Consider the following 55,315-nt stretch of genomic DNA (forward strand, 5'->3'; position numbering starts at 1 on the left):
TGGCGGCGGATCGTACGGGTCAGATGTGCCTGGTCGGCGAACCCCAGGTCGGCGGCCAGCACCGCCAGGCTCGGCTCCCCCGCCTCCAGCCGGTCGAGCGCCCGGCCCACGCGCACGCGGTTGCGGTAATGAGTGAGTGAGACGCCGAGCTCGCGGGTGAACGCCCTGCTCAGCTGGTAGGGCGACACCCCTAGGAACTCCGCCAGCGACAGCAGCCCACCGGCCGACGGATGATCGGCCGAGATGGCCTCCCTCGCGGCGTCGGTGATGGACGCCGCACCGCTCCGCGTGGCGGCGGCCGCCGGGGGAGAGGTGTGGGCGGCGCGGGCCGCGGCGGCGCCGACGATGGGCAGCAGGGACTCGGCCACCCCGTGGGCGACGTCGCCGTCCCGCGCGGCCGCGAGGAGGCGGCGGTGGGCGAGCTCGAGGCGGGCGTCCACGTACACCGTGGAGCGGACCGGCCCCATGCGGTCGCCGGTCAGGGTGCGCCACAGCTTGGGCGACAGGGACAGCGAGGTGCACATGTCGCCGCCCGCCGGATGCGCGAAGTGCTCCTCCTCGCCCGGCACCGCCAGATAGGCCATCGCCGGGTCGGCGACCGCCGACCGGCCGTCGGCCTTCCGCCGGAACGTCCCACGGCGCACCAGCACCACCCGGTAGCGGGACTCCACCTCGGGAGGCGACCATCCGCGGTGGTGGTCGACGCAGGTCACGGCATCGACGACGAACCCGGGGCCGGTGGCGAGAAGCACGGAGGAGCGCACGCACCGCACGCTACGCCCGCGCTACGACAGTTCCCGGCCCCCGCGGACGTCCGCCGCAAGGATGTTCAAGACCGGGCCGCACCGCCACCGGCAGGCTGGCGGCATGACGACGACAACGCTCACCTCCATAGTGATCGACTGCGCCGACCCCGCCGCCCTGGCGGCCTTCTACGCCAAGGCGACCGGCTGGCGGGTCACCGACGGCGACGCCGACTTCGTCGGCCTCGAAGGAGGCCCGGTCTCGCTGGCCTTCCAGCGCATCGACGGCTACCAGGGCCCCGGCTGGCCGAACGACGGCAAGCACGTGCACCTGGAGTTCAAGGTCCCCGACGTCGAGACGGCCAAGAAGGAACTGGCCGCGCTGGGCGCCACCGTCCCCGGCCTCCAGCCGGGCGGCGACGACTGGACCGTGCTCATCGACCCGCAGGGCCACCCCTTCTGCATCATGGCCGCGTGACAGGTCAGAGCCTGGCGCTCCGCCGCACCTCCTGACCGGCCGTGGCCGGGGAAGACGGCCGCGCCCGCGGGCGTCTTCCCCGGTCGCGAACCGCCTGGCCCACGTGATGTGGCCGTACGAGGGCCCGCCGCACGCCATCGGGCGGCACCCGCTCTCCTCTAGAATCTGATTCTGTGCCGTCCACGACAGCGTTCTTCACCCAGAAGCACGGCGAACTGGTCCCCGCGCCGCACGCCCGCGGCCCCTGGTCCCCCGACATGCTCCACGGCCGCCTCCTCGGCGGCCTGGCCGCCCGCGCCCTCGAGGAGCGATACTCCGAGCCGGGCCTGCACTTCGCCCGGCTGACCGTCGACCTGTTCCGCAACAGCCCGATGCTGCCCGTCACGGTGGAGACCGCCCTGGTCAGGGATGGGCGCCGGATCCGGGTCGCCGACGCGACCCTCTCCACCGAGCAGGGCGTGATCGGGCGGGCCAGCGCGGTGCTGCTGCGGCAGGGCGAGCGGCCCGGCGGCACGCAAACCCTCCTCACGCCTGCCTGGGACGAGCCCGCGCCGGATGGGCCGCCGGCCGAGGGGGCCGGGTGGAGGCCGCCGTTCGACCTGTGGCGCATGACCGAGTGGGGCGCGCCCGGGCCGGGGCGGGTATGGATGCGGGAGACGCACCCGCTGGTGGACGAGGAGCCGGTGACGCCGTTCGTGCGGGCGGCGCTGGCCGCCGACTTCGCCAGCCCCCTCAGCAACGCGGGAACGGACGGGCTGCGCTTCATCAACGCCGACTACACGCTGACGCTCGCCCGGCTCCCGGAGGGCGACGTCATCGGCGTCGAGGCCACAGGACACCTCAACGCGGCCGGCGTCGCCACCGGCCAGGTCACCCTGCACGACACGACGGGCCCGATCGGCTTCTGCACGGTGACGGCGGTGGCCAACCCGGCCGGCATCGGCGGCCGCTGACCCCTGCCGCGGGCCTCGGCGAACGCGACGCCTGGAAATCCGTCCGCCGGTTCGATGAACCTCGTGGATGCCCCGTGCGTACGCAATGGCATACGCGCACACGAGATCCAGAGCGGGAGACCATGACGAGGCCCGGCCCAATCCTCACTCTCCTGGCAGGCCTGGTGACCATCGCCGCCCTGGCGGCGTTCACCCTCTCCACGCCGCCTCCACCACGATCCGCCGCCGCCGACAGCACTGCCTCCGCACAGGTGGAGACCCCAGCCCCCGAGGGGGAGGCTCCACCTCCGGAGGAGGAGACCCCGGCTCCCGAGGAGGACAGCCCGGCTCCCGAGCAGGACACTCCGGCTGCCGAGGAGGACAGCCAGGCTCCTGAGCAGGACACCCCGGCCCCGGAGGTGGACACGCCGGCGCCGGAGGACAGCCAGGCCCCGGAGGACGAGGCCGGGGCCGCGCCGCAGGATCCCGAAGGCCAGACGCCGGCCGCCACCCCCAGCGCCACGCCCACCGCCAGGGCCGCCCGCGCCGACTACGCCGGACGCGTCCAGGGCACCCGAGGGCTCATCGCGATCTCCATCCGCGGCGCCAAGGCGATCGGGTACTTCTGCGACGGCAAGACCGAGATCTGGTTCCAGGGCACGGCCTCCGACGGACGCGTGTCGCTGAAGAGCACCGGCGGCTCCACCGTGACCGCCGCGTTCAACAACACCAGGGCCACCGGCGAGTTGCGGACCGGCGCGAAACGCTGGAACTTCACCGCGCAGAAGGTGCGCAAGCCGTCCGGCCTCTACAAGGCCACCGCGCAGATCCGGGGCGCGACGCTCACGGCCGGATGGATCTACCTGCCCGACGGGACCAGGGTCGGCGCCGCGAATCTGGACGGCGTCCTGATCCCCGTGGAGATCCCCGAGCCGGGACAGCCCACGGTGATCGAAGGTACGGAGATCGATCCTCAGGACGTCGACGAATTCTTGGGAGCCCGCTGATGGACGACAGCGTGTACGACATCCGCCGCCGCTCGAGCGGGCTCGTGCTGCTCCTGCCGCTCGCCTGGGGCTCGCTCGTCGCGGTCGTCCTCGGCGTCTACGGCGAGATCCACCGGCCCGCCGGCTACGCCGCCGGCCTCGCGGGCTTCTCCGGCGCGCTCCCGATGAAGGCCTGGCTGACCACGGGAGCGCTGGTCCTCGCCGCGGTCCAGATCTTCTCCGCCCTGGTGATGTGGGGCCGGATCCCGCTGGACATCCCCTGGGTCGCCGGCCTGCACCGCTGGTCGGGCCGGCTGGCGTTCCTGCTGACGCTGCCGGTGGCCTTCCACTGCCTGTACGCCCTGGGCGCCCGCTACGACGAGCCCCGCGTGATGATCCACTCCATCGCGGGCTGCTTCTTCTACGGCGTCTTCACCACCAAGATGCTGTCCCTGCCCCGGCGGCGGATCCCCGCCTGGGCGTTCCCCGTCCTCGGCGGGCTGGCCTTCGCCGCGCTGGTCGGCCTCTGGCTGACCTCGTCGCTGTGGTTCTTCACGACGATCGGCGTGAAGTTCTGATCGCGCCTGCTCAGGTGCCGGCGAACAGCTCGTAGTGGTCGACGGTGCGTTCCCGCTCGACCAGGAACGCGTCGTCCTCGGGGTAGAAGACCGCGGCGCCGGGGTCGTCCCCGGCGAACGCCTTGATCGCGTCCCACGACTCCCAGAGGGAGATCAGGAAGAACTCGGTCCTGTCGCCCACGTCGCGTCTGGTGAAGTAGGCCCCCCGGTTGCCCGGGGTCGACGTGTAGCCGACGAATCCGGTGCGCATCAGATAGGACTCGTAGGCCTCGGCGTCACTCGATCGGGTCCAGCCCCGCCACGTGCGAACGATCATACGGCCCATGATGCGGCAACCGGCCATCGCCGTACAGCGCTGACACAGCGGCGGCCCGCCCCGGAAGGAGCGGGCCGCCGCTGTGCGAGACCTAGGCCGGGTGTTCGGTGCGGTCGCCGGACCAGTCGGTGTGGAAGGAGCCCTCCTTGTCCACCCGCCGGTACGTGTGCGCCCCGAAGAAGTCACGCAGCCCCTGCACCAGCGCGGCCGGCAGCCGGTCACGGCGCAGCCCGTCGTAGTAGGCCAGCGCCGAGGAGAACCCCGGCGTGGGCACGCCGATCTGCACGGCCGTGGTGACCACGCGCCGCCACGACTCCTGCGCCACGTCCAGGGCGGCGGCGAACGTCGGGTCGGCCAGCAGCGTCGGCAGGTTCGGGTTGGCGTCGTACGCTTCCCGGATCCGGTCCAGGAACACGGCCCGGATGATGCACCCGCCGCGCCAGATGGTCGCCATCGCGCCCAGGTCCAGATCCCAGCCGTACTCCTTGGAGGCGGCCGCCATCTGGTCGAAGCCCTGCGCGTACGCCACGATCTTGGACGCGTACAGCGCCTGCCGCACGTCCTCGACCAGCTCGCGCCCGCCGACCCCGGACAGCTTCGGCCCCTGCAGCGACGCGGCCGCGGCCCGCTGCTCCGGGTGGCCGGACAGCGCCCGGGCGAACGTCGCCTCGGCGATGCCCGTCACCGGAACGCCCAGGTCGAGCGCGCTCTGCACCGTCCAGCGGCCGGTGCCCTTCTGCTCGGCCTGGTCGACCACGACGTCCACGAACGGCTTGCCCGTCTCGGCGTCCACCTGCTCGAGCACCTCGGCGGTGATCTCGATCAGGTAGGAGCCCAGGTCGCCCTCGTTCCACTCCCTGAACACCCCGGCCAGCTCGGCCGGCGTCGCGCCCAGGGCCTGGCGCAGCAGGTCGTACGACTCGGCGATGAGCTGCATGTCCGAGTACTCGATGCCGTTGTGCACCATCTTCACGAAGTGCCCGGCGCCGTCCGGCCCGACGTGGACCGCGCACGGCACCCCGTCCACCTTGGCCGAGATGTCCTGCAGGATCGGCCCCAGGGCCTCCCACGACTCCTTCGACCCGCCGGGCATGATGCTCGGCCCGTGGAGCGCGCCCTCCTCGCCGCCGGAGATGCCGGTGCCGACGAAGTGGAGGCCCCGCTCGCGCAGCGCGGCCTCGCGCCGCCGGGTGTCCTCGAAGTGCGCGTTGCCGCCGTCGACGATCATGTCGCCCGGCTCCATAAGGTCGGCGAGCTGGTCGATCACCGCGTCGGTGCCCGCTCCCGCCTTGACCATGATGATCGCCCGGCGCGGCCGCTTCAGCGAGGCGACGAAGCCGGCGAGGTCCTCGGACGGCACGAACGTGCCCTCCCCGCCGAACTCCTTGACCAGCTGCTGCGTGCGCGTGTGCGACCGGTTGTGCACCGCCACCGCGTACCCGTGCCTGGCGAGGTTGCGTGCCAGGTTGCGCCCCATGGTGGCCAGGCCGGTGACGCCGATGTCTGCCAAGTCCATTCTCAAGCTCCTCTATGGGGAATACGCATGATCCAGCCGGGGAGTTCGGCAGGATATTCCGGTATTCAGTCGTCGAGTCGTACGCCGAGTTCGTCGAGTCTGCCCAGCATGTCCGCCGGATCGGCGTACACCCGGAAAGCCCCGGCCCGCTCCAGCTCCTCCCTGCCGCTGGTCGCGTATTTTCGTGGGGACTTCGTCGCCACTCTCACCCTCCGTTATGAGACGGAGCGCACTGGCGCCGGCCCGGCGGGCGGCGAGCAGGTCCCAGACGCTGTCGCCCACCACCATCGCATGCCTCGGATCCACGCGGACCAGCGAGGCACCGGCGAGGAACAGATCGGGGCCAGGCTTGGCCCGGCGCACGAGATCCCGCGTGACCATCGGGGTCTCCTCCGGCAGGCCGAGCATGCCGAGCGCGAGCCGGGCGGTGCGGGCGTATCCGCTGGTGGCGATCGCCCACGGGACGCCGCGCGCGGTCAGCTCCGCCAGCAGCTCGGCCGCGCCGGGCAGCGGCTTGACCGAGCGCGCCTGCTGCTCGTACGCCTCCATGTGGGAGATCTGCAGCTGGTCGATCTCCTCGCGGGTCAGCTTCAGCCCGGCTCGCGCAGCAGCGCGCTGACGAACAGCCCGCCGCTCATGCCGATCCGCCGGTGGATGCGCCACACCGACAGGTCGATCCCCATCCCGGCCAGCGCCTGTCTCCAGGCGATGACGTGCTGGTAAACGCTGTCGATCAAGGTGCCGTCGAGGTCGAAGAGGAAGGCGGGCGTCGGGGCATGCGGGAGGTCTTTCATGTGTCCATGACACCATGGGCCGTATGCGGATCATCATCGCGGGAGGCCACGGGAAGATCGCGCTGCGCCTGGCGGAGCGCCTGAAGGCGGGCGCGGTCGGTCTGGTGCGCAACCCGGCCCACGTCGCCGACGTCGAGGCCACCGGGGCGCAGGCCGTGGTGTGCGACCTGGAGAAGGCGACCGTGGCGGAGGTGACGGAGATCGTCCGGGGCGCCGACGCCGTGATCTTCGCGGCGGGCGCGGGCCCGGGCAGCGGCGCGGCACGCAAGGACACCGTCGACCGGGCCGCGTCCGTGCTGCTCGCCGACGCGGCCGAACGGGCGGGTGTGCGCCGGTTCATCCAGATCTCCTCGATGGGCGCCGGCAAACCGCCCGCGCCTGGCCGGGACGAGGTCTGGGCCGCGTACATCAAGGCCAAGACGGAGGCCGAGGAAGACCTGCGCCGCCGCGACGGCCTGGCCTGGACGATCCTCCGGCCGGGCCGCCTGACCGACGAGCCGGGCACCGGACTGGTCCGGCTGGCTCCCGAGGTGCCGCCGGGATCGGTGCCGCGTGACGACGTCGCGGCCGTCATCATGGCCCTCTTGGAGAACCCCGGCACGGCGGGCCGGACCCTCGAACTCGTCTCCGGGGAGACGCCCGTCATCGAGCTCGTCGCCACAGAGTGAAGTCGTGACGGAAATCGCGTACTCGGACGTACCGGTCTCAAGGCCGGCCCGCCGCGCCGCCTCCCTAGCGTGGCCCTGGGCTCGGGACCGACGTCCCGCGCGGGCATGCGACGCCTCATCGCTGTGACGAGCGTCACACGAAATCGCATATGCGTATAGATCAAATTCTTTCGTAGCATCGCTGTCGAGCCGCCCGGGAAAGTCACCGCGGACGGCCGGATTGACGAGTGGCGGCCTGCCGAGATCGCGTGCGGCCGCCGAGTTCCGGATTCCCATCGCCGCCCCCTCTGTTCAGGCTGCCTGAATTCCGGCTCCTGAGCGGCGACGTGACGGCAGACAAGGAGCACCCGCGCAATGACGAGCACGACACCATCGGCGCAGCCGCACAGGACGGTTCCGGAATGGTTCGACGACGCCAAGTTCGGGATCATGGTCGTGTGGACGCCCGCCTCCGTCCCGGCGTTCGCGCCGCCGTGGTCGTTCGGCGAGGACGTGCCCGACGCCGAGACGATCATGCGCGAACTGCCGGCCGCGGAGATGTACCTGAACACGATGCTCATCCCGGACAGCCCCACGGCACGCCATCACGCCGAGCACCACGGCGGCAAGCCCTACGACGACTTCGTCGCCGAGTTCCGCCGGCGAACCGAGGAGTGGGATCCCACCCCCTGGGCGGACCTGCTGGCCCGCTGCGGTGCGAGGTACTCGGTGCTGGTCGCCAAGCACCAGGACGGGTTCCTGCTGTGGCCGAGCGCGACCACACCGAGCAGGCCGGGCTGGAACGCCGAACGGGACGTCGTCGGGGAGTTCGCCGCCGCCGTACGGGCTCGAGGGCTGCGGTTCGGCGTCCTGTACACCGGCGGAGTCGACTACACCTTCGGCGGCCTGCCCCTCACCGGCGAGATGGCCGCCAACCCCGCCCAGAACCCGCAGTACGCCCGCTACGCCGACGCCCACTGGCGGGAGCTGATCGACCGCTACGAGCCCTCCATCCTGTGGAACGACATGGGCTATCCACCGGCCGCCGACCCCGCCGAGCTGATCGCCTGGTACCGCAGCAGGGTCCCCGACGGTGCGGTGAACGACCGTTTCGCCGCCTCGGCCGTCGACTCCGACGACATCCTGGGCGACTTCGCGACCCTGGAATACGACAGCGACTACGCCGGCTCGGCGCCCGCCGACCGCAAATGGGAGTCCACCCGCGGCATGGGCACCTCGTTCGGATACAACCGCCAGGAAACCGACGAGCACTACGACAGCGCCACAGACCTCATCCACGAACTCGTCGACTGCGTGGCCCGCGGCGGGAACTTCCTGCTCGCCGTCGGCCCCACTGCCACCGGCGAGATCCCCTGGCCGCAGGCCTCCCGGCTGCTCGACATCGGCTGGTGGCTGCACGAGCACGGCCACGCCATCTACCGCACCAGGCCGTGGACCCGCCCCGCCGGCACCACCGGCGACGGACAGGAGATCCGCTACACCGCCACCGCCGACGCCGTCCACGCGATCGTGCTCGGCACTCCGGAGGCCGCCCGGCTCGACCTGGACCTCAGGCTCGCCCCCGGGGCCGAGGTGAGGCTTCGCGAGGGCGGTCCGGCTCTGCCGTGGCGACCTGTAGCCCATGGGGTGCGCGTGGAACTGCCCGAGGTCCCGCACCCGCGGCCTGCCTTCACGCTGCGCCTCTCTCCCGCCTCCGCCATCAGCGGCTGATCCGCACAGGAGCGCCCGCCGGACCGGGGGCCTCTTCCCGCATCGGCAGTGGCTAGGCGAGGGCGGCGCGGGCGCGTTCCCGGCACTCCCGCAGGGTGAGGCCGGCCAGGGCCTCGCGTACGGCCGGGACGCACACCGGGGCCATGGACAGGCTCGTCACCCCCAGCCCCACCAGCAGCGGCGCCAGCAGCGGGTCGCCGGCCGCCTCGCCGCACACGCCCACCGGCTTGCCCGCCTCCCGTCCCGCCTCCGCGCACATCGCGATCAGCTCCAGCAGGGCGGGCTGGCGCGGGTCGAGCAGGTCGGCCAGGGCCGGGTGCTGGCGGTCGGCCGCGAAGGTGTACTGGGCCAGGTCGTTGGTGCCGATGCTGAGGAAGTCCACCTCCTGCAGCAGCCGCCGTGCCCGCAGCGCCGCGCCCGGCACCTCGACCATCACGCCGACGGTGGCGATGCCCTTGGCGCGGGCGCGGCGGGCGAAGCCGGACGCCTCGCCCATGGTGGTGACCATGGGCGCCATCACCCACGCCTGCGCGCCGGTGGCCCGGGCCGCCTCGGCGATCGCGTCGAGCTGCGTGTCCAGCACGTCGGGCAGCAGGCGATCGACCCGCAGGCCGCGGACACCCAGCGCCGGGTTCGGCTCCTCCGGCAGTTCCAGGAACGGCAGCGGCTTGTCGGTGCCGGCGTCCAGCGTGCGGACGACGACCGTCTCCGCCTGCCGGAACACCTCGGCGTAGGCCGCCACCTGCTCCTCGAACGAGGGCGGCTGCCTGCGGTCCAGGAACAGGAACTCCGTGCGGAACAGGCCCACGCCCTCGGCGCCCGGCCGCAGGTCCGCCGCCGAGCCGACGTTGAGCATGAGCTTCACGGGATGGTCGTCGGCGGTCCTGCCGGGGCCGCTGCTCGCCGCCAGCCTGGCCTTCTCGGCGCGGTCGCGCTCCCTGACCTCGGCCGCCTCGTCCTCGGTGAGGCCGACGGCGACCTCGCCGGTGGTGCCGTCCACGCCGACGACCGTGCCGTCGGGGACGTCCAGGATCCCCGGGCAGGCCACGACCGCGGGCAGGCCGCGGCCGCGGGCGAGGATCGCGGTGTGGCTGGTGGGGCCGCCGCGCTCCGTGATCAGCGCCAGCACGTCGGGGCCGAGGCCGGCGGTGTCGGCGGGGGAGAGGTCCTCGGCCACCAGCACGTACGGGTGGCCGGGCGCGGGCAGGCCGGGCATGGGCAGGTCCAGCGCGAACGCCACCGCCCGGTGCTTGAGGTCGTCCAGGTCGGCGGCCCGCTCGGCCAGGTAGCCACCGAGCGCGGCGAGCGCCTCCCGGTGACCGGAGAAGGCCGCGTCCAGGGCGTGCGCCGCGTCGAGCCCTCCCCGGGCCCGCTCCTCCGCCTCCTCCCGCAGCATCGGGTCGTCGGCGATCATGGCGAGCGCCTCCAGGATGTCGGCCGCCTCGCCCGACGACTCCCCGGCGCCGGCGCCGGCGGCTCGGACGGCGGTGGCCCGCCGCCCGAGGTCTTCCGCCACCGCCTCCAGGGCCTTGACCACCGTGGCCGCCTCGGCGCCGGGGTCGGTCACCGGCCGGGGCGCGGGGAGCCGCGGCGGCGCGGCCATCCGGATCAGCGGGCCCGCCGCCCGCCCCTGGCTGACGCCGAGCCCGGTGAGCCGCCCGACGGCACCCGCCCAGGGGCCGCTGTCAGGACGGGTGCCGCCGCCACTGGCCCCCGGCCCGGCATCGCTCCCCCTCTCTACGACGCCCCCACGCCCACTCTCGCCGGCGGTGGCGCGCCCGCCGTCGGTCGCGCTCGGGTCGGCGGCAGCATGTCCGCCGTGGGTCCCGCTCCCGCTTGCGGCTACGCGTTCGCCCTCGGGCCGGTGCCCGCCGTCGGTTGCGTGCCCGCCTTCGGCCGCGTGTTCTCTGGTGGCACCGCCGCCAGCTTGGGGGTCGCGCCCGCGCCGCGCGCCACCGCCGGGCAGCGTGTCGCCGCCGATGGCGTGGACGGCGGACGCGGCGCCGGAGCCGTCGGGGAACGGCAGGTCGAGGTGGGATGGGGAGCCGGGGGCGGAAGGCGGGGGTGGGAAGCCGGGCTGCGGGGCGGGGGTGTCAGGCATCGAGGGCCTCTTCCGCGTCCAGGTCGCGCGAGAGCAGCGCCACCAGCGCGTCCAGCGCCTCCTCGGCCCCCGGCCCGTCCGCTTCCAGCGTCACCTCCGTGCCCTGGACGACCCCCAGCGACAGCACCCCGAGCATGCTCTTGGCCGGAACCGCCTTGTCGCCGGCCCGCACCGTCACCGGCACTCCGAGCCGCACCGCCTCCTGCACGAACAACTTGGCCGGACGCGCGTGCAGGCCGCTGGCGGAGGCCACGGCGACCGTTCGCTGTGCCATGACAACGCTCCCCTCAGGGTTCGATCGTGACTTTGATGGCCGCGCCCCGGCTGACGAGGTCGATCCCGTCGAGCACGCGGGGCAGCGGCAGCCGGTGGGTGATCAGGTCGGAGACGACCACGGCCCCGGAGGCCACCAGCCGCAGCGCCTCGGCGTTGTGGGCGGGGCTGGAGCCGTTCGCGCCGACGATGGTCAACTCGCGGTAGTGGACCAGGTTGGAGTCGAGCGAGATGATCGGCGCGTCCTTGGGCAGGCCGCCGAAGAAGCTGATCCGCCCCTGCCGGGCGGCCATCCGCACCGCCTGCTCCTGCGCCGCCCCCGACGCCGCCGCCGTGATCACCACGTCGGCGCCCCGGCCGCCGGTCAGCTTGAGCACCTGCTCGACGGGGTCGGCGTCGATGGCCGCGTCCGGGCGCACCAGCTCGGCGGCCATCGACAGGCGCTGCGCGTTGACGTCCACGAGGAAGACCCGGGCGGCGCCACGCGCCCGCGCCAGGCGGACGTGCAGGCAGCCGATCGGGCCCGCGCCCATCACCACCACGTCGTCGCCCGCGCCGACGCCGGCGAGCTCCTGCCCGTTCAGCACGCAGGCCAGCGGCTCGGCGACGGACGCCTCCGCGTACCCGACGCCGGAGGGGATGGCGTTGACGCCGTTCACGGCCAGGACCTTGGCCGGGACGATCATGTACTCGGCGAAGCCGCCGTCGTAGTGGTAGCCCATCGACTCCTGGTTGGGGCAGACCGTCAGCCGGCCCCGCAGGCACTCGGCGCACGACCCGCACGGGATCGCGGCGATCACCTGCACCCGCGCGCCCGTGTCCACGACCTCGCCGGCGATCTCGTGGCCCATCACCCGGGGCGGCCTGATGTGGTGGTGGCCGAACTTGTAGATCTTGGCGTCCGTGCCGCAGGTCGAGCAGTTGCGTACCCGGATCTTCAGCTCGCCGGGCCCGGCGACGGGCTCGGGCGCGTCCTCGATCCTGATGTCGCCCGGGGCGTGGAATCTGGCGACCTTCATGTGAGCTCCTTCATCACCTGCGACACCTCGGTGGCCTCGCGGAGCGCCTTGGCGCGGTCGGGGTCGAGCAGGATCTCGGCCAGCGACGCCAGCAGCGGCACGTGGCCGCCCTCGCGGGCGGCGATGCCGACGCACAGGACGACCTGCTCGCCGTCCCAGTCCACGCCGCCGGGGAAGCGCACCACGCAGATCGCGTCGCGCTTGATGTCCTCCTTGGAGGCGTTCGTCCCGTGCGGAATGGCGACGCCCTCGCCGACGTACGTGGAGATCGACCGCTCGCGTTCGAGCATCGCCTCGACGTACGGCTCCGCGACCGCCCCCACCTCGACCAGCACCCGGCCGCACAGCCGGATGGCCGCCTCGCGGTCGGGGGCGCTCTCGTGCAGCAGCACCGCCCGCGGGTCGAGCAGGTCGTCACGCATCGACCGTGCCGCCGTTCTTGATCGTGTTCACCAGCCGGGTCACCGCCGGGTCCCCGAGGAAGATCTGGAACGGCACCAGCACCTTCCCCGGAGCCGCGGCCCTGGCCCGGGCGGCGAGCCCGGCGTGGCACAGCACCACGTCGGCGTCGTCCGGGATGGAGCTGACCGGGGTGTGCTCCACGGTCACGCCGCTGTCCTTGAGCTGCTTGCGCAGCTGGGACGCGAGCATGACGCTGCTGCCCATCCCCGCGTCGCAGGCGACGATGATCTTGTGGATGTCCTTGCTGTCGATGCCGGCCATGGCTCACGCCTCCTTGGTGGCGGGTTCGGTGACGGTTTGCTCCGAGCCTTCCTCCGAGCCCGGGGTGTCATCCTTCTTCTCGCCCCTGCCGAAGCCGAGCAGGACGGCGGCGACGGCGAACGTCACCGCCGTGGCGACGAGGATGCCCAGACTCGAGCCCAGCCAGCCGCCCCTCGGCGTGACCGCGAGGTAGGCGAAGATGCTGCCGGGCGACGGGGTGGCGACCAGGCCGGCCCCGGTGATCATGAACGTGAACACCCCGGCCGCGCCGCCCGCGATGACCGCCACGATGAGGCGCGGCTTCATCAGCACGTACGGGAAGTAGATCTCGTGGATGCCGCCGAAGAAGTGGATGATCATCGCGGCGGGCGTGCTCGGCCGCAGCTGGCGCGGCCCGAAGAGCAGGAAGGCCAGCAGCAGGCCCAGCCCCGGGCCGGGGTTCGACTCCAGCATGAACAGGATCGACTTGCCGTGCTCGGCCGCCTGCGCCACGCCGAGCGGGCTGAGCACGCCGTGGTTGATGGCGTTGTTCAGGAACAGCACCTTGGCCGGCTCGATCAGCACGGACGCCACCGGCAGCAGGTTGTTGACGATCAGCCACTCGACGGCGTTGCCCGCGGCCGTGGTGACCGCCTGTACGACGGGCCCGATGCCGAGGAACCCGACCACCGCCATCGCGCCGCCCACGATGCCGGCGGAGAAGTTGTCCACCAGCATCTCGAACCCGGCCTTGGTCCGCGCCTCCGTGAACTTGTCCACATATTTCAGGATCAGCGCGGTGAGCGGGCCAATGATCATGGCGCCGAGGAACATCGGGGCCTCCGTGCCGACCACGACGCCCATCACCGCCACCGCGCCGACGACCGCACCGCGCTGCCCGTGCACCATCCGGCCGCCCGTGTAGGCGATGAGGACCGGCAGCAGGGTCGAGATGATCGGGCCGACCATCTTCGCGAGCGTCTCGTTCGGCAGCCAGCCGGTCGGGATGAACAGCGCCGTGATCAGGCCCCAGGCGATGAACGCGCCGATGTTCGGCATGATCATGCCGGCCAGATGGCCGCCGATGCGCTGGATGGTGGCCTTGACGCCGGTGCCGGTGACCGGAGGTGTGTAAGTGTCGGCCATGGGACTTGCTCCTTCTGGGGGATGAGCGTGGATCAGCCGCTTTCGCCGGGCTAGGGGAGTGGAGCGGGTGCGGACGGGGTGCCGAGGACGGGGAAGGCGAGGGGCCGGGCCGGGTCGGGAGGGCCGACCGTGACGGCGGCGTCGTCGATGTCGGCGGGCCCGGGCATCCGGCTGCCGGGCAGGCGCACGGCGGCCGCGCCCCACGCCAGCGCCCGTGCCAGCGCCTCCCGGCCGCTCCCGCCGCCGGCGAGGAAGCCGGCCAGCATGGCGTCGCCCGCGCCGACGGAGCTGCGCGGCTCGCTCACCGGCGCCTCGCCGTGCCAGACGCCGGCCTCCTCGACGAGCACGGCGCCGTCGGCGCCCAGGCTGGCCAGGACCGTGCGCGCGCCCGCGGCCCGCAGCTCGCTCGCGGCCTTCACCACGTCGCCGAGGGTCTGGATGGGCAGGCCCGTGACGCCGGCGAGCTCCTCGAAGTTCGGCTTGACCAGGGCGGGCGCCGCGTCGAGCGCGCAGGAGAGCGCGGCCCCGCTGGTGTCGACCGCGACGTGGATGCCGGCCCCGGCGAACCTGCGGCACAGCCGGGCGTAGACGTCGGCGGGCACCTCGGGCGGCAGGCTGCCCGAGGCGACCACCCAGTCCGCCTCGTGGGCGGCGGCGAGCACGGCGTCGGCGATCGTGTCCAGCTCCTCGGGCGACAGGGCGCCGCCCGGCTCGTTGATCTTGGTGATGGTGCCGTCGGGCTCGGCCAGCGTGACGTTCGACCGGGTCGTGCCCGCCACGGGGACGGTGACCATGTCGAGGCCCTCGGCGGCGAGCAGGCGGACGAGCTGCCTGCCCTCGTCCCCGCCGTACGGCACCACCGCGCGGCTCGCGATGGCGTTGGCGAGCAGGGCGCGCGAGACGTTGACGCCCTTGCCGCCCGGGTCCAGGTGGGCGGCGGCGGCGCGGATGACCGCGCCCCTGTCCAGCGCGGCGATCTCGATGGTGCGGTCGAGGCTCGGGTTGAGCGTCAGAGTGAGGATCACGCCCTGATCACCTCCGGGCCCGCCGCCGTCAGGTCGGCGGCCAGCGCGGGGTCCAGCCCGGTGTCGCTGATCACCACGTCGATCTCGCTCAGCTCGGCGAACGTGGCCAGGTAGGTGTTGGTGAACTTCGTGTGGTCGGCCAGCAGCACGCTGCGCTGCGCGGCCTTGACCATGGCCCGCTTGATCGCCGCCTCGGCCGGATCCGGCGTGGTCAGGCCCCTGGCCACCGAGCAGCCGTTGGTGCCCATGAACGCCACGTCCACGTTGAGGTGGGCCAGTGGGCGCAGCGCCCAGTCGTCCACCGTGGCGAGGGTGTTGCCGCGCAGCCGGCCACCCAGCATGATCACGTGCAGGTTGGCGCGGGCGGCCAGGGCCGTGGCCAGCGGCGGCGAGTTCACCACGACGGTGAGCTCCCGGTCGGCCGGCAGCACCTGGACCAGCCGGCCCGTGGTGGTGCCCGCGTCGATGATCACTGAGCCGTCCTCGGGCAGCTCGGCCAGCGCCGCCTTGGCGATGCGCTCCTTCTCGGTCGTCATCACCTCGTCGCGGGCGGCCAGCGCCGGCTCGAACCCGAGCCGCTCCACCGGTATCGCGCCCCCGTGCACCCGGCGCAGCACGCCCGCACGCTCCAGCGACGTCAGGTCGCGGCGGATCGTCTCGGTGGTCACGTCGAGCTCGGCGGCCAGCGTCACCACGTCGACGCGGCCCGCGGCCCGCGCTCTGCGCAGGATCTCCTGCTGCCGCTCCTCGGCGTACATGTTGATTCACCGCCGTTTCGGTTTGGTTTCCTCTGTGTTTATACCCGTTTTCGTTGGAAGGTCAAGGGTGGGTGGGTAAAATCTGGTAGTTATAGGCGGATGCGCATCAAGCCCTTGGCTGCCGCGGCGGTGGCCCTGCCCCTCCTCGCCGCATTCGCCCTTCCCGCCGGGGCGGCGGCCAAGCCGCCGCGCGTGCCGGCCGGGACGACGGCGGCGTGGGTGGTGTTCGACCGGCAGGCGGGCACGTTCGCGGCCGCGCGGAACGCGCACAGGAAATACCGCTCGGCGTCCGTCGTGAAGATCCTCATCGCGATCGACTACCTCGAGCGGCGCAAGAGCGTGCCCGCGGCCGACGCCGGGCTGCTGAAAGTGATGCTGCGGTCCAGCGACGACGACGCGGCCTCGGCGTTCTGGAACCGGGGCGGCAAGGGGCAGATCATCGTCCGCACGGCCCGCAAGCTCGGCCTCGCCGACACCACGCCGCCGCCCGCCTCCAAGCCCGGCTTCTGGGGCTACACCTCGCTGAGCGCGTACGACATCGTCCGCACCTACCGCTACTTGCTGGACAAGGCCGACGCCCGGGTCAGGGACACCATCCTGGGCCACCTGCGGCAGGCCGCGCCGTGCGGCACCGACGGCTTCGACCAGACCTTCGGCATCCCGGACGCGGTGCCGCGGCCGTGGGCGGTCAAGCAGGGCTGGTCCGGGTTCGGCACGACGCCGCCGATCAGGTGCGACGCCCGGGCGGTGGGCGCGCCCATCTCGTGGATCGCCCAGCGCGCCACCGGTTCGGGCGTGCCCGACTACGGCCGCCCCGTGCTGCACACGACCGGCCTGGTCGGCAAGGGCGAGCGGTACGTCATGGCGGTGCTGACGGCCCACCCGGCCGGCGGCACGTGGAGCTCCTCCGTCAAGCGCATCACCACGCTGACCCGCGACCTCTACCGCAGCCTCTCCTGACCGCCTGAGCTTCTCCGCCGCCGCCGGCCGCGATCCCGCGGCCGGCGGTTCAGCGCCCGCCCCCTTCAACCCGCCGTTGCCCAGACTCCCTTCTATCTGTTAGATATATCTACCAGATAGAAGGGAGTAGTCGATGGCACGGCGAGATCAGACGGAGATGGCGGTCCTGGGTGCCCTCAGCATGCAGCCGATGACGGCATATGCCCTGCGCGAGGCCATCAGGGAAGTGCTCGGACACTTCTGGAGCGAGAGCTTCGGCCAGATCTACCCCACACTCAACGCCCTGGAGAAGGAGGGGCACGTCCAGCGCCAGGAGGGGCCGCGCGCCCGATCGTCGATCTTCCAGCTCACCGATTCCGGCCTGACCCGCCTGCGCGACCTGCTGAACGAGCCGATCAAGGCCGTGCCGCCGCGCAACGGGCTCCTGCTGCGCCTGTTCTTCGGCCGGCAGCTCGGCGTCCGCCGCTGCCGGGAGCTCCTCGAGGAGGCCAAGGCCGACGCCGAGCGGCGGCTGGCCGAATACGACGCCCTGACGCGCACGGTCTCCGAGGAGGACCGGGACTCCCCGGATCTGCCGTACACCCTCATGACCATCTCGGCGGGCCGGCACGGCGCCGAGGCCGCCGTCGCCTGGGCCGAGGAAGCCCTGGCCCTGCTCGACACCCTCCCCGAGAACGGAGAACCCCGATGACCGCGGTCATACCGGCCCCGCCCGCCGTCTCCCGACATCGCGCCCGCGTCAACTTCGCGATCTTCGCCGTCGTCGTGGCGGGCGGCGGCTGGGTGTTCGCCGCGCTGGACCGGGCGGCCGGAGAGTCGACCGGCGCCGCCACCACCACCTCCACCAGCGGCAGCACGCTGGGGCAGGGGCTGTGGTTGCTCGTCCCGGCGCTCACGGCGCTCGCGCTCCACTTCTTCGGCAAGGACGGCGCGGGACCGCTGGGCCTGACCTTACGGTTCGCCGGTCGCGTCCGCTGGTTCGCCTTCGCGGTCGCGCTCTACCCCGCCGCGACAGCCCTCTGCGTGGCGCTCGCGACGGCCACCGGCGCCGCGACGTTCTCCCTCACCCCCGCTGCGGGCAAGCCCGCCCTCGCCGAGGCGTTCGCCGCCGCGCTCGCGTTCCTCCTCGTCAAGAACCTGCTGGAAGAGCTGATCTTCCGCGGGTACGCCACCCGTACCGCCATGGCGCTCGGCCTGCCCGGCATCGCGCCGCACGTGCTCGTCGGCGTGCTGTGGGCAGTGTGGCACCTGCCGCTCTACCTCGTGTGGATGCGGGCCGCGGACTTCGCCGTGACCACGAGCCTGCCGTGGGTCTGGTTCCTGCCGCTCTTCAACGCCGGCATCGTGGCCGTGGCCGTCCTGTACGGCGAGCTGCGGGTGCGTACCGGCTCCATCTGGCCGGGCGTGGCCATGCACACGGTGAGCAACGCGCTGGTGACGCCGCTCCTGCTCAACGGCCACCTGCGTCTCGAGGGCCATGCCGACGCGTGGATCGGGATCGCGTCCCACTCGATCGCCTCAATGGTGATCTTCGGCGGCCTCGGGCTCCTTCTTCACCGTCTCCGTTTGGGGAAGCAGGGGGTGGTTCCGGGCCGACCGGAAAACCCCGGGCGTGCGCGCTAATGATCGTGATAGGGGTGGGAGATGACGGAGTCAACGCGCGCACTCGACCGGGTGCTCAAGGAGGCGGGCGGATCCGAGGTCCTCGACGTCCTGTCCGAGCGCCTGTCCGGCGCCGACCTGACCACGCTGCTGCTGGAGGTGATGCGCCGCCGCGTCCGGGCCCTGTCCCCGGCCGACGTGCTGCGCCGCTATGGCCAGGACCGCTTCGTCGCCCCCGCTCAGGTCCCGTTCCGCAGCTTGCGGCGCGTGGAGGACGCCGTGTTGTCGGCGCTGCCCGCCGACGTCGAGGTCGTCACGCTCGCCCCGGTGGCGCCGCTCGGCGCCTGCTCGGCGCTCGGCCCGGTCGACCAGAACAAGGTCGTCTCCACCATCAGGAACAGCGAGGTCGCCGCCGACCCCACCAACGCGCTCGCCCTGGAGGCGGCGGCGCGCCGCCGCGCCGCGAAAGGGGCCGAGCCGGTACGGCTGGCCGCCCTGCAGCGCGTCGCACGCGCCCAGCGGTTCGACGGCGCCGCGAGCCACGCCCACTTCACGCTGTTCGCCCTGGTGACCGCAGGCCGCGACACCGGGGACCTGACCTTCGAGCGGCAGCACGCGGCCGAGCACCTGCGCATCCTCGCCGACGCCGTACGCGCCTGCGGGATCCCGGACCCCCAGGCCAGCGTCACGGTCCTGGACGAGCGCTTCGAGCGCATGGCCGCGCCGCTCGCCACCACACCGGACCCGGAACGGCAGAGCGGCCGCGGCTACTACACCGGCCTGTGCTACAAGATCTACGGCAACGGGCTGGAGGTCGGCGACGGCGGGTTCGTGGACTGGACGGCGCGCCTGCTCGGCAACCGCAAGGAACGCCTGCTGATCAGCGCGCTGGGCCTCGACCGGCTCGCCCCGTCTTGATCGGCCCACGTCATGACGTTTCGTCACATGGGACGTCATGACTGGCAGACGACGTGGGGCCGGCCGGAGGGGGTTGACGGCGGCCGGGAGGGGTTCCCGTTCAGGGGCCGCCCCCGAGGAGGGCGTGCTCGGCCGCCGCCTGCTGCTCCAGGCGCACCTTCTTGGGCACGCACATCCGCCACGCCTCCAGCACCAGCTCGCGCATCTCCGCCACGTCGAGGGCGGCCATGCGCGCCACCACCCAGTTGAAGCGGAGGTCGGACTCCCTCGGCATGAGGAACTTCTCCGGCTCCGCCGCCACCAGCGCCTCGCGTTCCTCCTTGGGGAACCCGAAGCCCATCAGCGTCTCATCCCGCGAGAACGCCACATAGACGATCTTGCCTACGCGGAACTTGACGCGATCCCTGATGAGGTGCTCGGACGTGCGCGGGAGCGTGCGCGCGAACTGCCGTACGTCGTCGACGGTGATCACACCGCCACGTTACCGGTTGCCTTCGGCGGCCGAAATGTCGGCGAGCGCCGAGCTCGGGTCGCGCTCCATCGCGAGGTCGCCGAGGCTGACGATGCCGACGGCGCGGCCGTCCTCGACCACCGGCAGGCGGCGCACGGCGTGCGAGCGCATGAGCTGGACCGCCTGGTCGATGCTGGTGTCGGGGCCGACGGCCTCGACGGACGGGCTGCACGCGTCGCGCACCGGCGTCTGCGGGCCCTTCTCGTCGGCCACCACGCGCACCGCGATGTCGCGGTCGGTGACGATGCCGGCCATGCGTCCGTTGTCGTTGACGATCACGGCGCCGGCGTCGTTGTCGCGCATGAGCGCGGCGGCGACGGACACGGGCTGGTCGCCCTCGACCGTCGCCGGGTGGGACGTCATGACATCCCCTACGGTCTTCGCCATCGTGGAATCCTCCTGTCGGTTCGGTCCGGCAGACCCCCTACCCGGGCGACTGAGTGATTCACGTGCGGAGGGTCTTGGCCGCCAGGCGGATCTCGTCGAGGAGCACGGTCAGGTCCCGCTCGGTGGTGTCCGGGTGCAGGAAGCAGGCCCGCAGCGCGTCGCGGCCGCCCAGCCGGGTGCCGGTGAGGAACGCGTTCCCGCGGGCCTGCACCGCGTCGGGGAGTGCCCGGTTGAGCGCGTCCAGCCCGTCGCCGTCGTGGGGGCGGTGGCGGAAGGCCGTGATCGACGTGGTGACCGGGGCGAGCAGCTCGAAGTCGGCGGCCTCCTCCACCATGGCGGCGAGCCTGCGGGCCAGGCCCGCCGTGTGGTTCACCAGACCCACGATGCCGGAGCGGCCCAGGTGGGACATGGTGGCCCAGGTCTTCAGCGCGCGGAACGGGCGGGTCTGCTCGGGTCCGTACTCGGCGAACCAGCCCAGCTCGCCGGCGTTGTCGTCGATCAGGTACGACGGCACCAGGCTGAAGGCGGCCCGCGCGGCGCCCGGGTCGCGCAGCAACGCGCACCCGCAGCCCACCGGCACGCCCAGCCACTTGTGCGGGTCCAGCGCTAGGGAGTCGGCCCGGTCCAGGCCCGCGTAGTGCGGCGCGGCGCCGTCGGCCAGGATGCCGAGCGCGCCGTACGCGCCGTCCACGTGGAACCAGAGCCCGTGCTCGGCGGCCACGTCGGCGATCTCGCCGAGCGGGTCGACGGCGCCGGAGTTGACGGTGCCCGCGCTGCCCGCCACGCAGAACGGCCGCCGCCCCGCCGCGAGGTCCTCGGTCACCATGGCGCGCAGCGCGCTGACGTTCATCCGGTACGCGGCGTCCACCGGCACGATGCGCACGTGCCGCGTCCCCAGGCCGAGCAACTGGGCGGCCTTGTGCAGGCAGCTGTGGCCCTCCTCGGTGACGTACATGACCATGGGCGGCCGGCCGGACAGCCCGTCCTCGCGGGCGTCCCAGCCGTCGGCGAGGGCGGCCCGCTGGCGTGCGCCGGCCAGGCAGATCACCGTGGCCATCGACGCCCCGCTGGTCAAAAGCCCGCCGCCGGGCGGATGCGGGAATCCGGCGAGCTCGGCCAGCCACCGCACCACCGCCCGCTCCAGGTGTGGCCCGGCGTGGTCGCCGCCGGCGCAGCTCGGGTTGAGCGCGGCGGCCAGCGGCTCGACGAGCACACCCGCCGGGTTGGGCGGCGAGTTCACCCAGCCGAAGAAACGGGGGTGGCCGTTGCCCATCGGGTGCGGCAGCACGTGCGTGCGGGCGTCCTCGAGCAGCTCGTCCAGCGGACGTCCGGCCTCCGGCAGCTCCTGATCGCTCAGCCAGGCGCGCTCGGCGGCCGGCACCGGCTGCCAGACCGGCCGGTCGGCGAGGCCCGCGAGGTGCCCGGCGGCGATCGCGGCCGCCTTCGCGCCGGCCACCCGAAGGTCCTCGCCGTGCGCGCCGTCCTGGTCGGCGCCGGTCGGATGCGCGGCGGCCGCGTTCGGGGCGGGCGGGCGCAGGTCATGCATCGAACGGTTCCTTCCGTGGTTCGTGGTGCCCGGCCCCTCCCAGCTCCATGGCCAGGTAGTACACGCAGGCGACGGCGCCGTCGTTGGCGAAGGCGTGACGGCAGTCGCCCGGGTAGTAGCACGCGTCGCCTTGCTCCAGCACGTACGCCCTGCCGTTGATGGTCAGCCGCAGGCTGCCGTGCTCCACCGCGAGGTACTCCCGTGACCCGGGCGCGTGCGGCTCGAACTCGCCCGCGTCCACGCCGGGACCGATGGTGGTGCGCATGAACTCGAACTCCACGTCGCTGAGCACCGGTGACAGCACCCGCCGCTCCCAGCCCGACGGGTCGCGCAGCACCCGCTGCTCGCCGTGGCGCAGCACGCGCATGGCGCCGTGCGCCGGCTCGTCGAGCAGCCGCGCGATCGACGTGCCGAGGGCCGTGGCGAGCCGGTCGAGCACCAGCACGGTCGGCGTCTTGGCGCCGCGCTCGACGTCCGACACCATGCTCCTGCTGATGCGGCTCAGCTCCGCGAGCCGCTCGATCGACAAGCCGCGCGCCCGTCGTTCGCCGCGAATCCGCTGTCCCAGCTCGGCCATCGACAGGCCGGTGGACAGGACCCCTTCGCCGTCCATTCCTCCACTATAGCGGTGTCTCGTCCGCTACAGCGGAGGGGGACTCCTCCCGGTAGGCGGCCAGCACCTGCTTGCGCCGCTTGGCCGGCAGGCGGTCGATGTAGAGGTGACCGTCGAGGTGGTCGGCCTCGTGCTGCAGGCAGCGCGCCAGCAGCCCGGTGCCCTCGACCGTGACCGGCGCGCCGGCGGCGTCGAACCCGTGGACGGTGGCGTGGTCGGGGCGGGGGAGCGGGGCGTACTGGCCCGGGACGGACAGGCAGCCCTCGTCCCCGGCGTCGAGCCGGCGCTCGCCGACCCCCGGCAGCTCCAGCGTGGGATTGACGACGACGCCCTTGTGATGCACGCCGTCGGCGTCCGGGCAGTCGTAGACGAACACGCGCAGCGGCACGCCGATCTGGTTGGCGGCCAGGCCCACGCCCTCCGCCGCGTACATGCTCGCGAACATGTCGTCGACCAGCGCCGCCAGCTCCTCGTCGAACCGGGTGACCGGCTCGCACGGCTGATGCAGCACCGGGTCGCCGACGCGCGCGATCGGCCGGACCTCTCCCACGACCAACGCCTTCCTCGAAGCCGCGAACTTCCGCCACGAGTCTACGAGACGTTCGATGTCTCACATAACAAGACATATTCTCTTGAATGGTGAGACTCGGTTAGGGTGATCGTCGTCGGAGCGAACGAAGGAGTTTGGCGATGGACGCCGTCTACACTCACGGCCACCACGAGTCGGTGCTGCGCTCTCACCGCTGGCGCACCGCCGAGAACTCGGCCGCGTACCTGCTGCCCCACCTCGAGCCGCACATGAGTCTCCTCGACGTGGGCAGCGGCCCCGGCACGATCACCGCCGACCTCGCCGGCCTGGTCGGGCACGTGACGGCGTCCGAGGTCACCGCGGAGGCGCTGGAGCTGGCCAAGGCCGAGGTGACCGGCAGAGGGCTCGCCAACGTGGACTTCGCCGTCGCCGACGTGCACGCGCTGCCGTACGACGACGACACCTTCTGCGTGGTCCACGCCCACCAGGTGCTCCAGCACGTCGGCGACCCGGTGCAGGCGCTGCGCGAGATGCGCCGGGTGACCAAGCCCACGGGGTACGTGGCGGCGCGCGACAGCGACTACTCCGCCTTCGCGTGGTATCCGCGGATCCCGGAGCTGGAGGAGTGGCTGGCGCTGTACCTGACGGTCGCGCGGGGGAACGGGGGCGAGCCGGACGCCGGCCGGCGGCTGCTGTCGTGGGCCAGGGCGGCGGGCTTCGAGGACGTCACCGCCACCTCCTCCACCTGGTGCTTCGCCACGAAGGAGGACCGCGCCTGGTGGGGCGGCATGTGGGCCGAGCGGATCCAGCGCTCGGCGATGGCCGAGAAGGCCCTGGCCACCGGCGCCGCCACGGAGGCCGGCCTGCGGCGGATCGCGGACGGCTGGCTGGAGTGGGCGGCGGCCGAGGACGGCTGGCTGTCCATCCTGCACGGCGAGATCCTCTGCCGCGCCTGAGAGGTCACAGGCCCAGGGTGCGCGCCCGCTGCCACTGCGGGTCCCGGTAGAGGACCATGTCGGAGCCGACCATCTCGTCGGGTGCCGAGAGCATGGTGATCTCGCCCGCGGCCTGCAGCTGCAGCAGCAGGTCGCGCACCCGGGGGCCGACGGGCAGGCGCCCCGGGGACAGCCCGAGGCCCGCCCGGACCGTGTCGGCGATCTCCGACAGGTGGAACGGCCCGTCGAAGCGGGCCACGATCCCGCGGACGACGCTCATCGTGATCAGGTGCTCGGCCTCGGCGTAGGCCAGCTGCCAGGTGAGCTGCTCCCGGCGCCGCCCGGTGCCCGCGCACGCCGTGCAGTCCCGCACCAGGCCCGGCGCCATCTCCTCCTCGGCGGAGCCGAGGCAGGCCGAGCACTGGTTGTTCTCGGCGGCGTGGAGCTCGGCCACCATGCGGCCGCCCAGCACGACGCCGCAGTCGCAGGCGAAAGCCTCACCGAGGATGCCGCTCTGCGGGGAGATCGTATGCTTCGTCACCGAGCCGACTCTACCGGGGACGGGCGGGCCTCACAGGCGGAGGTCGGCCAGGCCCCGGAGCCGCCGCAGCGCCTTGCGGGCCGCCGCGGCGATCCGCTCGTCCGGATGGTGGTCGATGAACACCTGCAGCACCCGGCCCGTCCACGGATGGTCACCGAACGCCAGGACCGCGATCGTGCCGGCCTGCTCCTCGGAGTTCATGCCCATGGCGATCGACTTGATCACCTCGCTCGCCGCGTCCCCGAACTCCAGCAGCGCCGCCGCCATGTCCACCAGCACCCAGGCGATCTCCTCGGGCACCGGCTGCCGGTCCGCGTTCCCGGTCCTGGCCGCGATCACCGCGCCCAGCTTGGGCTCCTCCAGCAGCCGTGACAACGCCAGCCGGCCCTCGTCGCCGAAGTCCGACCACAGCAGCTCCACGCCGACCGCCCGGCTGAGCGGGCTCACCGTGGCGAGCGCCGAGGCGATCTCCTCCGCCGCCGCGGCCGTGTCCCTGCCCTTCAGCCACCCCGCCAGCTCCTCGCCGCGCTCGGCCTCGGGATAGGCCCGCAGGGCGTGCAGCAGCGCCGCCGCGTCGCTGTCCGCGAACGACCCCATGACCGGGATGTCCTGCCCGGTGGTGTCCGCGATGATCAGCCGCGCCGCCCACAACCCCAGCCAGCTCAATGTGTACGGCTCCGCCTGGCGCACCAGCCCCAGCCCCGCCAGCGTCTCGGGCACGTCGCCCTTGACCGGCTCGCGCGAAAGGAACAGCCGGATGAACTCCAGCAGCAGGCCCTCGTCGGCGGCCAGCCGCTCCCGGCAGTGATCCGCCCAGGCGGCCAGCACCGCCGCGTCGTCGCCCTCCGGTTTCAGCTCCTCGGCCAGCGGGGCGGCGCGTACGGCCGCGGCGAGCGTGGCCTCGTCGGGCAGCCGGATCGGGGGCTGCAGGGGCAGCGTGTCGTCGTCGTAGGACCTCACGAGCCCATCCTGTCGCGATATTTCCGCTAGAGTGCCCGCTGACGCCGAAAAGTCGGAAGAAAGGAGGCGCTGAGATGTTCGGCATTGCCCCGGGCGCTCGCAGCGCCCGCTTCTACTTCTCGGAGGAACTGTGCATTTCCGTCCCGCGGTCGAGGCCGATCTAGACCGCCTGCTCGGCTGCGTCGTCGACGAGTCCATCAGCTGGGCCCACCCCGAACGCCTGCTCTCGTTCCTGGAGAGCGGCAACTACCGCTACGACCGCACCTGGCTGGCGGTGGACGGCGAGGACATCCTGGCCCGCGCCGTCTTCTGGGGGTTCCCCGGCGGCGACAAGCCGCTCGCCATGGACTGCCTGTACGTCCACCCGTCCGCCGCCGACCGCGTGGGGCTGGCCGCCGAGCTGCTGCGCCACGCCCACGCCGCCTTCGGGGAACGGCCGGCGTACCACGTGTTCGTCTCCAACGGCTGGCGCGACGACCCGCGGGCCGCCGCGGCGATCGCCTGGCGATGGGAGGCTGCCGGCCGCGCCGGGCTCACCGAGGAGCTGGAGCGCCTGCGCTACGAGTGGACGGCCGACGAGCCCGTGCCCGAGCCGTCGGACCGGCTGGAGTTCCGCGGGGATGACGACGACGAGGCGTTCGTGGCCGCGTTCCGGCGGGTCGCCGAGGGCACGCTCGACCACTACACGCGGCAGGCGCTGGTCACCATGGACCCCGAGGCGCAGGCGCGGCAGGACGTGGAGGAGTACAAGTCGATGCCGGGGGAGCGGTCGTGGTGGCGGCTGGCGTACGCCAAGGACGGCTCTCTGGTCGGGGTCGCGCTGCCGTCGGCCAACAACGGCGGGCCCGTGGTCGGCTACCTCGGCGTGGTGCCCGAGCACCGCGGCCACGGCTACGTCGACGACCTGCTCGCCGAGATCACCCGCTTCCACGCCGAACGGGGCGTGCAGCGGATCGCGGCCGACACGGACAGGGGTAACGTGCCGATGGCGCGGGCCTTCGAACGCGCCGGTTACCGAAATTTCGCCATCCGGCTGGTCTTGTCCGCCAAACCGGAAATCGCGGCCGACGATCGGGATCCCGTGAACACGTGATGCGCACGGGCCGTCGTACCCGTCATTGTTGATCACATGACCTGGGACATGGAGAAACTCGACCTGGACGCGTACCTGACCAGGATCGGCTACGACGGCCCGCTCGCCCCCACGGCGGCGACGTTACGCGCCGTGCACCTGGCGCACGTCCAGGCCATCCCGTTCGAGAACCTGGACGTGCTCCTCGGCCGGGGCGTCCGCCTCGACCTCGGCAGCCTGCAGGACAAGATGGTGACCGGGCGGCGCGGGGGCTACTGTCACGAGCACAACCTGCTGTTCGCCGCCGCCCTCGAACGCCTCGGCTTCACCCTGAAACGCCACCTGGCCAGGATCCGGCTCGGCCGCTACCACCTGCCGCGCTCGCACGCCACGCTCACCGTGGCGGCCGACGGCCGTACGTGGCTGGCTGACGTCGGGTTCGGAGGTGATGGGCTGGTGGAGCCGATGCCGTTCGAGGACGGCGCCACACTGGAGTCGGGGCCCTGGCGGTGGCGGCTGGGGCGCGACGGCGACTTCTGGGTGCTGCATTCGGGGCCTGCTTCGCGTGAGACGGAGCTGTACGCCTTCCGCCCCGACGAGCCACACTTTCCAAGCGACTTCGAGGTGGCCAACTTCTACGTCTCGGAGCACCCGCAGTCGCCGTTCCGGCACCACGTCCTCGTCCAGCGGACCACGGCGGGCACGCGGATCCGGCTGGAGGATCTTCCAGTGACGACCGCGGAAGAACTGGCAACGACCCTGCGCGACCGCTTCGGCATCGAAATAGCGGACCGGGACGCGCAGGCCGTTCTCCCTAAGCTTCCGACCTGACCATCCACACCCATGGGCACGGGAGCCACGCCTCCGCAACCGGCCTCCGGAGCCAGCCCAGAGATCGGAACTGCCTGAGCTGACCACCGCCCCTTGCTTGCTGATGAGAGCATTCAGCTCGGCCCAGAATGCGTCATCGGCGGGGCGTGGCCGTGCAGAATCGTCTTCATCAAGTTGTGGATCGTACGGTGACTGGTTGATCCGTTCGGAGAAGAGCCCGCGCTGGCGGGTGAGCGTCACCGTGTGCGGGCAGGGTAGCGCGCTGCCGACATAGACATACTGGTCGTAGCCGACGTGGACGAAGAAACTGGTCCTCGGCCTCCAAACGACACCAGGCACCGTTATCGCGCAGCATCGCCCGGACCAATTCCAGGGCGACAGCCATCGGCACCTGCGCGCCGTCGTGGTAGCCGGTCAGGTCGGGCGGGAACAGCCCGGCCAGGCCGTGACCGTCGATCGGAGGGTATACACCGAAGATGACGGAGCCGGTCACCCCCGGCTCCCGGATGGTGAGGTGGGTGATGCCGGTTTCTTCGGCGAAAGCGGCCACAGACGCTAGGTAGGCCGCTTCCACAGGGCCGTGATCGCTGTACTCGTCCTCGGGACCGACGTAGTGACCGTGCTCGTTGTGGTCGGCCGGGTCGTACTTGGTGATGCGGTAGACATGGACTTATGGCGGTTCGATCACCGGTCGGATATGCCTCAGGTGAGGATGCCTGTGAGCCGGGACCCGGCCGTGGGAGCGTTCACCGTCCCCATTTTGGCCAGCTCTGGTCTTCCCGCGATACTCAACGTTGCTGAGATGGCTGCACTTGGCCTCCTGACGACGTCTGTCGTCAGGGTCATCGCTATGTCTCTGGCGAGGGTACAGCCCTGTCCGTCGACCAATCGTGGACCGGAGAGGTCCCGACTGCGGGCTATTAGGATGCGCCGGCCATCCATGTGCCAATGACACACCAGGCTCGGCGCCACCCTGCCAATTCGTGAGTATTTGCATGAGACGCATGGGGACGCGGCTACATCGACAGATGAATGGTCGATGAGATGGTCGTTTCTCTTCTGGTCGGAGTTGAAGGTGTGCTTGTCCCCAACTTTCTTACCAGGGTTGCGAAAGGCATTGTTCGTCCAGACGACAGCGGATATGGCGACTTTGTCGATCGTCCACGACGTGGGTGGCGCCGGGGGCGTTACAGTCAGCCGCCAATGTGGCTGAACGGGTGTGGCCCGGGACCGTGAAGTTGCCCCATCGACCTCTTGCTTGAGCAGTTCCCTTTCATCGGTACGCCCCATGAAGTCTGACGGATGTTCCTCCACCTCTATGGTAACCTGGATGATCCTGAGGCCGTTGTGATGCGTAGGTTAGCCAGTGCCATCTTGGCGACAACGCTCCTACTGAGCTGTTCAGCGCAGAGTCACGAGGAGCGGGATCCCCCCGTTGAATCAGAAGCCCGGGCGTTACCTTCGGCCAGCACCCCTCCCTTCAAGGAACGGGCCCTAGCGGACTTGAGACGGAAGGTCAAGGGGAAGATTCTACTTTTTCACGCTGACGAGAAGGCGGAACAGGCTGACTGGGCCGCCAGGGTGAGGGTCGGCACCTATTACAAGGTGGCGGTGGATTGCGTTGGGTCCGAGGGGAATCTGGTCGTTAGAGTCACCGATGGATTAAATGTGGTTCGCCCATGCTTCGCTGGTTATACCACATGGACCGTCGACGACCTTCCGAGGAAAGCACCCAGGAACTACAAGCTAACGGTCCAGGCGCCACGGGGAGCCAAGTGGGCAATACTCGTCGTGCGCTTGCCGTGATGCAGCAATATCTCCGGGACATGCGTTGGATGTTCATCAGACTTGATACTCCGAACCGATCTTGACTATTGAGCTTCTAAAGAAGCGATCACGTAGACGTATCCTTCGTCACCATGGGCCTTGCTTTTACCCTCAGTACCGGTATGGCGAGCGATCCAGCTGCCTTTCACACCCAAGAACCACGACCGACGCGGTGTCGCCTACCACGAGGAACGTTGCAAGAGCACGGCAGGGGGACCAATAAGGCCCTACCTCAAACCCGTGGTTGCCACCGGGAACGCCATCAGCCGATCCCCGCGCCGCCAACCCGCAAGCTGACGGCGGTCAGCAGTTCCTGCATCTGCTCAGGTGAGGCCACGACGGAGGGCTCGGTCTCCTTGCACACCTCGGCCTCCGGGGTGGCCTGGCCACAGCAGAACAGTCCCACTTCTCCTTGCCAGGTTGAGTACGTCGGCGTGCGCACGAGCTCGAGAAGGGTCTCCGAAGAGATGAAGACTCCCACCCGGTCGTCGCCGTCGGGCATGTCCAGCTCGAACCCAGGGGCGTGGTGAAGATCGGGGACGCGCCCTGGGTGCGACCGCGCATCGCGTCCTCTCAGCGCGCCCATTCCATACTCCGTATCCTTGGTCAGGACCGCCTTGCCCTGGTGCGCGAGCCGCCAAGGTCACGGGCCTGCCTACCTTGACCTCCGGGCGTACAGGGGCATTCCCGCAGGCCACAAGCATGGACCTGTCCGGTCTCAGGAGCCGGCGTCGCCGGGCTCATGGACCAGGACTTGCCTTGTCAGCTCTACGCGGCTGTTCACGTTCAGCTTGGCGAAGGCGTGGCGCAGGTGGCTGTCGACCGTGTGCGGTGACAGGAACAGCTCCGCGGCCACCTCCCTGTTCGTCATGCCCTGCGCGACCAACCGTGCCACCCGCAGCTCGGATGCCGTCAACGCACCCCACCCTCTGGCGGGCCGCCGCCGTGCGGCGCCTCTCACCGCGCCGCACGCCCGATAGATCTCGAGCACTTCCTCCCGCCGTCCCGCCTCCTCCAGCGCCGCCGCCAGCCCGAGCGGCCGCGGTCCTGCTCGATACAGCTCGATGGCGTCATCCAGCCTGCCGTCGGCGTGCGCGGCCCCCGCCGCCAGCGACACCACGCCGGGGTTGCGCTGGGCGAGATCGCGTACGCAGGCGATCACCCGCGGGTCCGCCCGCCATCGAGCGGCCATCCACGGCTCCTGCACCAGCAGGTACGTCAGCATCGCACCGGCCGGCACGACTCCCGTCAGAGGCACGCCCTCAGCCACCGGCCCGGTCACCGGTTTCTCGAGGAGCCGACGCCTCCAGCGCAGTTCCTCTGCCACCAGCCCCGGCCCGTCCCCGGCCGACTCGCGTCCGCGATCCAGGTGGCGCCGCGCGGTCTCCGGCTCGTCGCGGAGGAGCGCCACGTGGCCGAGGACTCCGTGCAGGGCTGGGACCAGGGCCATCGCCGACAGCTGGCCGGCCACCCGCAGCCCCGCCTCGGCCTCCGCCGCGGCGTCGTCCAGCCGCCCCCACGCCAGGAACAGCTCGGCCCTGAACCGGTGCAGCAACGGCAGCGACCACGCGGTCCCCAGCCGGCCGGAGTCCCGCTCGACGACCGCGTAGACGCCCTCCGCCTCCTCGAACCTGTCCAGCGCCACCAGCGCCGCACCCAGCCATAGCCGCGGGTGCCGGTGAGCCGCCTCGCCGCCCGCCGCGTCGGCGAGTCGTACGGACTGTTCGGCATGGCGCAGCGCGTCGCTCAGGTCTCCGCGGAAGATCGCCACGGTGGAGCGTGCCTGCAGCCCCACCACCTGGGCGAACACCTCTCCCTCCGCGACCGCCCGCGCGGCGGCGACGTCGGCCGCGTCGACCTCTCCTGTCATCATCAAAGCGTGCGCCCGCACCGCCAGCAGCCGCGCCCGCTCCCGCACCGGCACGCCCGCCCTGCCCAGAACCCGCCCGGTTCGCTGGATGACGCCCCGATCGTCCCCGGCGTGCTTGAGCGCCTCGGCCAGCCCGAGCGCTATCCCGGCCTCCTCGCCGGCGGACAGCGGCGCCCGCGGCGCGTCGGCCAGCCGCCGCGCCTCCGCCAGCCGGCCGGCCGAAGCGAGCAGCCGCACCACTTCCGCGACGAGCCCGGCCTCCGTCACGCCCGCCGCCTGCATGCCCGCCGACCCGGCCTCCGTCACGCCCGCCGCCTGGCCGTCCGCTGGCCGGGCGTCCGACGCGCCCACTGCCTGGGTGTCCGCTGGGCGGGTATCCGGCGTTCCTGTTGCTTGGGTGTCCGCTGGGCAGGTGTGCGGCCTGTCCGGCAGCTGCGTGTCCGGCGCGTACGCGGCGCGGGCGTCGGCCGCCTGCGCGCTCGCCGGCCGGATGCCGGGCGATGGCGGGAGACTGGGCGCGGGTCCCGAGCCGGACAGTTCCATGGCGCGGAGCATCAGGTCGGCGGCGGCCGAGGGGGCTGTTTCCTTCATCTCGTCGGCCGCGGCGCGCAGCTCACGGACGGCCGCCACGTCGCCGACGCGGGCCCCGTGGCGAAGGTGCTCGGCCATCTCCGCCGGTGGCCGGCCCTCCGTCCGGAGCACGGCGGCCGCCTCCCGGTGCAGTGCGGTCCTGATCGCGGAGGGAAGCCCGCCGTAGACGGCCTCCCTGATGAGGTCGTGCCGGAACGCCAGCCGATCGTCCTCCTCGACCAGCGCGCCCGCCGCCACCGCCTCGCGGACGTGCGCGAGCACCGCGCCCGGTGCCACCCCGAGCGTCCCGGCCGCCTCGTGCACCGTGAACGGCCGCCGCAGCACCGAGGCCACCTCCAGCAGCCGCCGCGCCTCCGCGGACAGCCCGCAACCGCCGCTCGACCGCCGCGACGAACCCGGACGGCAACGCCAACCCGCCACCCGCCACACCCGCCCCGGCACTGACCAACCTCTCGCCGGTCACGCCCGCCCCGGCGCAGACCGGCTGGCCCGTGATCGTGGCCGTGCCGTCCGTGACCTCGATCCGCCCCTCGTCGCGCAGGCCCGTCAGCGCCTCCTCCAGCAGGAAAGGGTTGCCGCCGCTGGCCCGCGCCAGCTCCAGCACCGCGGGACCGGGCTCGGCCCGGAGCAACCGCCTGCTCAGCTCCGCCGCCTCCTCAGGTGTCAGCGGCGGCAGCGGCAGCCGCACGGCGGCGCCCTCGGCGATGAGCCGCTCCACCGCCTCCTGCTCCGGCAGGAGCCGCCGGCTCAGCAGCCACACCACCGGCGAGGCCGCCGACCCCGGCACGAGCCGCCGCAGAGCCAGGCAGGTCAGCTCGTCCGCCCACTGCACGTCGTCCAGGACGATCACAAGCCGGCGATCCCGGCTGAACCGCTCGATCGCCTCGCCGAGCCGCTCGATCAGCAGGAAGCCATCGCCGCCCCCGCCCTGCAGGGGGCCATCTTCGGTCGGCAGGAAGCCGCCTTCGGTCGGATGAGAGGCGACCTGGGCCGGTGGGGAGCCGCTGCCGGTGGGAGGGAAGCCGCTCCCGGTCGGCGGGGAGCCGGGCGAATGCCAGGGAACAGCGGTCAGAGGGCGGAGGAGGGTGGACAAGGGGGCGACGCGGTCCAGCTCGGTGGCCCGGCCGAACGCGACCGTCGCGCCCATCGACCGCCCGCGCCCGGCCGCCTCCTCCAGCAACCGGCTCTTGCCGATCCCGGCTGGCCCCTCCACCACCACGCACCCGGACCCGGCCGTCAGCACCCGGCCGACGACCTCGAGCGCGCCTTCCCTGCCGACCAGCGTCACAGCGCGGCCCCGGAGCCCATCCGCGCCCGTACCACCAGATCGTGCAGCGCCCTTTCGGCCGTCGCCCGCTCCGGCAGGGCCGAGGCGTCCCGTGCCTCCTCCAGCGCCGCCGTCATCCGCTCCACGTCCGCCTCCAGCCCGTCGACCGAAGGCGACCGCCCGTGCTCGGCGTCGCTCTTGAGCGCCACCAGCTCGGGCAGGTACGCGGGCCCGTACGCGTACAGCCGCGTCAGGTCGGCCTCCAGCTCCCCGGTACGCATGAGGTGCGTCCCCGTGGCCAGCACGCGGAAGGTGTAGAGCAGCGGTTTGAGCTCGGACGTCTTCAGATACAGCCGCCACTGCGTACGCGCGAACCCCAGGTAGTGGTGGGCGTGATGCCGCGTCAGGCACTCTGGCGCCAGCGCCACCAGTTCCTCGTGCACCGCCGACGACGTCACCACCAGCGGCGACAGCAACTGCTCCAGCACGTACCCATTGCGCCCGAGCAGCAGCCGGCAGAACTTGCCCAGGTCGTGCGTGACCAGGTCCATCTCCACGCCGTCACGCGTCCACGCTCGCTCCAGCGTCTCCGGCCCGTGCCGTAACCCGGCCACCTCATCGACCGGCAGCACGTGCACGCCCCGCAGGTCCACGTCCGAGTCGACCGACGGGAACCCGTACAGGTGCGCGCCGCTCACCGTCGCGAACGCCAGCGGGTACGGCTGCTCGCCGGGGACCTCCGCAAGCCAGCCGGGCAGCCGGTTCACAGGTTCTCCTTCCGCACGCCGATCAGGAACTCGTCGACCCGCTCCCGGTCCGGCTCCGCCGGCAGGACGCTCGCCGTGGCGGCCAGCTCGGCCGACAGGGCGGCCCGCCAGGCGTCCACCTCGGCCCACGGCACCTCGCCGCGCTTGATCGCCAGCAGCCGCTCCCGGTGCGGACCGACCTGGACCAAGGGCTCGCCGTGCCGCATCAGGTGCAGGCCGCTGAGCAGCAGCCGCAGCATGTGCATGGCCTGCTTCCACGTGGGCGCGGCCGGGTCCAGGCGGCGGAACTGCGCCTCGGCGTACCCGGCGAACGACCGCTGCGCCTTCGCGGACACGAACGCCTCACGCAGGTCGCGCAGCCGCCGCCCGGCCGGCGTGATCACCTCCACCAGCGGGGACCACAGGCACTCCAGGACGGTGGGGTTCGCGTCGAGGGCGAGCCGGCAGAAGCGCTCGACCTCCCAGGAGAACTGCTCGGGCAGCGGCCCGTCCCGGTGCGTGGCCGGCTTGTCCAGCCGCCAGAACGCCGCCGTGGGCGCCGCGAACACGCCCCGCCGGTCGGTGTCCGAGTCGTCGGTCTCGAGCCCGTAGGCCCGGGACCCCATGACGACGGAAAGGATCAGGTCATCACTCACCCGAACATCTTGCGCCATGGGCGCGGTGACTGTTCTGATCGACCAGTGGGCGGATATGACGAGCTGCACCGGCGCAGCATCCAGCACCCCGAGGAGTTCTGGGCCGAGGCGGCCCGCGGCATCGACTGGGACGTGGCCCCCGCCACCGTGTACGGGGACGGCCGCTGGTTCCCCGGCGGCCGTCTCAACACCTGTCACAACGCGCTGGACCGGCACGTGGCCGCCGGGCGCGGCGGGCAGGCGGCGCTGATCCACGACAGCCCGGTCACCGGCACCGTGCGCACCTACACGTACGCCGAACTGCTCGACCAGGTGGCGCGGACCGCGGGCATGCTGCGGGACCTCGGCGTGACCACCGGCGACACCGTGGTGATCTACATGCCCATGGTGCCCGAAGCGGTGATCGCGATGCTGGCGTGCGCGCGGCTCGGGGCCGTGCACTCGGTGGTGTTCGGCGGGTTCGCGGCCAGGGAGCTGGCCGTGCGGATCGACCACGCCCGCCCCAAGGTCGTGCTGTCGGCCTCCTGCGGGATCGAGCCGGCCCGCGTGGTGGAGTACAAACCGCTGCTGGACGCGGCGCTGGAGCAGGCGTCGCACCGGCCCGACCGGTGCGTGATCCTCCAGCGGCCGCAGTGCGCCGCCACGCTCGCCGAGGGGCGCGACCTCGACTGGGCGGAGCTCGTACGGGACGCCGAGCCGGCCCCCTGCGTCAGCGTGGCCGCCACCGACCCGCTCTACATCCTCTACACCTCCGGCACCACGGGCACGCCCAAGGGCGTCGTCCGCGACAACGGCGGGCACGCCGTCGCGCTGCACTGGAGCATGTCCCACGTGTACGGCGCCGCCCCCGGAGAGGTCTACTGGGCGGCCTCTGACGTCGGCTGGGTGGTGGGCCACTCCTACATCGTGTACGCGCCGCTGCTGGCCGGCTGCACGAGCGTGCTGTACGAGGGCAAGCCGGTCGGCACGCCGGACCCGGGCGCGTTCTGGCGGGTGGTGTCGACGCACGGGGTGCGGACGCTGTTCACGGCGCCGACCGCGATCCGGGCCATCAAGAAAGAGGACCCATCCGGCATTTTCGCGAAAAAGTGGGACTTGTCAGGACTCCGCTACCTCTTCCTGGCCGGCGAACGCCTCGACCCCGACACCTACCACTGGGCCTGCGACCTGCTCGGCATCCCGATCATCGACCACTGGTGGCAGACCGAGACCGGCTGGCCGATCGCCGCCAACTGCGTCGGCATCGAGCCCCTGCCGATCAAGCCCGGCTCCCCGACCAAGCCCGTGCCCGGCTGGGACGTGCACATCCTCGACGCCGACGGCCGCGACTGCCCGCCGGGCGTCGAGGGCGCCGTCACCGTCAAGCTGCCGCTGCCCCCGGGCGCACTGCCCACCCTCTACCGCGACGAGGCCCGCTTCGCCCGCTCCTACCTGGAGCGCTACCCGGGCCACTACCTGACGGGCGACGGCGGCTTCCTGGACGCCGACGGCTACCTCTACGTCATGGGCCGCATCGACGACGTCATCAACGTGGCCGGGCACCGGCTCTCGACCGGCGCGATGGAGGAGGTCGTCGCCTCCCACCCCGACGTCGCCGAGTGCGCCGTGATCGGCGTGGCCGACGAGCTGAAGGGCCAGCTCCCGGTCGGCTTCGTGGTGCTGAAGGCAGGCGCCGAACGCGACCCGGAGGAGCTCGAACGCGAGCTGGTCGCCCTGGTGCGCGAGCGCATCGGCCCGGTCGCCGCCTTCCGCCGCGCCGTGGTTGTCGCGCGGCTGCCGAAGACCCGCTCGGGCAAGATCCTGCGCGCCACCATGCGCGACATCGCCGACGGCAACCCGTACACCACGCCGTCGACGATCGAGGACCCCGCCACCCTGCCGGAGATCGCCGAGGCCGTGAAAGGAAAGTGACGGTGGGGTAACTACCATCACGAGATGGTTGCACGCGGCGCATGATGGGACATCCCTGTCCCGGGAGAAGGCCATGATCGAGACTCCGAGCTACGCCGACGCCCTGAGGATCCTCGGATGCAAGGACAGCAGGCTCGCCAAGGTGATCGGGTTCGCCGCGGCGGCCGAGCGCAGTGGCTGGGCGCTGGCCGGCGCCGGGCAGCTCGTGCTGGGCCTGGCCGACATGCGCATGTCCATCGTGCGCTTCGGCGAGGACGTCGTGGGCCGCATGTCCGAGTTACGCGGCGGCGTTGACCGGCACACGCGCACCCAGCGGCTGGCCGCCGCGCACGCCGTGATCGTCGTGTCCGCGTACTTCGAGGCGCTGGGCGAGGCCAAGCTGCCCTTCACGCTCGACAAGCTCGACCGCGCCGACCAGATCTCCCAGGGCGTGCCGACACGGGAGCGGTTCGCCCGGCTGATGGCGGAGATGCTGCTCCCGCGGCTGCCCACGCCCGAGCCGCACGTGCCGTACGCCGAGACCCGTCAAGCCGTGGAACGTGCCTACCTGCGCATGTCCGAGGCCATGGCCGGCTACGTCGGCGGCCTGCCCGTCTGGGACGAGCTCAGCGTCGACGACCAGCTCCTGCTGCCCAGGATGCTGGCCGAGGGCCCGACCGCGCACGCGCTGCGCATCTACGACGAGGACTACCGGTCGCTGTCGCTGGACAGCCACGAGTTCGGCGTGCGCAGCCTGGTCACCGAGCGGCCGCAGCCGGCCACGGCGCTGTCGCGGGTGGCGTGGCTGCTGGCCGAGCTGGCCCCGCCGCGGGTCGGCGACCGCCCGATGATCCACCTGGCCAGGATGGCCGCGAACCTCCTCGACCAGCCGCTCCTGCTGGCCGGCAAACTCCCCGAGGACGTCTACCTGCCGCTGCTCGGCGAGGGCTACCTCACCCCGCGCTGCCGGGTCGCGGAGCTGACCCGCGAGGCCGCGCCCGCCGAGCGTGAGTGGTGGGAGGGGCGGCAGGTGCTGCCCGACACCGAGGCGTTCCTCGTCGGCCACCTCACCTCGCTGCGCGCCACCCAGGCGCCGCTGCTCGTGCTCGGCGAGCCGGGCTCGGGCAAGACCAAGCTGACCGAGGTGCTGGCAGCCCGCCTGGCCCGCTCGGAGTTCCTGCCGATCAGGGTGGACCTGCAGGGTGTGGCGGCGCGGGCGAGCGTCACCGAGCAGATCGAGCAGGCCATCGGCGCGATGCTGGACGAGGACGTCGAGTACGGCGAGCTGGTGGAGGCCGCCGACGGCGCCCTGCCGGTCATCCTCCTCGACGGGTTCGACGAGCTGGTGCAGGGCGGCGTCAACCGCTACGACTACCTCGCGCAGGTTCAGGAGTTCCAGCGGAGGGAGGCCGCCCAGGGGCGGCCCGCCGCCGTCATCGTGACCAGCCGCACCGTGGTGGCCGATCGCATCAGGTTCCCCGACGGGCTGCTGGCGCTGCAGCTGCAGCCGTTCGAGGACGACCAGGTACGCCAGTGGCTCGACATCTGGGACCAGGCCAACCGCGCCCTGCTGGCCAGGCGCGACCTGAAGCCCCTGCCCGCCGAGGCCGCCCTCGCCCACGGCGAGATGGCCAGGCAGCCGCTCCTGCTGCTCCTGCTCGCCCTCTACGACGCCGGGAGCAACGCGCTGCAGCGCGGCACGCCTGCGCCGCTCAAGCGCTCCCGCCTCTACGAGGTCCTGCTGCGGGACTTCACCGAGCGGGAGACCGGCGGGGCCCGCCGCGTCATGATCGACCAGGAGCTCGTCATGCTCGGCACGGTCGCGCTGTCCATGCTGTCCCGCGGCCGCCAGGTCATCACCGACGAGGCGCTCAACCGCGACCTGCCCGCCCTCTGCCACGGCGGCGAGGACGACCCGGAGGAGCACGCCCGCGTCGACTGGGCGCGCCGGGCCACCGAGCGCTTCTTCTTCGTGCGCAGGAACGGCCACGCGTTCCTGCACTCCACGTTCGGCGAGTTCCTGGTGGCCTGGCTGACCATGTACGCGCTGCGCGACCTCGACCGCAGGCGCCGCCTGGCCGGGGACGAGCCGCTCGCCCTGGTGCAGAGCGTGGACGACGACCTGCTGTACGCCGTCACCTCCCACTCCTGCCTGGCCGAGCGCGGGCCGACGGTCGGCTTCATCCTGGAGCTGCTGGACGAGGTGCCGAGCGCGGTGCGGGCCCGCTGCGCGGAGCTGCTGACCGGGCTGCTGCGGCGCTCGCTGCACGAGCGCGGCCGCCGCCACTTCACCGGCTTCCGGCCGGTACGGCACACGATGACCCGGCGGCTGGCCGCGTACTCGGCGAACCTCACCCTGCTCATCGTGGCCGCTTCCGACGAGCCGGTCGCCGTCTCCTCGCTCCTGCCGGGCCCCGGCCACATGGAGCGCTGGGCCTCCTTCACCCACCTGTGGAAGGGCCAGCTGGGGGAGGAGGGCTGGACCGGCCTGCTCACCGCCCTGTCGGCGCGGCGGGTGGTCGAGAACGGCGAGGAGGACGTCGTGCTCGGCGCCACGGAGACCTCCGGCATGGGCGACGCCGTCGTCGCCGTCGCCACCGGCCACACCCCGCACCACCGGCGGCTGCTCGACCTGCTGCTGCAGGCGGTGGGGGAGGGCCGCGCCCTGCCGTACCGCGACCGGGTCGCGCTCCTGGAGGAGCTGCTGCGGACCGCGGCGGTCCGCTCGCCCGCCATGCACCGGGCGCTCGGCGCGATGTGGGCGGAGAACGACGCCGGCCACGCCGAGCTGCGGCCCCTCCTGCGCGCCCTCCTCGCCGACCCGGCCGAGCGCATGGCCACCTGGGAACAGCTGGTCAAGGCGGGCATCCCCGAGACGGAGCTGTGGGACGTCCACCAGGACGTCAGGGCGCCGACGGATCCACCGGCAGCTCCACGGTGATCGTCAGTCCGCCCTCCTCCCGCGGCCTCGCCGTGACCGTGCCCCCATGAGCCTCAGTGATCACCCGGACGATCGACAGGCCCAGCCCGCTGCCCCGGTCCGAGCGCAGCCGGTCGCCGTGCAGCCGCCGGAACGGCTCGAAGATCGTCTCGATCTCGTACGGCGGGACCTGCAGCCCCGTGTTCGCCACGACCAGCTCGATCTGCTCGGTCCGCCGCCGCGTCGTCACCCACACCTCGCCCTTGGGGTGGTTGTGCCGGATCGCGTTCTCCACGAGGTTCTGCACCAGCCGCTCGACCAGCACCGCCTCGCCCGTCGTCGGCGCGGGGTCCAGCAGCCGGTGCATGGTCACCTCGCGCTCGGCCGCCTCGCCCGCCGCCTGGTCGAGTACGTGCTCGGCCACGTCCATCAGGTCGAACGGCCGCCGGTCCAGCACCGCCTGCTGGCCCTCGGTCAGCGCCAGCAGGCCATCGATGAGGCGCTCGTGGCGGGCGTTGACCAGCAGCAGCGACTCGCCCAGGCGCTTGACGTCCTCCGTCGCGTCCGGCCGGCGCACCGCCACGTCCACCAGCGTCCGGTTGATCGTGAGCGGGGTGCGCAGCTCGTGGGAGGCGTTGGCCACGAACCTGCGTTGCCCATCGAACGAGCGCGCCAGCCGGCCGAGCATCGTGTCGAAGATGTCGGCCAGTTCGTTGATCTCGTCGCGCGGGCCCTCGTGGCCGATGCGCTCGGCCAGGTCGTGGCTCTGGGCGACCCTGCGGGCGGTCTCGGTGACTCTCCTGAGCGGCCGGAGCACGGTGGTCGCCGACCGCCAGCCGAGCCCGAACGCCCCGGCCGTCCCGGCGAGCACCGCGACGGCGCCGAGATTGCGCACATTGTCGAGGGTGCTCTTCCGGTAGGTGGCGTGCGTCTGGAGCGCGAACCCGCGGGCGAGCTCGTAGCCCTGCTCGAAGCGCTCCGACCAGAGCCCGCCTTCGGGGCGCTCGACCGTGATGGTGCCGGGCGTGAAGACGGAGGTCCGGTATTCGAGGCTCGTCCGCACGATGAAGTAGACGACCGTCAGCACGAGGGCGCCCAGCACGAGGAACACCCCGGCGCAGGCCAGCGCGAAGCGCAGGCGGACGCTCATGGGATGCGGTACCCCGATCCCGGCACGGTCTCGATGACCTGGGGCTCGCCGAGCTTCTTGCGCAGCTTCATCATCGTCGTGCGCACCGTGTTCGTGAACGGGTCGATGTGCTCGTCCCACACCTTCTCCAGCAGCGTCTCCGCCGAGACCACCGCCCCCTGGGCGCGCAGCAGCTCGGCCAGCACACCGAACTCCTTGCGCGCCAGCGGCACGTACCGGCCGTCGCGGAACACCTGCCGGTGCGCCCAGTCCAGCCGCACGCCCGCCCGCTCCAGCATCGGCGGGTCCGCCCGCCTGGCCCGGCGGCCGAGCGCGTGCACCCTTGCCACCAGCTCCTCGAACGCGAACGGCTTCGGCAGGTAGTCATCGGCCCCCAGCGACAGCCCGGCCACCCGGGAGCGCACGTCGCCGGCCGCGGTCAGCATGAGCACCCGCACCAGGCAGCCCCGCTCCACCACGGCCTTGCACACCTCGTCCCCGTGGACGAGCGGCAGGTCCCTGTCGAGGATCAGCACGTCGTAGTCGTGCACGCCGAGCCGCTCCAGCGCCGCGTCCCCGTCGTAGGCGACGTCCACGGCCAGGGCCTCCCCGCGCAGCCCTTCGGCGATCGAGTCGGCGAGCATCCGCTCGTCCTCGGCCACCAGAACACGCACCATGCCCCCAAAAGACTCCAAATGCCCGCCAGTTTGGCCCCGTACGCATAACGCGGGCATAACCAGATTTGGTGACGATCAGGTTATAGGCCCGCCGCTTGGCTGACCCCCCGATGCCGGGAATCGCCCGGCCTTTCAGGGGGAGAACGTCATGGCGGCCACACTGGCGCCGCCGCGCGCCGCCGAGCGCCCCGGCCGGCCGCGCGGTGGTCACCGCCTGTTCGCGATCGTGCTGCTGCTCGCCGCCGCGCTGCGCGTGCTGGTCATGCTGGGGTACGACACGGCGCGGCTCTATTGGTACGACTCGTTCACGTACCTGGACACGGCCGTGCACCTGCGGCCGCAGGGCGCCTTCCATCCCGCGGGCTACCCCTGGTTCCTGTGGGCGCTGCGGCCGTTCGAGAGCGTGGAGCTGATCGCGGCCGCGCAGCACGCGATGGGGCTGGGCACCGGCGTGCTGATCTACGTGCTGCTGCGCCGCCGGTCGCTGCCCGGCTGGGGAGCGGCGCTCGCGGCGGCGCCGGTGCTGTTCGACCCGGCGTTCGTGCGCCTGGAGCACGCCGTGCTGTCGGACACGCTGGTCATCTTCCTCGTCACGGCCGCCCTGGCCGTGCTCATGTGGCGGGCCGAGCCGTCCGCGCGGGCGGCCGCGGCGGCCGGGCTGCTGCTCGCGTTCGCCGGCCTGACCCGAACCGCCGCCGTCCCGCTCATCGGCTTGGCCGCCCTCTACGTGCTGCTGCGGCGCGGGTGGTGGCGGCGGGCGGCGGCGGGGGCGGGTGCGCTGGCGGTGGCGGGCGCGCTGCCGCTGCTCGTCTACGCCGGCTGGTACGCCCAGCACCACGGCAGGTTCGCGCTGAGCGGCTCCGACGGAGTCGCCCTGTGGGCCAGGACCATGACGTTCGCCGACTGCTCGGTCATCCGGCCCACCCGGGAGCAGGCCGCGCTCTGCCCGAACGGCGTCGACCTCGACGCCGCCTCCGAGTACGTCTGGGACCCCCGCGCGTCCCTCAACCGCCTGCCCGGCGACCGGTTCTCCCACAACGACCTGGCCAGGTCGTTCGCCCTGCGGGCCATCGCCGCCCAGCCGCTCGACTACCTGAGCGAGGTGGTGAAGGACACCTCGCTCGCCTTCACCTGGGAGCCGGTCGCCCATCCGGCGCGCATGGCCCCGTCCACGACCTTCCCGCGAGGCTCGTGGCCGCTCCCGGAGGAGCACGCCCTGGTCGGCAAGGTGCGGCAGGAGTACGACCCGGACATCCGCGGCATGTGCTCCGTCGAGCCGTACGCCTCGATCCTGGCCGCCTATCCGTACCCGTGGTTCCTGCACGGCACCCTCTTCGGCGTCCTGCTCCTGCTCGGCGGGGCGGGCGCGGCGGCGCGGCCGCGTCCCGTGCTCCTGCCCTGGTCGTTCGCCGTGTTCCTGCTCGTCGCGCCGGTGGCCGCGCTCGACTTCGACCACCGCTACGTGCTGCCCGCCATCCCGGCCGCCTGCGTGGCTGCCGCGCTGGCCGTACCCCCGCTACTGCGCTTGGCGTATCGCGTGGCGGGGCCGGGGCGGACTACCTTGCGGGTGTGAGGACGATCGCCCTGGTCTGCGGCAGTGGAGTGGCCGTGTTCTTCTCGGCCGTCATGGCCTACGGCAACCAGCCGGACTCCCGGCCGCTCGACCTGCTCGGCTACGCGCTGCTCGCCGCCACCGTGCTCGGGCTGGGCTGGGTGCCGCGGCGGCCGGGCCTGGCGCTGGCCGTGTCCGCGGGCGCGGCGGCGGGCGTCTTCACGCTCGGGTACGCGATCTCGCTGTGGGCGCTGCCCCCGCTGGTCGCGCTGTTCTCGGCCATCTCGGCCGGGCGGCGGCGGGCCGGATGGGCGGGCGCGGCGTTCCTGGTGCTGGTGCCCGCGGTGGCGGCGGTCGTGACCTGGAGGGGCGACGTAGCGATCGCGGTCGTCGTGTGGGCGCTGCTCGTGCTGGTGGTGGCCCAACCGGCGGAGGTGTCGCGGGCCAGGCGCGCCTACACCGAGGAGGTGGAGCGGCGGGCCGCGGAGGCCGAGCGGACCCGCGAGGAGGAGGCGCTGCGGCGGGCCCAGGAGGAGCGGCTGCGGGTGGCCAGGGAGCTGCACGACGTCACCTCGCACACGGTGTCGGTGATCGCGCTGCACGCCGCCGTGGCCGCCGAGGCCGTGGAGCGCGCCGGAGGACCGCCCGAGGCCGCCGCCGCCCTCCAGATCATCCGCACCTCCAGCCGCCAGGCCCTGGCGGAGATGAAGTCCGTCCTCAGCATCCTCCGCCCCACCACCCCCGCCTCATCCCTCCCCGGCCACCCCGAGCCCCCGGCCGCCGCCGGCGGTGCCGGGCTGTCGGGGTCGGTGGGAGGTGCTGAGGGCGCGGTGGAGGCGGGCCATGCCGAGCTTTCGGCCGCCGTTGGCGGTGCTGGGCTCTCGGGGTCGTTCGGAGGTGCTGAGGGCGCGGCCGTGGCCGGCCATCCCGAGGCGTCGGCCGTCGTCGCCCGAGTCGAGGGCCGGGTTCCCGCCGGCGGCGCTCGCGGTCCGGCCCGCGCAGACCGCGCGCGGGACCCGGATCATCGCGGTGTCGCCGCGGAGCCGGGGCGCTGCGGCGGTGCCCGGGGCGCGGAGCCGGCCGGGGGCGCCGGTTCGCCGGATCCGGACGGCCGCCGCCACCTCACGCCCGCCGAGCCGCGGCATCCCCTGCCCGGCACGGCCCAGCTCCCCGCGCTCCTGCGTACCACCGGCCTCCCCGTGACCCTGGACGTCAAGGGGGAGCGGCGGCCCCTCCCACCGGCCGCCGACCTGACCGTCTACCGTGTCGTCCAGGAAGCCCTCACCAACACCATCCGGCACGCGGAGGCGACCACCGCGGCGGTGACGCTGACGTACGAGGAGGGAGCGGTGACCGTGCGGGTGGACGACGACGGCCGGGGAAGCCTCGCCCCACGCGGGCACGGCCTGACCGGCATGGCCGAGCGGGTCGCCGCCGTCGGTGGCCGGCTCACCACCGGGAACGGCCCCACCGGCGGCTTCCGCGTCACCGCGAGGCTCCCCGCATGATCAGCGTCCTGCTCGCCGACGACCAGCCGCTGGTACGGGCGGGCCTGCGCGCCCTGCTCGACCCCGAGGAGGACATGACCGTGGTCGGCGAGGCCGCCGACGGCGCCGAGGCGGTGCGGCTGGCAGGCCGGCTGCGGCCCGACGTGGCGCTGATGGACATCCGCATGCCCGAGCTCGACGGCCTCCAGGCCACCAGGACACTCGTCGCCGCCGGCGTGCGCGTCGTCGTGGTCACCACCTTCGACCTGGACGAGTACGTGTACGAGGCGCTCCGCTCCGGGGCCAGCGGCTTCCTCGTCAAGGACGCCGAGCCGGCCGAGATCCGCCACGCCGTCCGGGTGGCCGCCCGAGGGGACGCCCTCCTGTCGCCCGGCGTCACGCGACGCCTGATCGAGGAGTTCACCGCCCGCCCCGCCGCACTGGACGCCGACCGGCTCGCACCCCTGACCGGCCGCGAACGCGAGGTCCTCGCCCGCGTCGCCCAGGGCCTGACGAACGCCCAGATCGCCGAGCGCCTCTTCATGAGCCCGCTGACCGTCAAGACCCACGTCAACCGCATGATGAGCAAACTCGGCGTCCACGACAGAGCCCAGCTGGTCGTCCTCGCCTACGAATCCGGCCTGACCCGCCCCGGCCACCCCTCCTGACCACCCCAGGACGGCGGCGGGGGAGTGGGACCGGCCACCCCGGGCCCCCGGAACCAGCGCGCCACCGATCTCATTCACCGCTCGCGGGCCGGACCGCCCGAGCCGGTGCTCGTCACCGGACCTGCGGCCGCCCTGCCGACTGCGCGCGTCACTCCGGCGAGCGGCTGCCCGGCCGGCGAGCGGCCGCCCCGGGTCATTACCCTGACGGCTACGATCATGTTCTGCGTGTTCGCCGCCTTCGGCCCGTTCGGCGACCCGGCACCGCGCGTCAGGGGGCGCGCCGGCCGCCGCGGTGCTGGTCGACGCCACGATCCTGGGGCTCGTGCCGGTGCCCGCGGCCATGAGGTGCCCGGCGAGCGCGACCGGCGGTTCCCGGCACTGACCGTTCCGAGGCTGACACGCAGCCCAAATGTTACGTAATATCCACCCATCACGAGCGTTGGGGGCGCCAGGGTGCCAGGACAGAGCGTGGGTGTGGTCGTCGATCCGGGAGTTCCCCCGGAGATCGCGGGATTGTTACGTGCCAATGGCCCACTCCTGTCCAGGGTGCGGGCCGGATGGGTGCCTTCCGCCGCGGCGGCCCATCAGCGGCGCAGGAGCCCGTCCAGCGCGCTGTTACTGGCCGGCACGCCCGTGGTGATCGCACTCATGGCCGTGCTGCTGGCCTCGCCGGCCGCGCCCGCCGGGTTCGTGCTGCTCGGCACGTACGTCTTCATCGTCCTCGTCAAGATCGCCTCCATGAGCGAGGTGCCCGAGGACGACCGCCCGCACGAGCGCCACGTCTACGAGCAGGCCCGCTGGTTCGACGGCCGCTACCTCCTGGCCGAGGACTTCGACAAGGAGGCCGGGCTGGTGCTGTCGCGGGCGCAGCGGGCCATCGGCTCGGTGCTGCGCTCCCACGTCAACGCCGAGGGCCTGCTCGACGACGCGCGCAACGCCGTGATGCTGCCCGCCCAGGAGTGGGAGATCGCCCGGCTCCTGGCCAAACTCTCCGCGCTGCGCGCCGAGCACCGCCAGCTGCTCTCCAGAGGCCTCGCGCCGGAGGTCGGCGCGGTGGTCGAGCAGCTGGAGCGGGCGCTGGCCAACAGCGAGGCCGCCGTGGTCGCCCGCGTGGAGGCACTGGAACGTTACGCCGCCCACGTCGCCGAGGCCGAACGCGCCTACCACGCCCGCGGCCAGATCGAGGAGCTGCGATCCCGGTTGCCGCGCTACGAGGAGCTCCTGGCCGAGTCGGGAGCCGACTCGCTGGCCGTGCCCGAGATCGAGCGGCTGGCCCAGGACGCCGACACGCTGGAGCGGACCTTGCGGCGCAGCGTCAAGTCCGCGCACGAGGCGTTCCGGTACCTGGAAGGCTGACATCCGGACAGAACGGCACATAGGATCAACAACGTGCCCCGACGCCATGAGGTGATGGTCGACCCGGCGGTGCCTCACGACGTCGCAAGCCTCCTGCGTGACAACCCCGAACTCCTCGCCCGCATCCACGAAGGCTGGGCGCCCGCGCACAAGCGCCCCCGCCTCATCGCCAGCTGGGCCGGCTTCACCGCCAGGCTGGCCGTCACCGGGACGGCCGCGCTGGCCGCCGTCTACGGCCTCGCCCTCTTCGCCGCGGGGATGTACACGCCGTTCGTGGTGATCATGACCGGGGCCGCGCTGCTGATCGTCGCCGTCCTGGTCAGGGGCAGGCCCGACGCCGAGGTGGAGCGCCGCCGGGCGCTCGAACGCCACGTCCACGACGCGAGCCGCGAGTACGCCGGCCGCTACCTCCTGGCCGGCGACCTCGACGAGCCCGCCCGCGCTCTCATGGCCCGCACCCGCACGGCGGTCGAGGGGGTCATGGAGTCCCGGGTCAACGCCGAGGGCCTGCTGGACGACGCGCGCAACGCCGTGATGCTGCCGGCCCAGGAGTGGGAGATCGCCCGGCTCCTCGCCAAGCTGTCCGAGCTGCGCGCCGAGCACCAGGAGGTCGTCTCCGAGGGCGTCACTCCGGAGGTGGCCGCCGTGGCGGAGCCCCTCGCCCACGCGCTGGACAGCAGCAACCGGGCCGTGCTCGCCCGCGTCGAGGCCCTGGAACGTTACGCCGGCCACGTCGCCGACGCCGAGCGCGCCTACCGCGCACGGAGCCAGATCGAGCGGCTCAGCGCCAGGCTGCCCCGCTACGAGGAGCTCCTCGCGGAGTCGGGAGCCGACGAGTCCGCCGTGCCGGAACTCGGCAGATTGTCGGATGACGCCGACCGTCTTGAGCAGGCGTTACGGGACAGTGTCAGCTCCGCACACGAGGCTTTTCGCCACCTAAGGGGGTGACTTCGCTTAGGATCCAATTTTGTGGCGGATGTGGTGGTAGATCCCGGAGTACCGCCGGACGACGCGCAGCTGCTGAAAGAGAGCCGGCGGGTCCTCATCAAGATGCGCCAGGGCTGGGTCCCGCAGCCGCGCAGAGTCCTGACGAGCGCGCACTGGCGCATGGTGGCGGCCTTCGCCACCGTGGCCTTCTTCGGACTGATGCTCGGTTTAGGCGCCGCGGGCAGGGGTCTCGGCCTGCTCATGCTCGTGCTCTTCGGCATCCCCCTCATGCTCGTGCTGTTCGTCCGCAACGACCTGCCGGGCGACGAGGAGGACGACTTCGAGCGCGACATCTACGAGCAGCTGCGCTGGTACGAGGGCCGCTACGTGCTGACCGACGACCTCGACGAGTCCTCCAGGCGGCTGCTCACCCGAGCCCAGCGGGCCATCGCCACCGTGACCGGCTCCCGGGTCAACGCCGAAGGGCTCCTGGACGACGCGCGCAACGCCGTGATGCTGCCCGCCCAGGAGTGGGAGATCGCCCGGCTCCTGGCCAAACTGTCGGCGCTGCGCGCCAAGCACAGGGAGACCGTCTCACGGGGGCTCACGCCCGAGGTCGAGGCCGTGGCGGCGCCCCTGGCGCGGGCGCTCGACAGCAGTGAGGCCGCCGTGGTCGCCCGCGTCGAGGCGCTGGAACGTTACGCGGCCAACGTCACCGAGGCCGAGCGCGCCTACCGCGCCCACCAGCAGATCGAGGAGCTGCGCGCCCGGCTGCACCAGTACGAGGAGCTCGTGGCCGAGACCGGCGCGGACGGCTTCGCCGTGCCGGAGCTGGAACGGCTGGCCGCCGACGCCGACAGCCTCGAACAGGCGCTCAGGCGGAGCGTGAGCTCCGCCCGCGAGGCGTTCGGCTACCTGGACCCGGCCCCGCCGAAAGAGCCCGAGGACGGCGCCTGAGCCCCGCCGTGTGCGACCTCCAGCAGCAGGTCGCACAGCGCGTCGGCGGCGTCCACGCGGCCGAGCTTGGCGGCGGCCTGCCCCATCGACGCCCGCAGCCCGGGATCGGCCAGCAGCGGCATCAGCTCGGCCAGCAACTGGTCGGCCGTCGGACGCGGCTCCAGCAGCGCCCGCGCCGCGCCCGCCGAGGCGAGGTAGGCGGCGTTCTTGCGCTGCTCGTCGCCGCCGGTCGGGATCAGCGGGATCAGCACGGAGGGCTTGCCGATGGCGGTCAGCTCCGACACCGTGCCGGCGCCGCTGCGTGAGATCACCACGTCGGCGGCGGCGAACAGGTCGGCCAGCTCCCCGCCGACGTACGGCACCGGGTGGTAGCGCTCGGCCAGATCGGCGGGCACCTCGACGGCCCGCATGTGGTCGATCCAGGCGGGCCCGCACTGGTGCACGACCTGGGCGTGCGGCAGCAGCCGCGGCAGGATCTCCGTGATCAGCGTGTTGATCTGCTTGCTGCCGGTCGCGCCGCCCGTCACGTAGATCAGCGGCACCTCGAACGTCAGCCCGAACAGGTCGTACGCCGCCGCCCGGTTGCCCTGCAGCAGCTCCGGCCGGATCGGATTGCCGGTCACGACCGCCTTCTTCCTGGCCGGCTCCGGCAAGTAGCCGAGCGACGACTCGTGCGACAGCGCGATCCTCGTCGCGAGCCTGGACAGGATCCGGTTGGCCAGCCCCACCACGGTCGTCTGCTCGTGCATCACCAGCGGCCGCCGGATCAGCTTGGCCGCCACCCCGATGGGCACCGCCACGTAACCCCCGGTCGACAGCACCACGTCGGGCAGGTAGCGGGCCGCGTGCCCGATCGCCTGGCACACCCCGACCGGGATGCGGAACACGTCGGCGATGTTGGTGCCCAGCTCCTTGAGGTTGGGGCGGCGGCGCAGCTTGCCCGTGGTGATCGCCTTGAACGGGATGCCGTGCTCGGCCGTGATCCTGGCCTCCAGGCCGCTGGCCGTTCCGACCCAGAGCACGTCGTGCGGCACCTGACGGCGCTGGAGGGCCGACAGGGTCGTCAGGGCCGGGTAGGTGTGACCACCGGTGCCGCCGCCGGTGATCAGCAGTCGCAGGGTTCGTGACATGCGATCAGACTATGGCCGCACAGCGGAACCCCGTGTGCCCGGTCGAGGAGTCCGGGGTGTTCGCCGTGCGGGCGGCCACCCGGTAGCGGTTGCAGTAGGAGTCGTGGCACATGTACGAGCCGCCGCGGATCACTTTCGCCGTGCCCTCGGCCGGCCCCTCCGGGTTCTCGGCGAAGGGCTCCCACGTCGTGCCCCACCAGTCGGCCGTCCACTCCCACACGTTGCCGGACACGTTGTACAGGCCGTACCCGTTGGGCTGGAACGACTTGACCGGCACTGTCCCCTGGCTCGGCGCGGTCGGGAAGCGCCCCTGCCAGATGTTGCACCGCTGCCGCCCCTTGGGCGCCAGCTCGTCGCCCCACGGGTAGCGCTTCTGCTCCAGGCCGCCGCGGGCGGCCATCTCCCACTCCGCCTCCGTGGGCAGCCGCTTGCCGGCCCAGGCGGCGTACGCGGTGGCGTCGTTCCACGACACATGCACGACCGGGTGGTTCTGGCGGTCGCCGATCGACGAGCCGGGGCCTTCGGGGGAGCGCCACGTGGCCCCCTCGACGCCCACCCACCAGGGCGCGCCCGGCACGGTCGCGTCCATCACCCCGCCCGTGGCGAACTGGCGGAACACGAAGGACCAGCCGATCCGCTCGGCCTCGGTGACGTATCCGGTCTCCTTGACGAACGTGGCGAACTGCGCGTTCGTCACGCACGTCGGATCGATCATGTACGGGTCGAGCCGCACCTCCCTGACGGGCCCCTCGCCGTCCTCGGGCCGGCCGTCCGGGTCGTCACCACCCATGAGGAACGTCCCGCCGGGAATGCGGATCATGCCGCGCGGCGCCGTCCGCCGCACGGTGACCGCGGCGGGCGCATGGCGCGTCCCGGCGCCGCCATCCCTGCTCGGACCACAGCAAGCGCTCAACGATCCCCCCAAACGTGTCATGACACCACCGAAGGGTAGTCCCTGCAGCGTGCCCACGATCACCCGGCGGCCTCGGGCCACACCCGCGGACGCGCTCGTCCGCGCGGTCACGCCGGCGCCGCCCGGGCGCTCGGTCACCCCGTACGTCACCTTGGAGGATCCGCTGACCGCCACCCTTCGACACCTCACCCTCCGCGTCGCCGTGAATACGGCGGAACGGTAGCGTTTGCCCATGCGACTCGGCGTGCTGGACATCGGCTCGAACACCGTCCACCTACTGGTCGTCGACGCCCATCGGGGCGCCCGGCCGATTCCCGCCTTCTCCCACAAGGAGGGGCTCCGCCTGACGGAATACCTCGGCAAGGACAACCGCCTGCAGGAGAAGGGCATCGAGCGGCTGTGCGCCTTCGTCGATGAGGCCGTGCACATGGCCGAGGACAAGGGCGTGGAGGACCTGCTGGCCTTCGCCACCTCCGCCGTGCGCGAGGCGGCCAACGGCGAGGATGTGCTCGCCCGCGTCGAGAACTCCTGTGGCGTGCACATCGAGGTGCTGTCCGGGCGCGACGAGGCCAGGCTGACGTTCCTGGCCGTGCGCCGGTGGTTCGGCTGGTCGTCGGGGCGGCTGCTGGTCTTCGACATCGGGGGCGGCTCCCTGGAGATCGCCGCGGGGGTGGACGAGGAGCCCGACGTGGCCGTGTCGCTGCCCCTGGGGGCCGGGCGGCTGACCCGCGACTGGTTCACCGCCGACCCGCCGCCCGCCGACGAGGTGCGCAAGCTGCGCAAGCACGTACGCACCGAGATCGCCCGCACCGTCGGCGACGTCGTCAGGTACGGCGAGCCCGACCGCGCGGTCGCCACCTCCAAGACCTTCAGGCAGCTCGCCAGGATCGCCGGGGCCGCGCCCTCCAGCGACGGCCCCTACTTGCCGCGCTCGCTCACCAGACAGGACATGGCCGACTGGGCGGTCAAGCTCACCACCATGACGGCGGCCGAGCGCGCGGACCTGCCCGGGGTGTCCGAGGGGCGGGCGGGGCAGCTCGCGGCCGGGGCGCTGGTGGCCGACGCGGCCATGGACCTGTTCGAGGTGGACCGGCTCGACGTGTGCCCGTGGGCGCTGCGCGAGGGAGTGATACTGCGCAGGCTCGACCTCCTGCCCGGACGTCACGACAAGTCCGTCCCTACATCCGAGTAAGGACGATATAGCCCGAAATATCGGCATAGATGGCTGAGGGCTGGGCAATCTCCGCCAAATGGTGGAATTGCTCGGCACCATCGGGTCCTTGGTGGTCGTCCTCCTGCTGGTCGTCCTGGCCATCCTGGTCATCTCCGTGATCGTCCTGGTCACGCTCGCCGCCCTGGCCGGGTCGATGACGGACTGGCGCAGGCTCTGGCGGCGGCTGGCGCCCAGGCAGGAGCGGCTGACCGTGAAGCTCAGCGGGAGCGGGGTGCCCGAACGGCGGCAGGGGGAGCTGAGCGGTTCGACGCCCCGGTTGCGACGGCGCTTGCGGCTCGGCGGCGCCGTGTCCGGAGAGGGGTCCAGAGAGGGAGCCAGGGAGCGCCTGCGCCTCGGCGGAGCTCCGCGCCGCCCCGGGCGTGGGGGCCGGCCGGTGGAGCGGCACTCCCGGCTGTAGCGATCATGTGGCCATGAGGTGCGGGCCCGCCGATCCCGGCGCGTACCGCAGCCTCTTCTCGAGGCACACCATGGCCCCGTTGTCGTGCCTGTTGGTGAAGCGGATGTCATCGGCGAGCGCTCGCATGATCTGCAGTCCCCGGCCGCCCTCGGCTCCCGGCTCCGGGAAGCCGTCGATGACCTTGCGGGGGTCGAAGCCGGCTCCGGTGTCCACGACCCTGATGACGCACACGTGATCGTGGACGGCGGCGCTGACGGTGTATTCGTCGCTGGGCTCGGCATGCCTGACGACGTTGGAGCACGCCTCGGTGAGCATGAGCTCGATGTCGTCGCGGACCTGCGGCTCGACACCGAGCGACCGCAGCGTGCCGTCCAGCAACTGCCTGATCAGCGGGACGCTCGCCGCATCCCTGGGCAGTCGGAGCGCTATCGTGGCCTCCACTGCGCCTCCTCCCGTATGGATGCGTGCCTGCCCCCTGCCCCCGATCCAGTGCCCCAATCGTCCCTTTCGGGGCTATACGTCCGGAAGGGCTACATCTCCAGCAGCCGCCTGGCCACCTCCATGGACGCTTTGTCGATCTCGTCCTCGGTGAGGTCGCCCTGCTGCGTCAGCCACTTGCCCGCGTGCAGGGCGAACAGCGCCAGAGCGCGGCTGATCCGCTCCGCAGGCGTGGCGTCCGGATCGCTCAGCTCCACCGTCAGCGCCAGCATCGACTCGCGCATCTTCTCGATCTTCGGATGGTCGCGCATCGCCGTCTGGTTGCGCTCCAGGAACCGGGTGACGTCGCGGGTGCGGGGCAGCTTGAGGTTCTCGGCGTAGCGCTCCAGCAGCCGGCGCCGCGTCTCCGGCGTCTTCGGCTGGGACCTCGACCAGGCGAGCAGCTCCTCCAGCTCGGCGATGCGGAGGTCGACCAGGCTCGCCACGATGTCGTCCTTGGTCTTGAAGTGGTAGTAGAGCGCGGCCTTGGTCACGCCCAGCTCCTCGGCGATCTCCCGGAGCGAGGTGGCTTCGTACCCCTGCTCGGTGAAGAGCCGCAGCGCGATCTCCTGGATCCGGGTTCGTGTGTCTTCGCGCACCTTGCACCTATTTCAGCTTGACGGCCGACAAGTAGGTATTTACCTTATTCTAGGCTTGCCGGTCGGCAAGTAAGCAAGATTCAAGACGGGGGGTGTGCGGTGGCGGAGGCAGCCGGGCGGCGCAGAGAGGTCATGGTCGTCCTGCCGGGGCTGATGCTGGCGATGGTGCTGGCGATGCTCGACAACATGATCGTGGGCACGGCCATGCCGCGGATCGTGGGGGAGCTCGGCGGTCTGTCGCATCTGTCGTGGGTCGTCACGGCGTACGTGCTGGGCACGACGGTCTCCACCCCCATCTGGGGCAAGATCGGCGACCTGTACGGGCGCAAGTCCATCTTCATCATCTCGATCGTCATCTTCATGATCGGGTCCGCGCTGTGCGGCATGGCCGGGTCGCCGCTGTTCGGCGGGCCGGAGGGCGGCATGGCCGAGCTGATCGCCTTCCGCGCGATCCAGGGGCTCGGCGCGGGCGGCCTGCTCGTGAACGTCATGGCGATCATCGGCGACCTGGTGCCGCCCCGCGAGCGCGGCCAGTACCAGGGCATCATGGCCGGCGTCATGTCGCTGGCGATGATCGCCGGCCCGCTGGTCGGCGGCTTCATCACCGACCACCTCGACTGGCGCTGGGCCTTCTACGTGAACCTGCCGGTCGGCGCGGTCGCGCTGGTCCTCATCATGATCAACCTGCGCCTGCCCAAGCCGAACATCACGGTCCGCATCGACTGGGCAGGCGCGATCCTGCTGTCGATCGGCATCACCGCGATGGTGCTGATCACGACGTGGGGTGGCAACGAATATGCGTGGGGCTCCTGGCAGATCCTCGCCCTGGCCGCCCTCGCCGTGGTCACGCTGGCCGCGTTCGTGCTCGTCGAGCGCAGGGCGGTCGAGCCGATCATGCCGTTGCAGCTGTTCGCGAACCGCAACTTCACGCTGATCTCGCTCATCGGCTTCCTGCTCGGCTTCGCCATGTTCGGCGCGATCAACTTCCTGCCGCTGTTCCAGCAGACCGTGCAGGGCGCCAGCGCCACCGACTCCGGGCTGCTGCTCCTGCCCATGATGGGAGCCGCCATGGTCGTGTCGCTGTACGTCGGCAAGGCCATCACCAGCACCGGCAAGTACAAGATCTACCCCGTGCTCGGCGGCGTCGGCATGGTGGCCGGCATGTGGCTGCTGTCGACGATGGGCGTGGCCACCCCCGCCTGGCTGACCGGCGTCTACATCGCGGTGCTCGGCCTCGGCATGGGCTTCCTCATGCAGACCACGCTGCTCATCGCGCAGAACAGCGTCGAGCAGCGCGACATGGGCGTCGCCAGCAGCACGAGCACGTTCTTCCGGTCGATCGGCGGCTCGTTCGGCGTCTCCGTGCTCGGCGCGATCTTCAACAGCCACTTCCTGTCCGAGCTGACCGCCCGGATCGGCCCGCAGGCGGCGGAGCAGATCGCCCAAGGCGGCGGACGGATGGACCCCGCGGCGCTCGCCGCGATGCCGGCGGCGCAGCGCACCGGCCTGCTGGAGTCGCTGGCGACGTCGCTCTCGGGCCTGTTCTGGTGGGCCGTCGCGTTCGCGGTGGTGGTGCCGGTGCTGGCGGCGTTCGTCAAGGAGATCCCGCTGCGCGGCGGCGCGCCGGCCGAGGCCCCTCCGGCGGAGGAGGCCGTCACCCCGGCGGCAAAGTGAACAACTGGTCGAGCGCGGTCATCTTGAACAGGCCGCGCAGGTAGGGCGTCAACGCCACCACGGCGACCACGGCCTCGGCGTCCGCGGCGCGCTGGTGGAGGCCCACCAGCGCGGCCAGGCCGGATGAGTCGATGAAGGTGAGCGCCGACAGGTCCACGTCGATCCTGCGGTATCCCTCCGCGAACGTCAGGGCCGCCAGCTGGGACACCGAGCCGTGGTCGAGATCGCCACTGAGCGCGAGCGCGACGGTCGTCGCGTCGGGCGCGGCGACCTCGATGCGCAGCGGCACCCTGTCAAGCACGCCACACAGCTTAGCGAGCCGCCGAAAATGGGAGGCGCGGGGGCGGGCGAACCCTGCACAATGCCGTCTCATGCACGCCATCAGCCGGCCGCGGCTCCAGGACGCCGTCGCCATCCACGAGCTCGTCGCAGCCTACGACACCGCGGTCATCGGCCGGCCGGACATGACGCTGGACGACATCGCCGACGAGCTGGTCGAGCCCGGCTTCGACCGCGACAGGGACGGCTGGCTGGTCCACGACGCCGACGGCACGCTGCTGGCCTGGGCGTGGGCGTGCGCCAACGGCGACAGCGACCTGGTGGAGATCGAGGTGATCGTCCGCCCCGGCGCCGACGGGCTCGCCGGCGAGCTGCTGCGCACGGTGACCACGCGCGCCCGCGAGCTGGCCGCCGAGCGCGGCCACGACCACGTCACCGCCGACCTCGGCGTCTACCGCGCCGACCACGCCAAGCAGGCCCTGGCCAAGGAGCACGGCTTCGAGCCCGCGACCAGCTTCCACCGCATGCGCATCGACCACGACGGCCCCGTCGAGCCGCCGGCCCCGCCTGCCGGGCTCACGCTGGAGACCGGCGAGAGCGACGAGGTGCGGCGGGAGGCCCACCGCGTCCAGCAGGAGGGCTTCGCGCAGCACTTCGGCTTCGTCAAGGTGGACTACGAGCCGTGGTACGAGCGGCGGCAGGCGATGAGCGTCACCGACTGGAGCCAGCTCACCCTCGCCCGCCTCGACGGGCGGCCGGCCGGGGTGCTCATCGGCAACAACCAGTTCGTGGCGGACGAGGACTGCGGCTACGTGGCCACACTGGCGGTGCTGCCCGAGTTCCGGGGGCGGGGGCTGGGGCGCTTCCTGCTGAGCAACGCCTTCGCGGCCGACGCCGCCCGCGGCCGCAAGGGCACGATCCTGCACGTCGACTCCAACAACA

General features: G+C 72.2%; 58 protein-coding genes and 1 pseudogene (2 of these 59 running past the window's edge). 26 read left to right on the plus strand and 33 right to left on the minus strand.

Translation table 11 applies throughout. The features are described 5' to 3' along the window. Positions 1–764, minus strand: partial view of a helix-turn-helix domain-containing protein gene (locus tag ID574_RS35595; protein ID WP_188193377.1) — the 5' portion only. 139 nt of this gene lie to the left of the window's left edge; the window shows 764 of its 903 coding nt (coding positions 1–764); it begins with the start codon at positions 762–764; its stop codon lies off the left edge, out of view. Positions 765–867: 103 nt separating this feature from the next. Between ID574_RS35595 and ID574_RS35600 the strand changes: the two genes are divergently transcribed. The 4 genes from ID574_RS35600 (at position 868) to ID574_RS35615 (ending at position 3,717) form a co-directional block, all read left to right on the plus strand. Continuing rightward, positions 868–1,221 carry a VOC family protein gene (locus ID574_RS35600; protein ID WP_188193378.1) on the plus strand — a complete coding sequence of 118 codons (354 nt, stop codon included), beginning with the start codon at positions 868–870 and terminating at the stop codon, positions 1,219–1,221. Between the two features lie 173 nt (positions 1,222–1,394). Then, positions 1,395–2,174 carry an acyl-CoA thioesterase domain-containing protein gene (locus tag ID574_RS35605; RefSeq protein ID WP_188193379.1) on the plus strand — a complete coding sequence of 260 codons (780 nt, stop codon included), beginning with the start codon at positions 1,395–1,397 and terminating at the stop codon, positions 2,172–2,174. Positions 2,175–2,338: 164 nt separating this feature from the next. Further along, on the plus strand, positions 2,339–3,160 hold the full coding sequence (locus tag ID574_RS35610; RefSeq protein WP_188193380.1) for a hypothetical protein: 822 nt from the start codon (positions 2,339–2,341) through the stop codon (positions 3,158–3,160). Continuing rightward, complete coding sequence (locus ID574_RS35615; protein ID WP_188193381.1) at positions 3,160–3,717, plus strand: DUF6529 family protein; 558 nt, start codon at positions 3,160–3,162, stop codon at positions 3,715–3,717. Before ID574_RS35610 ends, ID574_RS35615 begins: the two co-directional genes overlap by 1 nt. 10 nt (positions 3,718–3,727) lie before the next feature. On the opposite strand, the gene ID574_RS35620 is transcribed toward ID574_RS35615, so the two are convergent. The 5 genes and pseudogenes from ID574_RS35620 to ID574_RS60435 all read right to left on the minus strand — a co-directional run bounded on the left by ID574_RS35620 (position 3,728) and on the right by ID574_RS60435 (position 6,343). Further along, positions 3,728–4,033 (minus strand): hypothetical protein, encoded by a 306-nt coding sequence (locus ID574_RS35620; RefSeq protein ID WP_188193382.1) that lies wholly within the window; start codon positions 4,031–4,033, stop codon positions 3,728–3,730. Positions 4,034–4,124: 91 nt separating this feature from the next. Continuing rightward, a complete protein-coding gene (gene gndA, locus ID574_RS35625; RefSeq protein WP_188193383.1) occupies positions 4,125–5,549 on the minus strand; it encodes an NADP-dependent phosphogluconate dehydrogenase in 1,425 nt (474 codons plus the stop codon). A 65-nt stretch (positions 5,550–5,614) separates the two neighbouring features. Next, positions 5,615–5,752 (minus strand): hypothetical protein, encoded by a 138-nt coding sequence (locus ID574_RS60420; RefSeq protein ID WP_223167432.1) that lies wholly within the window; start codon positions 5,750–5,752, stop codon positions 5,615–5,617. Between the two features lie 61 nt (positions 5,753–5,813). Further along, positions 5,814–6,098, minus strand: a pseudogene (locus ID574_RS60425) (HAD family hydrolase); the annotation flags it as partial. A gap of 41 nt (positions 6,099–6,139) precedes the next feature. After that, positions 6,140–6,343 (minus strand): HAD family hydrolase, encoded by a 204-nt coding sequence (locus tag ID574_RS60435; RefSeq protein WP_223167402.1) that lies wholly within the window; start codon positions 6,341–6,343, stop codon positions 6,140–6,142. 23 nt (positions 6,344–6,366) lie between these two features. Between ID574_RS60435 and ID574_RS35635 the strand changes: the two genes are divergently transcribed. Further along, on the plus strand, positions 6,367–7,011 hold the full coding sequence (locus tag ID574_RS35635) for an SDR family oxidoreductase (RefSeq protein WP_188193384.1): 645 nt from the start codon (positions 6,367–6,369) through the stop codon (positions 7,009–7,011). A gap of 354 nt (positions 7,012–7,365) precedes the next feature. Next, entirely contained in the window at positions 7,366–8,721 is a 1,356-nt protein-coding gene (locus tag ID574_RS35640) for an alpha-L-fucosidase (RefSeq protein ID WP_188193385.1), read from the plus strand. Positions 8,722–8,773: 52 nt separating this feature from the next. On the opposite strand, the gene ptsP is transcribed toward ID574_RS35640, so the two are convergent. The 8 genes from ptsP to ID574_RS35675 are packed head-to-tail and all read right to left on the minus strand — an operon-like array spanning position 8,774 to position 15,745. Then, positions 8,774–10,822, minus strand: coding sequence for a phosphoenolpyruvate--protein phosphotransferase (gene ptsP, locus ID574_RS35645; RefSeq protein WP_223167403.1), 2,049 nt, complete (start codon positions 10,820–10,822; stop codon positions 8,774–8,776). Next, positions 10,815–11,096 carry an HPr family phosphocarrier protein gene (locus ID574_RS35650; protein WP_188193386.1) on the minus strand — a complete coding sequence of 94 codons (282 nt, stop codon included), beginning with the start codon at positions 11,094–11,096 and terminating at the stop codon, positions 10,815–10,817. Before ID574_RS35650 ends, ptsP begins: the two co-directional genes overlap by 8 nt. 13 nt (positions 11,097–11,109) lie before the next feature. Next, the gene (locus ID574_RS35655) at positions 11,110–12,114 is read right to left on the minus strand and encodes a zinc-dependent dehydrogenase (protein WP_188193387.1); all 1,005 of its coding nucleotides are present in this window, start codon (positions 12,112–12,114) and stop codon (positions 11,110–11,112) included. Continuing rightward, positions 12,111–12,536 carry a PTS mannitol transporter subunit IIA gene (locus tag ID574_RS35660; RefSeq protein ID WP_188193388.1) on the minus strand — a complete coding sequence of 142 codons (426 nt, stop codon included), beginning with the start codon at positions 12,534–12,536 and terminating at the stop codon, positions 12,111–12,113. Before ID574_RS35660 ends, ID574_RS35655 begins: the two co-directional genes overlap by 4 nt. After that, positions 12,529–12,837, minus strand: a complete 309-nt coding sequence (locus tag ID574_RS60440) for a PTS sugar transporter subunit IIBC family protein (RefSeq protein ID WP_223167404.1) — start codon at positions 12,835–12,837, stop codon at positions 12,529–12,531. The genes ID574_RS35660 and ID574_RS60440 overlap by 8 nt, the downstream gene beginning before the upstream one ends. A 3-nt stretch (positions 12,838–12,840) precedes the next feature. Then, the gene (mtlA, locus tag ID574_RS35665) at positions 12,841–13,962 is read right to left on the minus strand and encodes a mannitol-specific PTS transporter subunit IIC (protein ID WP_223167405.1); all 1,122 of its coding nucleotides are present in this window, start codon (positions 13,960–13,962) and stop codon (positions 12,841–12,843) included. A gap of 50 nt (positions 13,963–14,012) precedes the next feature. Further along, positions 14,013–14,987 (minus strand): 1-phosphofructokinase, encoded by a 975-nt coding sequence (gene pfkB / locus ID574_RS35670; RefSeq protein WP_188193389.1) that lies wholly within the window; start codon positions 14,985–14,987, stop codon positions 14,013–14,015. Beyond that, positions 14,984–15,745 carry a DeoR/GlpR family DNA-binding transcription regulator gene (locus ID574_RS35675; protein WP_188193390.1) on the minus strand — a complete coding sequence of 254 codons (762 nt, stop codon included), beginning with the start codon at positions 15,743–15,745 and terminating at the stop codon, positions 14,984–14,986. Before ID574_RS35675 ends, pfkB begins: the two co-directional genes overlap by 4 nt. 99 nt (positions 15,746–15,844) lie before the next feature. On the opposite strand from ID574_RS35675, the gene ID574_RS35680 reads away from it, so the two are divergent. From ID574_RS35680 to ID574_RS35695, 4 genes are all read left to right on the plus strand, one after another. After that, positions 15,845–16,705, plus strand: coding sequence for a D-alanyl-D-alanine carboxypeptidase family protein (locus tag ID574_RS35680; RefSeq protein WP_188193391.1), 861 nt, complete (start codon positions 15,845–15,847; stop codon positions 16,703–16,705). A gap of 133 nt (positions 16,706–16,838) precedes the next feature. After that, positions 16,839–17,396 (plus strand): PadR family transcriptional regulator, encoded by a 558-nt coding sequence (locus ID574_RS35685; protein ID WP_188193392.1) that lies wholly within the window; start codon positions 16,839–16,841, stop codon positions 17,394–17,396. After that, positions 17,393–18,328: a CPBP family intramembrane glutamic endopeptidase gene (locus tag ID574_RS35690; RefSeq protein WP_188193393.1), complete on the plus strand. Its 936-nt coding sequence runs from the start codon at positions 17,393–17,395 to the stop codon at positions 18,326–18,328. Before ID574_RS35685 ends, ID574_RS35690 begins: the two co-directional genes overlap by 4 nt. A 21-nt stretch (positions 18,329–18,349) precedes the next feature. Next, positions 18,350–19,225: a hypothetical protein gene (locus ID574_RS35695; RefSeq protein WP_223167406.1), complete on the plus strand. Its 876-nt coding sequence runs from the start codon at positions 18,350–18,352 to the stop codon at positions 19,223–19,225. Between the two features lie 100 nt (positions 19,226–19,325). On the opposite strand, the gene ID574_RS35700 is transcribed toward ID574_RS35695, so the two are convergent. From ID574_RS35700 to def, 5 genes are read right to left on the minus strand one after another with little or no spacing between them, the layout of a single operon-like run. Beyond that, positions 19,326–19,697, minus strand: a complete 372-nt coding sequence (locus tag ID574_RS35700) for an MmcQ/YjbR family DNA-binding protein (RefSeq protein WP_188193394.1) — start codon at positions 19,695–19,697, stop codon at positions 19,326–19,328. A 9-nt stretch (positions 19,698–19,706) separates the two neighbouring features. Continuing rightward, on the minus strand, positions 19,707–20,123 hold the full coding sequence (locus ID574_RS35705) for a CBS domain-containing protein (protein WP_188193395.1): 417 nt from the start codon (positions 20,121–20,123) through the stop codon (positions 19,707–19,709). A gap of 58 nt (positions 20,124–20,181) precedes the next feature. Then, positions 20,182–21,669: a pyridoxal phosphate-dependent decarboxylase family protein gene (locus tag ID574_RS35710; protein ID WP_188193396.1), complete on the minus strand. Its 1,488-nt coding sequence runs from the start codon at positions 21,667–21,669 to the stop codon at positions 20,182–20,184. Beyond that, the gene (locus tag ID574_RS35715) at positions 21,662–22,282 is read right to left on the minus strand and encodes a helix-turn-helix domain-containing protein (protein WP_188193397.1); all 621 of its coding nucleotides are present in this window, start codon (positions 22,280–22,282) and stop codon (positions 21,662–21,664) included. Before ID574_RS35715 ends, ID574_RS35710 begins: the two co-directional genes overlap by 8 nt. Positions 22,283–22,289: 7 nt before the next feature. Further along, positions 22,290–22,832 (minus strand): peptide deformylase, encoded by a 543-nt coding sequence (def, locus tag ID574_RS35720; protein ID WP_188193398.1) that lies wholly within the window; start codon positions 22,830–22,832, stop codon positions 22,290–22,292. 140 nt (positions 22,833–22,972) lie between these two features. On the opposite strand from def, the gene ID574_RS35725 reads away from it, so the two are divergent. Continuing rightward, positions 22,973–23,767 (plus strand): class I SAM-dependent methyltransferase, encoded by a 795-nt coding sequence (locus tag ID574_RS35725; protein WP_188193399.1) that lies wholly within the window; start codon positions 22,973–22,975, stop codon positions 23,765–23,767. A gap of 4 nt (positions 23,768–23,771) precedes the next feature. Here ID574_RS35725 and ID574_RS35730 read toward each other — a convergent pair whose 3' ends face one another. Beyond that, positions 23,772–24,287 carry a hypothetical protein gene (locus ID574_RS35730; RefSeq protein WP_188193400.1) on the minus strand — a complete coding sequence of 172 codons (516 nt, stop codon included), beginning with the start codon at positions 24,285–24,287 and terminating at the stop codon, positions 23,772–23,774. Positions 24,288–24,317: 30 nt separating this feature from the next. Further along, a complete protein-coding gene (locus ID574_RS35735) occupies positions 24,318–25,247 on the minus strand; it encodes a hypothetical protein (RefSeq protein WP_188193401.1) in 930 nt (309 codons plus the stop codon). A 130-nt stretch (positions 25,248–25,377) separates the two neighbouring features. Between ID574_RS35735 and ID574_RS35740 the strand changes: the two genes are divergently transcribed. Then, positions 25,378–26,340 (plus strand): GNAT family N-acetyltransferase, encoded by a 963-nt coding sequence (locus ID574_RS35740; RefSeq protein WP_188193402.1) that lies wholly within the window; start codon positions 25,378–25,380, stop codon positions 26,338–26,340. Between the two features lie 36 nt (positions 26,341–26,376). Continuing rightward, positions 26,377–27,150, plus strand: coding sequence for an arylamine N-acetyltransferase family protein (locus ID574_RS35745; protein WP_188193403.1), 774 nt, complete (start codon positions 26,377–26,379; stop codon positions 27,148–27,150). A 2,089-nt stretch (positions 27,151–29,239) separates the two neighbouring features. Here the strand turns inward: ID574_RS35745 and ID574_RS35750 are convergent. From ID574_RS35750 to ID574_RS35770, 5 genes are all read right to left on the minus strand, one after another. Continuing rightward, complete coding sequence (locus ID574_RS35750) at positions 29,240–29,479, minus strand: CbrC family protein (RefSeq protein WP_223167407.1); 240 nt, start codon at positions 29,477–29,479, stop codon at positions 29,240–29,242. A 216-nt stretch (positions 29,480–29,695) separates the two neighbouring features. Then, positions 29,696–31,516 (minus strand): LuxR C-terminal-related transcriptional regulator, encoded by a 1,821-nt coding sequence (locus ID574_RS60445; protein WP_336245583.1) that lies wholly within the window; start codon positions 31,514–31,516, stop codon positions 29,696–29,698. Then, complete coding sequence (locus tag ID574_RS35760) at positions 31,461–32,726, minus strand: AAA family ATPase (protein ID WP_188193405.1); 1,266 nt, start codon at positions 32,724–32,726, stop codon at positions 31,461–31,463. The genes ID574_RS60445 and ID574_RS35760 overlap by 56 nt, the downstream gene beginning before the upstream one ends. Beyond that, positions 32,723–33,472: a nucleotidyltransferase domain-containing protein gene (locus tag ID574_RS35765; protein WP_188193406.1), complete on the minus strand. Its 750-nt coding sequence runs from the start codon at positions 33,470–33,472 to the stop codon at positions 32,723–32,725. Before ID574_RS35765 ends, ID574_RS35760 begins: the two co-directional genes overlap by 4 nt. Continuing rightward, a complete protein-coding gene (locus ID574_RS35770) occupies positions 33,469–34,107 on the minus strand; it encodes a nucleotidyltransferase domain-containing protein (protein WP_223167408.1) in 639 nt (212 codons plus the stop codon). The genes ID574_RS35765 and ID574_RS35770 overlap by 4 nt, the downstream gene beginning before the upstream one ends. Before the next feature lie 45 nt (positions 34,108–34,152). On the opposite strand from ID574_RS35770, the gene ID574_RS35775 reads away from it, so the two are divergent. Continuing rightward, positions 34,153–36,018 (plus strand): propionyl-CoA synthetase, encoded by a 1,866-nt coding sequence (locus ID574_RS35775; protein WP_188193408.1) that lies wholly within the window; start codon positions 34,153–34,155, stop codon positions 36,016–36,018. Positions 36,019–36,091: 73 nt separating this feature from the next. Continuing rightward, the gene (locus tag ID574_RS35780) at positions 36,092–38,938 is read left to right on the plus strand and encodes an NACHT domain-containing protein (RefSeq protein WP_188193409.1); all 2,847 of its coding nucleotides are present in this window, start codon (positions 36,092–36,094) and stop codon (positions 38,936–38,938) included. Here the strand turns inward: ID574_RS35780 and ID574_RS35785 are convergent. Then, on the minus strand, positions 38,901–40,067 hold the full coding sequence (locus ID574_RS35785; RefSeq protein ID WP_188193410.1) for a sensor histidine kinase: 1,167 nt from the start codon (positions 40,065–40,067) through the stop codon (positions 38,901–38,903). The two genes, ID574_RS35780 and ID574_RS35785, sit on opposite strands and share 38 nt — an antisense overlap. Next, positions 40,064–40,720, minus strand: coding sequence for a response regulator transcription factor (locus ID574_RS35790; protein WP_188193533.1), 657 nt, complete (start codon positions 40,718–40,720; stop codon positions 40,064–40,066). Before ID574_RS35790 ends, ID574_RS35785 begins: the two co-directional genes overlap by 4 nt. A gap of 151 nt (positions 40,721–40,871) precedes the next feature. Here ID574_RS35790 and ID574_RS35795 point away from each other — a divergent pair, with 151 nt between their 5' ends. The 6 genes from ID574_RS35795 (at position 40,872) to ID574_RS35820 (ending at position 47,670) form a co-directional block, all read left to right on the plus strand. Next, a complete protein-coding gene (locus tag ID574_RS35795; protein WP_188193411.1) occupies positions 40,872–42,296 on the plus strand; it encodes a phospholipid carrier-dependent glycosyltransferase in 1,425 nt (474 codons plus the stop codon). Next, positions 42,293–43,783, plus strand: a complete 1,491-nt coding sequence (locus ID574_RS61900; RefSeq protein WP_188193412.1) for a histidine kinase — start codon at positions 42,293–42,295, stop codon at positions 43,781–43,783. The genes ID574_RS35795 and ID574_RS61900 overlap by 4 nt, the downstream gene beginning before the upstream one ends. Beyond that, a complete protein-coding gene (locus ID574_RS35805) occupies positions 43,780–44,430 on the plus strand; it encodes a response regulator transcription factor (protein ID WP_188193413.1) in 651 nt (216 codons plus the stop codon). The genes ID574_RS61900 and ID574_RS35805 overlap by 4 nt, the downstream gene beginning before the upstream one ends. A 468-nt stretch (positions 44,431–44,898) precedes the next feature. Next, the gene (locus tag ID574_RS35810; protein WP_223167409.1) at positions 44,899–45,786 is read left to right on the plus strand and encodes a hypothetical protein; all 888 of its coding nucleotides are present in this window, start codon (positions 44,899–44,901) and stop codon (positions 45,784–45,786) included. Between the two features lie 33 nt (positions 45,787–45,819). Further along, positions 45,820–46,734, plus strand: a complete 915-nt coding sequence (locus tag ID574_RS35815; RefSeq protein WP_223167410.1) for a hypothetical protein — start codon at positions 45,820–45,822, stop codon at positions 46,732–46,734. Positions 46,735–46,755: 21 nt separating this feature from the next. Continuing rightward, complete coding sequence (locus tag ID574_RS35820; protein WP_223167411.1) at positions 46,756–47,670, plus strand: hypothetical protein; 915 nt, start codon at positions 46,756–46,758, stop codon at positions 47,668–47,670. Here the strand turns inward: ID574_RS35820 and ID574_RS35825 are convergent. Next, positions 47,625–48,800, minus strand: coding sequence for a UDP-N-acetylglucosamine--N-acetylmuramyl-(pentapeptide) pyrophosphoryl-undecaprenol N-acetylglucosamine transferase (locus ID574_RS35825; protein WP_188193414.1), 1,176 nt, complete (start codon positions 48,798–48,800; stop codon positions 47,625–47,627). The genes ID574_RS35820 and ID574_RS35825 overlap by 46 nt on opposite strands. A 4-nt stretch (positions 48,801–48,804) precedes the next feature. After that, entirely contained in the window at positions 48,805–49,620 is an 816-nt protein-coding gene (locus ID574_RS35830) for a formylglycine-generating enzyme family protein (protein ID WP_188193415.1), read from the minus strand. A gap of 142 nt (positions 49,621–49,762) precedes the next feature. Between ID574_RS35830 and ID574_RS35835 the strand changes: the two genes are divergently transcribed. Genes ID574_RS35835 through ID574_RS35845 form a run of 3 tightly spaced genes read left to right on the plus strand, consistent with a single transcriptional unit; the run spans position 49,763 to position 51,344 of the window. Further along, positions 49,763–49,936, plus strand: a complete 174-nt coding sequence (locus ID574_RS35835; protein ID WP_188193416.1) for a hypothetical protein — start codon at positions 49,763–49,765, stop codon at positions 49,934–49,936. Between the two features lie 9 nt (positions 49,937–49,945). Beyond that, positions 49,946–50,905 carry a Ppx/GppA family phosphatase gene (locus tag ID574_RS35840; RefSeq protein WP_188193417.1) on the plus strand — a complete coding sequence of 320 codons (960 nt, stop codon included), beginning with the start codon at positions 49,946–49,948 and terminating at the stop codon, positions 50,903–50,905. A gap of 58 nt (positions 50,906–50,963) precedes the next feature. Continuing rightward, positions 50,964–51,344, plus strand: a complete 381-nt coding sequence (locus tag ID574_RS35845; protein WP_188193418.1) for a hypothetical protein — start codon at positions 50,964–50,966, stop codon at positions 51,342–51,344. Positions 51,345–51,347: 3 nt separating this feature from the next. Here the strand turns inward: ID574_RS35845 and ID574_RS35850 are convergent, their stop codons facing one another. Next, positions 51,348–51,785 (minus strand): ATP-binding protein, encoded by a 438-nt coding sequence (locus ID574_RS35850; protein ID WP_188193419.1) that lies wholly within the window; start codon positions 51,783–51,785, stop codon positions 51,348–51,350. An 89-nt stretch (positions 51,786–51,874) separates the two neighbouring features. After that, positions 51,875–52,420, minus strand: a complete 546-nt coding sequence (locus ID574_RS35855; RefSeq protein ID WP_188193420.1) for a TetR/AcrR family transcriptional regulator — start codon at positions 52,418–52,420, stop codon at positions 51,875–51,877. A gap of 99 nt (positions 52,421–52,519) precedes the next feature. On the opposite strand from ID574_RS35855, the gene ID574_RS35860 reads away from it, so the two are divergent. Then, entirely contained in the window at positions 52,520–54,094 is a 1,575-nt protein-coding gene (locus ID574_RS35860; protein WP_223167412.1) for an MDR family MFS transporter, read from the plus strand. On the opposite strand, the gene ID574_RS35865 is transcribed toward ID574_RS35860, so the two are convergent. Further along, on the minus strand, positions 54,075–54,395 hold the full coding sequence (locus tag ID574_RS35865; protein ID WP_188193421.1) for an STAS domain-containing protein: 321 nt from the start codon (positions 54,393–54,395) through the stop codon (positions 54,075–54,077). The genes ID574_RS35860 and ID574_RS35865 overlap by 20 nt on opposite strands. A 70-nt stretch (positions 54,396–54,465) precedes the next feature. Between ID574_RS35865 and ID574_RS35870 the strand changes: the two genes are divergently transcribed. After that, positions 54,466–55,315, plus strand: the 5' portion of a protein-coding gene (locus ID574_RS35870; protein WP_188193422.1) for a GNAT family N-acetyltransferase. It continues 80 nt past the right edge of the window; only the first 850 of its 930 coding nucleotides appear in the window; its start codon is at positions 54,466–54,468; its stop codon lies off the right edge, out of view.

Origin of the sequence: Nonomuraea sp. SYSU D8015, from assembly GCF_008065375.1 — a bacterium.
In the GTDB taxonomy this organism is placed as follows: Bacteria; Actinomycetota; Actinomycetes; order Streptosporangiales; family Streptosporangiaceae; genus Nonomuraea.

What these genes read in the sequence shown, in the direction of transcription:
- ID574_RS35600 (WP_188193378.1), top strand. Translation starts at nt 868, where the DNA reads ATGACGACGACAACGCTCACCTCCATAGTGATCGACTGCGCCGACCCC.
- ID574_RS35615 (WP_188193381.1), top strand. Translation starts at nt 3,160, where the DNA reads ATGGACGACAGCGTGTACGACATCCGCCGCCGCTCGAGCGGGCTCGTG.
- ID574_RS35620 (WP_188193382.1), bottom strand. Translation starts at nt 4,033, where the DNA reads ATGATCGTTCGCACGTGGCGGGGCTGGACCCGATCGAGTGACGCCGAG.
- gndA (WP_188193383.1), bottom strand. Translation starts at nt 5,549, where the DNA reads ATGGACTTGGCAGACATCGGCGTCACCGGCCTGGCCACCATGGGGCGC.
- ID574_RS60435 (WP_223167402.1), bottom strand. Translation starts at nt 6,343, where the DNA reads ATGAAAGACCTCCCGCATGCCCCGACGCCCGCCTTCCTCTTCGACCTC.
- ID574_RS35635 (WP_188193384.1), top strand. Translation starts at nt 6,367, where the DNA reads ATGCGGATCATCATCGCGGGAGGCCACGGGAAGATCGCGCTGCGCCTG.
- ID574_RS35640 (WP_188193385.1), top strand. Translation starts at nt 7,366, where the DNA reads ATGACGAGCACGACACCATCGGCGCAGCCGCACAGGACGGTTCCGGAA.
- ptsP (WP_223167403.1), bottom strand. Translation starts at nt 10,822, where the DNA reads ATGCCTGACACCCCCGCCCCGCAGCCCGGCTTCCCACCCCCGCCTTCC.
- ID574_RS35650 (WP_188193386.1), bottom strand. Translation starts at nt 11,096, where the DNA reads ATGGCACAGCGAACGGTCGCCGTGGCCTCCGCCAGCGGCCTGCACGCG.
- ID574_RS35655 (WP_188193387.1), bottom strand. Translation starts at nt 12,114, where the DNA reads ATGAAGGTCGCCAGATTCCACGCCCCGGGCGACATCAGGATCGAGGAC.
- ID574_RS35660 (WP_188193388.1), bottom strand. Translation starts at nt 12,536, where the DNA reads ATGCGTGACGACCTGCTCGACCCGCGGGCGGTGCTGCTGCACGAGAGC.
- ID574_RS60440 (WP_223167404.1), bottom strand. Translation starts at nt 12,837, where the DNA reads ATGGCCGGCATCGACAGCAAGGACATCCACAAGATCATCGTCGCCTGC.
- mtlA (WP_223167405.1), bottom strand. Translation starts at nt 13,962, where the DNA reads ATGGCCGACACTTACACACCTCCGGTCACCGGCACCGGCGTCAAGGCC.
- ID574_RS35675 (WP_188193390.1), bottom strand. Translation starts at nt 15,745, where the DNA reads ATGTACGCCGAGGAGCGGCAGCAGGAGATCCTGCGCAGAGCGCGGGCC.
- ID574_RS35680 (WP_188193391.1), top strand. Translation starts at nt 15,845, where the DNA reads ATGCGCATCAAGCCCTTGGCTGCCGCGGCGGTGGCCCTGCCCCTCCTC.
- ID574_RS35685 (WP_188193392.1), top strand. Translation starts at nt 16,839, where the DNA reads ATGGCACGGCGAGATCAGACGGAGATGGCGGTCCTGGGTGCCCTCAGC.
- ID574_RS35690 (WP_188193393.1), top strand. Translation starts at nt 17,393, where the DNA reads ATGACCGCGGTCATACCGGCCCCGCCCGCCGTCTCCCGACATCGCGCC.
- ID574_RS35695 (WP_223167406.1), top strand. Translation starts at nt 18,350, where the DNA reads ATGACGGAGTCAACGCGCGCACTCGACCGGGTGCTCAAGGAGGCGGGC.
- ID574_RS35705 (WP_188193395.1), bottom strand. Translation starts at nt 20,123, where the DNA reads ATGGCGAAGACCGTAGGGGATGTCATGACGTCCCACCCGGCGACGGTC.
- ID574_RS35710 (WP_188193396.1), bottom strand. Translation starts at nt 21,669, where the DNA reads ATGCATGACCTGCGCCCGCCCGCCCCGAACGCGGCCGCCGCGCATCCG.
- ID574_RS35715 (WP_188193397.1), bottom strand. Translation starts at nt 22,282, where the DNA reads ATGGACGGCGAAGGGGTCCTGTCCACCGGCCTGTCGATGGCCGAGCTG.
- ID574_RS35725 (WP_188193399.1), top strand. Translation starts at nt 22,973, where the DNA reads ATGGACGCCGTCTACACTCACGGCCACCACGAGTCGGTGCTGCGCTCT.
- ID574_RS35745 (WP_188193403.1), top strand. Translation starts at nt 26,377, where the DNA reads ATGACCTGGGACATGGAGAAACTCGACCTGGACGCGTACCTGACCAGG.
- ID574_RS35750 (WP_223167407.1), bottom strand. Translation starts at nt 29,479, where the DNA reads ATGCCCGACGGCGACGACCGGGTGGGAGTCTTCATCTCTTCGGAGACC.
- ID574_RS60445 (WP_336245583.1), bottom strand. Translation starts at nt 31,516, where the DNA reads ATGGCCGAGCACCTTCGCCACGGGGCCCGCGTCGGCGACGTGGCGGCC.
- ID574_RS35780 (WP_188193409.1), top strand. Translation starts at nt 36,092, where the DNA reads ATGATCGAGACTCCGAGCTACGCCGACGCCCTGAGGATCCTCGGATGC.
- ID574_RS35785 (WP_188193410.1), bottom strand. Translation starts at nt 40,067, where the DNA reads ATGAGCGTCCGCCTGCGCTTCGCGCTGGCCTGCGCCGGGGTGTTCCTC.
- ID574_RS35795 (WP_188193411.1), top strand. Translation starts at nt 40,872, where the DNA reads ATGGCGGCCACACTGGCGCCGCCGCGCGCCGCCGAGCGCCCCGGCCGG.
- ID574_RS35805 (WP_188193413.1), top strand. Translation starts at nt 43,780, where the DNA reads ATGATCAGCGTCCTGCTCGCCGACGACCAGCCGCTGGTACGGGCGGGC.
- ID574_RS35825 (WP_188193414.1), bottom strand. Translation starts at nt 48,800, where the DNA reads ATGTCACGAACCCTGCGACTGCTGATCACCGGCGGCGGCACCGGTGGT.
- ID574_RS35830 (WP_188193415.1), bottom strand. Translation starts at nt 49,620, where the DNA reads ATGATCCGCATTCCCGGCGGGACGTTCCTCATGGGTGGTGACGACCCG.
- ID574_RS35840 (WP_188193417.1), top strand. Translation starts at nt 49,946, where the DNA reads ATGCGACTCGGCGTGCTGGACATCGGCTCGAACACCGTCCACCTACTG.
- ID574_RS35845 (WP_188193418.1), top strand. Translation starts at nt 50,964, where the DNA reads ATGGTGGAATTGCTCGGCACCATCGGGTCCTTGGTGGTCGTCCTCCTG.